General features: G+C 40.1%; 47 protein-coding genes and 4 pseudogenes (1 of these 51 only partly in view). 43 read left to right on the top strand and 8 right to left on the bottom strand.

The window, feature by feature from the left end; translation table 11 throughout:
• The 3 genes from CPS94_RS05750 to CPS94_RS05740 form a co-directional block, all read left to right on the top strand.
• Positions 1–1,222, top strand: the 3' portion of a protein-coding gene (locus CPS94_RS05750; RefSeq protein WP_112193438.1) for an RNA-guided endonuclease InsQ/TnpB family protein. Its footprint begins 32 nt before the window's first position; only the last 1,222 of its 1,254 coding nucleotides appear in the window; its start codon lies off the left edge, out of view; it ends in the stop codon at positions 1,220–1,222.
• Between the two features lie 393 nt (positions 1,223–1,615).
• Positions 1,616–2,869, top strand: coding sequence for an RNA-guided endonuclease InsQ/TnpB family protein (locus CPS94_RS05745; protein ID WP_112193438.1), 1,254 nt, complete (start codon positions 1,616–1,618; stop codon positions 2,867–2,869).
• 376 nt (positions 2,870–3,245) lie between these two features.
• On the top strand, positions 3,246–4,499 hold the full coding sequence (locus CPS94_RS05740; RefSeq protein ID WP_112193438.1) for an RNA-guided endonuclease InsQ/TnpB family protein: 1,254 nt from the start codon (positions 3,246–3,248) through the stop codon (positions 4,497–4,499).
• A 152-nt stretch (positions 4,500–4,651) separates the two neighbouring features.
• Here the strand turns inward: CPS94_RS05740 and CPS94_RS11335 are convergent, their stop codons facing one another.
• On the bottom strand, positions 4,652–4,810 hold the full coding sequence (locus tag CPS94_RS11335) for a hypothetical protein (RefSeq protein ID WP_162626413.1): 159 nt from the start codon (positions 4,808–4,810) through the stop codon (positions 4,652–4,654).
• A gap of 232 nt (positions 4,811–5,042) precedes the next feature.
• Here CPS94_RS11335 and CPS94_RS05735 point away from each other — a divergent pair, with 232 nt between their 5' ends.
• Positions 5,043–6,296 (top strand): RNA-guided endonuclease InsQ/TnpB family protein, encoded by a 1,254-nt coding sequence (locus CPS94_RS05735; RefSeq protein ID WP_112193438.1) that lies wholly within the window; start codon positions 5,043–5,045, stop codon positions 6,294–6,296.
• Positions 6,297–6,448: 152 nt separating this feature from the next.
• On the opposite strand, the gene CPS94_RS05730 is transcribed toward CPS94_RS05735, so the two are convergent.
• Entirely contained in the window at positions 6,449–6,865 is a 417-nt protein-coding gene (locus tag CPS94_RS05730) for a hypothetical protein (protein ID WP_112286408.1), read from the bottom strand.
• A 140-nt stretch (positions 6,866–7,005) separates the two neighbouring features.
• On the opposite strand from CPS94_RS05730, the gene CPS94_RS05725 reads away from it, so the two are divergent.
• The 6 genes from CPS94_RS05725 to CPS94_RS05700 all read left to right on the top strand — a co-directional run bounded on the left by CPS94_RS05725 (position 7,006) and on the right by CPS94_RS05700 (position 12,950).
• Positions 7,006–8,259: an RNA-guided endonuclease InsQ/TnpB family protein gene (locus CPS94_RS05725; protein WP_112193438.1), complete on the top strand. Its 1,254-nt coding sequence runs from the start codon at positions 7,006–7,008 to the stop codon at positions 8,257–8,259.
• A gap of 376 nt (positions 8,260–8,635) precedes the next feature.
• Positions 8,636–9,889 carry an RNA-guided endonuclease InsQ/TnpB family protein gene (locus CPS94_RS05720; RefSeq protein WP_112193438.1) on the top strand — a complete coding sequence of 418 codons (1,254 nt, stop codon included), beginning with the start codon at positions 8,636–8,638 and terminating at the stop codon, positions 9,887–9,889.
• Positions 9,890–10,089: 200 nt separating this feature from the next.
• The gene (locus tag CPS94_RS05715; RefSeq protein ID WP_004048431.1) at positions 10,090–10,545 is read left to right on the top strand and encodes a universal stress protein; all 456 of its coding nucleotides are present in this window, start codon (positions 10,090–10,092) and stop codon (positions 10,543–10,545) included.
• Between the two features lie 31 nt (positions 10,546–10,576).
• A complete protein-coding gene (locus tag CPS94_RS05710) occupies positions 10,577–10,915 on the top strand; it encodes a hypothetical protein (protein WP_004048430.1) in 339 nt (112 codons plus the stop codon).
• Between the two features lie 40 nt (positions 10,916–10,955).
• On the top strand, positions 10,956–11,288 hold the full coding sequence (locus tag CPS94_RS05705) for a hypothetical protein (protein ID WP_004048428.1): 333 nt from the start codon (positions 10,956–10,958) through the stop codon (positions 11,286–11,288).
• Positions 11,289–11,522: 234 nt separating this feature from the next.
• Positions 11,523–12,950 carry an APC family permease gene (locus CPS94_RS05700; protein WP_004048425.1) on the top strand — a complete coding sequence of 476 codons (1,428 nt, stop codon included), beginning with the start codon at positions 11,523–11,525 and terminating at the stop codon, positions 12,948–12,950.
• Here the strand turns inward: CPS94_RS05700 and CPS94_RS05695 are convergent.
• Together CPS94_RS05695 and CPS94_RS05690 are read right to left on the bottom strand one after the other, a co-directional pair.
• Entirely contained in the window at positions 12,917–14,608 is a 1,692-nt protein-coding gene (locus tag CPS94_RS05695; RefSeq protein WP_112194538.1) for an IS1182 family transposase, read from the bottom strand. The two genes, CPS94_RS05700 and CPS94_RS05695, sit on opposite strands and share 34 nt — an antisense overlap.
• Before the next feature lie 171 nt (positions 14,609–14,779).
• Entirely contained in the window at positions 14,780–15,340 is a 561-nt protein-coding gene (locus CPS94_RS05690) for a nucleotidyltransferase family protein (RefSeq protein ID WP_004048424.1), read from the bottom strand.
• A gap of 164 nt (positions 15,341–15,504) precedes the next feature.
• Here CPS94_RS05690 and CPS94_RS05685 point away from each other — a divergent pair, with 164 nt between their 5' ends.
• The 10 genes from CPS94_RS05685 to CPS94_RS05640 all read left to right on the top strand — a co-directional run bounded on the left by CPS94_RS05685 (position 15,505) and on the right by CPS94_RS05640 (position 26,559).
• The gene (locus tag CPS94_RS05685; protein WP_089135810.1) at positions 15,505–15,954 is read left to right on the top strand and encodes a universal stress protein; all 450 of its coding nucleotides are present in this window, start codon (positions 15,505–15,507) and stop codon (positions 15,952–15,954) included.
• 131 nt (positions 15,955–16,085) lie between these two features.
• Positions 16,086–16,289: a hypothetical protein gene (locus CPS94_RS05680; RefSeq protein ID WP_010688568.1), complete on the top strand. Its 204-nt coding sequence runs from the start codon at positions 16,086–16,088 to the stop codon at positions 16,287–16,289.
• 164 nt (positions 16,290–16,453) lie between these two features.
• Positions 16,454–19,066, top strand: coding sequence for a DNA mismatch repair protein MutS (gene mutS, locus CPS94_RS05675; protein WP_004048418.1), 2,613 nt, complete (start codon positions 16,454–16,456; stop codon positions 19,064–19,066).
• A gap of 15 nt (positions 19,067–19,081) precedes the next feature.
• Positions 19,082–21,061 (top strand): DNA mismatch repair endonuclease MutL, encoded by a 1,980-nt coding sequence (gene mutL / locus CPS94_RS05670; protein WP_112286407.1) that lies wholly within the window; start codon positions 19,082–19,084, stop codon positions 21,059–21,061.
• A gap of 71 nt (positions 21,062–21,132) precedes the next feature.
• The gene (gene ruvA / locus CPS94_RS05665) at positions 21,133–21,738 is read left to right on the top strand and encodes a Holliday junction branch migration protein RuvA (protein ID WP_004048414.1); all 606 of its coding nucleotides are present in this window, start codon (positions 21,133–21,135) and stop codon (positions 21,736–21,738) included.
• Between the two features lie 19 nt (positions 21,739–21,757).
• Complete coding sequence (gene ruvB / locus CPS94_RS05660; RefSeq protein ID WP_004048413.1) at positions 21,758–22,765, top strand: Holliday junction branch migration DNA helicase RuvB; 1,008 nt, start codon at positions 21,758–21,760, stop codon at positions 22,763–22,765.
• Positions 22,766–22,779: 14 nt separating this feature from the next.
• A complete protein-coding gene (gene queA / locus CPS94_RS05655; RefSeq protein ID WP_004048412.1) occupies positions 22,780–23,823 on the top strand; it encodes a tRNA preQ1(34) S-adenosylmethionine ribosyltransferase-isomerase QueA in 1,044 nt (347 codons plus the stop codon).
• A 128-nt stretch (positions 23,824–23,951) separates the two neighbouring features.
• On the top strand, positions 23,952–25,097 hold the full coding sequence (tgt, locus tag CPS94_RS05650; protein ID WP_004048410.1) for a tRNA guanosine(34) transglycosylase Tgt: 1,146 nt from the start codon (positions 23,952–23,954) through the stop codon (positions 25,095–25,097).
• Positions 25,098–25,178: 81 nt separating this feature from the next.
• Entirely contained in the window at positions 25,179–25,526 is a 348-nt protein-coding gene (yajC, locus tag CPS94_RS05645; RefSeq protein ID WP_004048408.1) for a preprotein translocase subunit YajC, read from the top strand.
• 118 nt (positions 25,527–25,644) lie between these two features.
• Positions 25,645–26,559, top strand: coding sequence for an L-lactate dehydrogenase (locus CPS94_RS05640; protein ID WP_004048407.1), 915 nt, complete (start codon positions 25,645–25,647; stop codon positions 26,557–26,559).
• Positions 26,560–26,685: 126 nt separating this feature from the next.
• Here the strand turns inward: CPS94_RS05640 and CPS94_RS05635 are convergent, their stop codons facing one another.
• The gene (locus CPS94_RS05635) at positions 26,686–29,682 is read right to left on the bottom strand and encodes a glycoside hydrolase family 2 TIM barrel-domain containing protein (RefSeq protein ID WP_004048405.1); all 2,997 of its coding nucleotides are present in this window, start codon (positions 29,680–29,682) and stop codon (positions 26,686–26,688) included.
• Positions 29,683–29,976: 294 nt separating this feature from the next.
• Here CPS94_RS05635 and CPS94_RS05630 point away from each other — a divergent pair, with 294 nt between their 5' ends.
• Positions 29,977–31,905 carry a glycoside-pentoside-hexuronide (GPH):cation symporter gene (locus CPS94_RS05630; RefSeq protein WP_112286406.1) on the top strand — a complete coding sequence of 643 codons (1,929 nt, stop codon included), beginning with the start codon at positions 29,977–29,979 and terminating at the stop codon, positions 31,903–31,905.
• A gap of 131 nt (positions 31,906–32,036) precedes the next feature.
• Positions 32,037–33,275 (top strand): serine hydroxymethyltransferase, encoded by a 1,239-nt coding sequence (gene glyA / locus CPS94_RS05625; RefSeq protein ID WP_112286405.1) that lies wholly within the window; start codon positions 32,037–32,039, stop codon positions 33,273–33,275.
• 65 nt (positions 33,276–33,340) lie between these two features.
• Here the strand turns inward: glyA and CPS94_RS05620 are convergent, their stop codons facing one another.
• From CPS94_RS05620 to CPS94_RS05610, 3 genes are all read right to left on the bottom strand, one after another.
• Positions 33,341–34,216 (bottom strand): IS3 family transposase, encoded by an 876-nt coding sequence (locus CPS94_RS05620; RefSeq protein ID WP_039936016.1) that lies wholly within the window; start codon positions 34,214–34,216, stop codon positions 33,341–33,343.
• On the bottom strand, positions 34,201–34,728 hold the full coding sequence (locus CPS94_RS05615) for a helix-turn-helix domain-containing protein (protein ID WP_004047940.1): 528 nt from the start codon (positions 34,726–34,728) through the stop codon (positions 34,201–34,203). Before CPS94_RS05615 ends, CPS94_RS05620 begins: the two co-directional genes overlap by 16 nt.
• An 80-nt stretch (positions 34,729–34,808) precedes the next feature.
• Positions 34,809–35,819, bottom strand: a complete 1,011-nt coding sequence (locus CPS94_RS05610; RefSeq protein WP_004048396.1) for a LacI family DNA-binding transcriptional regulator — start codon at positions 35,817–35,819, stop codon at positions 34,809–34,811.
• Positions 35,820–36,065: 246 nt separating this feature from the next.
• Here CPS94_RS05610 and CPS94_RS05605 point away from each other — a divergent pair, with 246 nt between their 5' ends.
• From CPS94_RS05605 to CPS94_RS05505, 21 genes and pseudogenes are all read left to right on the top strand, one after another.
• On the top strand, positions 36,066–37,229 hold the full coding sequence (locus tag CPS94_RS05605) for a galactokinase (RefSeq protein ID WP_004048395.1): 1,164 nt from the start codon (positions 36,066–36,068) through the stop codon (positions 37,227–37,229).
• A gap of 19 nt (positions 37,230–37,248) precedes the next feature.
• Complete coding sequence (gene galT, locus CPS94_RS05600) at positions 37,249–38,730, top strand: UDP-glucose--hexose-1-phosphate uridylyltransferase (RefSeq protein WP_004048393.1); 1,482 nt, start codon at positions 37,249–37,251, stop codon at positions 38,728–38,730.
• Positions 38,731–38,758: 28 nt separating this feature from the next.
• Entirely contained in the window at positions 38,759–40,957 is a 2,199-nt protein-coding gene (locus CPS94_RS05595) for an alpha-galactosidase (protein ID WP_004048391.1), read from the top strand.
• A 115-nt stretch (positions 40,958–41,072) separates the two neighbouring features.
• Entirely contained in the window at positions 41,073–41,924 is an 852-nt protein-coding gene (locus CPS94_RS05590) for an alpha/beta hydrolase (protein ID WP_004048389.1), read from the top strand.
• Between the two features lie 354 nt (positions 41,925–42,278).
• Positions 42,279–42,716: a 3-hydroxyacyl-ACP dehydratase FabZ gene (gene fabZ / locus CPS94_RS05585; protein WP_039936149.1), complete on the top strand. Its 438-nt coding sequence runs from the start codon at positions 42,279–42,281 to the stop codon at positions 42,714–42,716.
• Positions 42,717–42,794: 78 nt separating this feature from the next.
• The gene (locus CPS94_RS05580; RefSeq protein WP_004049306.1) at positions 42,795–43,235 is read left to right on the top strand and encodes a MarR family winged helix-turn-helix transcriptional regulator; all 441 of its coding nucleotides are present in this window, start codon (positions 42,795–42,797) and stop codon (positions 43,233–43,235) included.
• Between the two features lie 60 nt (positions 43,236–43,295).
• A pseudogene (locus tag CPS94_RS05575) lies at positions 43,296–43,979 on the top strand (beta-ketoacyl synthase N-terminal-like domain-containing protein); the annotation flags it as partial.
• 5 nt (positions 43,980–43,984) lie between these two features.
• The gene (gene accB, locus CPS94_RS05570; protein WP_004049302.1) at positions 43,985–44,428 is read left to right on the top strand and encodes an acetyl-CoA carboxylase biotin carboxyl carrier protein; all 444 of its coding nucleotides are present in this window, start codon (positions 43,985–43,987) and stop codon (positions 44,426–44,428) included.
• Entirely contained in the window at positions 44,429–44,848 is a 420-nt protein-coding gene (locus CPS94_RS05565) for a hotdog family protein (protein ID WP_039936123.1), read from the top strand.
• A 13-nt stretch (positions 44,849–44,861) separates the two neighbouring features.
• Positions 44,862–46,241: an acetyl-CoA carboxylase biotin carboxylase subunit gene (gene accC, locus CPS94_RS05560; RefSeq protein WP_004049296.1), complete on the top strand. Its 1,380-nt coding sequence runs from the start codon at positions 44,862–44,864 to the stop codon at positions 46,239–46,241.
• On the top strand, positions 46,228–47,088 hold the full coding sequence (accD, locus tag CPS94_RS05555) for an acetyl-CoA carboxylase, carboxyltransferase subunit beta (RefSeq protein ID WP_004049294.1): 861 nt from the start codon (positions 46,228–46,230) through the stop codon (positions 47,086–47,088). Before accC ends, accD begins: the two co-directional genes overlap by 14 nt.
• Positions 47,078–47,857, top strand: a complete 780-nt coding sequence (gene accA / locus CPS94_RS05550) for an acetyl-CoA carboxylase carboxyltransferase subunit alpha (protein WP_004049291.1) — start codon at positions 47,078–47,080, stop codon at positions 47,855–47,857. The genes accD and accA overlap by 11 nt, the downstream gene beginning before the upstream one ends.
• A pseudogene (locus CPS94_RS05545) lies at positions 47,848–48,196 on the top strand (SDR family oxidoreductase); the annotation flags it as partial. The gene accA and the pseudogene CPS94_RS05545, both read left to right, overlap by 10 nt.
• 150 nt (positions 48,197–48,346) lie before the next feature.
• Entirely contained in the window at positions 48,347–49,825 is a 1,479-nt protein-coding gene (gene zwf / locus CPS94_RS05540; RefSeq protein WP_004049290.1) for a glucose-6-phosphate dehydrogenase, read from the top strand.
• 74 nt (positions 49,826–49,899) lie between these two features.
• Positions 49,900–50,985: a DNA polymerase IV gene (gene dinB, locus CPS94_RS05535; RefSeq protein ID WP_004049289.1), complete on the top strand. Its 1,086-nt coding sequence runs from the start codon at positions 49,900–49,902 to the stop codon at positions 50,983–50,985.
• 63 nt (positions 50,986–51,048) lie between these two features.
• A complete protein-coding gene (locus tag CPS94_RS05530) occupies positions 51,049–51,999 on the top strand; it encodes a DHH family phosphoesterase (RefSeq protein WP_004049288.1) in 951 nt (316 codons plus the stop codon).
• Positions 52,000–52,013: 14 nt separating this feature from the next.
• Entirely contained in the window at positions 52,014–53,345 is a 1,332-nt protein-coding gene (locus CPS94_RS05525) for a DEAD/DEAH box helicase (protein ID WP_004049287.1), read from the top strand.
• Positions 53,346–53,618: 273 nt separating this feature from the next.
• Positions 53,619–56,264: an alanine--tRNA ligase gene (alaS, locus tag CPS94_RS05520; RefSeq protein WP_004049285.1), complete on the top strand. Its 2,646-nt coding sequence runs from the start codon at positions 53,619–53,621 to the stop codon at positions 56,262–56,264.
• Positions 56,265–56,438: 174 nt separating this feature from the next.
• Positions 56,439–56,708, top strand: coding sequence for an IreB family regulatory phosphoprotein (locus CPS94_RS05515; RefSeq protein ID WP_004049284.1), 270 nt, complete (start codon positions 56,439–56,441; stop codon positions 56,706–56,708).
• Between the two features lie 57 nt (positions 56,709–56,765).
• Positions 56,766–57,367, top strand: a pseudogene (locus tag CPS94_RS05510) (IS607 family transposase).
• Positions 57,358–57,657: pseudogene (locus CPS94_RS05505) on the top strand (zinc ribbon domain-containing protein); the annotation flags it as partial. The pseudogenes CPS94_RS05510 and CPS94_RS05505, both read left to right, overlap by 10 nt.
• Positions 57,658–57,671: the final 14 nt, after the last annotated feature.

Below are 57,671 nucleotides of genomic sequence, written 5' to 3'. Positions count from 1 at the left end.
TGGGTTAAAAATGCGAATTTATCCTTCGACTAAGCAAAAGCAAATTATTCAAGTCAACTCTGATATTAGTCGCACGGTGTATAATAAGATGGTGGCGATTGACCAAGAATTATACCACTTAAAGCAAGTTAAATTGCCAATTGATACTATCCAAGCACGGATTGTTGACTTGGAGAGTCGTAAAAACGCTAGAAACATGTCTAATCACTACCAATATATGCAAGATAAACGAATTGATAGTTTGACTAAAGCTAATGCAATCCAAAACTATCAAAAGGCTTGGAAATTGTATCGGAAGGTTCATAAAGCTGGCACACCTAACTATCATAAGAAAAGTTATCGACAAAGTTATCAAACCAATTGCCAGTACGGTAAAAATAAATCCATGGATATGTTTAGTGGGTCAGTTAGATTTATTGATAAGAAGCATATCCAAATGCCCAAATTAGGTAAATTGAGAGTCAGTGGCTCATACCGTCGTATTTTAGATAAGAAAAGCGATATTAGAATCGGAACAGTAACTATCTCAAAAGATAGTGCTGATAGGTATTTTGTTTCCATGCAATTAGGGTCTGATACCCCATTCGTTAAAATCTTACCTAAAACCAATTCTCAAATCGGCATTGACCTTAATACCGAGAACTTCTTAACGACTAGTGACGGCGTAATTGTTGATAACCCACGTTATTATCGAACTATTAAGCATAAATTAGCTAAGGCTCAACGAACCTTATCACGGCGTGAATTGCGAGCTAAGAAAGAAAACCGTTCCTTACGTGATAGTAAGAATTATCAAAAACAAAGACACTTAGTAGCTAAGTTGCATGATAAAATTCGCAATCAACGAAAAAACTTCTTAAATTATCTCTCCATGGTACTTATCAATAACCACGATTTGATTGTGGCAGAGAATCTAAGAAGTAGTAATTTGTTGAAAAATCACGCTTTAGCTATGTCAATTTCTGATGTCGGTTGGCGAAGCTTTTTACAAAAATTAGAATACAAAGCTAATTTATACGGACGAATCTTTATTACCGTTAACCCAAAGAACACAACGCAAATGTGTCATACGTGCAAATTTGTAATGGGAACTGATGATACTCAAAAACTAACCCTAAAGGACCGTCAGTGGATATGCCCTCAATGTGGAGCTTTCCACATTCGTGACCACAATGCTAGTCTAAATATCTTAGACAAAGGCTTAGCTAAGTTGGCTAAATAACTCATTAAAATAGTCCGTTTGGCAACTTGCGGACTCTAATGGCGTTGGTAATTAGCGTGTCAGACTTATGATTTATCTCAGATGGATTATAAGCAGGGCTGTATCTACGCAAATTGTGATTAAAAGCCGTAAGGCTTAGCCTCACAAGCCCCTCACTTTAGTGAGGGGTAGTTGACATCAGCGGTAAATAGACCAATGTCTTTAATCATTTTAGGTACTAATTCATTGATAAGCTTAGTAGCTTCTTTTGTTGCTTCGCGTTGTGCGATCGCTGGAATGTTTAATAATAGTTGGGCGGAAATCCCCTTACTTTAGTGAGGGGCTGGATAGCCCTAGCTTACGTCAGTAAGCTATTAATATGATATATTAATAGTTGAAAGGTGGTGAAGTAAAATGAAATCAATGAGTAAACTAGCTTATCACTTTGGGTTAAAAATGCGAATTTATCCTTCGACTAAGCAAAAGCAAATTATTCAAGTCAACTCTGATATTAGTCGCACGGTGTATAATAAGATGGTGGCGATTGACCAAGAATTATACCACTTAAAGCAAGTTAAATTGCCAATTGATACTATCCAAGCACGGATTGTTGACTTGGAGAGTCGTAAAAACGCTAGAAACATGTCTAATCACTACCAATATATGCAAGATAAACGAATTGATAGTTTGACTAAAGCTAATGCAATCCAAAACTATCAAAAGGCTTGGAAATTGTATCGGAAGGTTCATAAAGCTGGCACACCTAACTATCATAAGAAAAGTTATCGACAAAGTTATCAAACCAATTGCCAGTACGGTAAAAATAAATCCATGGATATGTTTAGTGGGTCAGTTAGATTTATTGATAAGAAGCATATCCAAATGCCCAAATTAGGTAAATTGAGAGTCAGTGGCTCATACCGTCGTATTTTAGATAAGAAAAGCGATATTAGAATCGGAACAGTAACTATCTCAAAAGATAGTGCTGATAGGTATTTTGTTTCCATGCAATTAGGGTCTGATACCCCATTCGTTAAAATCTTACCTAAAACCAATTCTCAAATCGGCATTGACCTTAATACCGAGAACTTCTTAACGACTAGTGACGGCGTAATTGTTGATAACCCACGTTATTATCGAACTATTAAGCATAAATTAGCTAAGGCTCAACGAACCTTATCACGGCGTGAATTGCGAGCTAAGAAAGAAAACCGTTCCTTACGTGATAGTAAGAATTATCAAAAACAAAGACACTTAGTAGCTAAGTTGCATGATAAAATTCGCAATCAACGAAAAAACTTCTTAAATTATCTCTCCATGGTACTTATCAATAACCACGATTTGATTGTGGCAGAGAATCTAAGAAGTAGTAATTTGTTGAAAAATCACGCTTTAGCTATGTCAATTTCTGATGTCGGTTGGCGAAGCTTTTTACAAAAATTAGAATACAAAGCTAATTTATACGGACGAATCTTTATTACCGTTAACCCAAAGAACACAACGCAAATGTGTCATACGTGCAAATTTGTAATGGGAACTGATGATACTCAAAAACTAACCCTAAAGGACCGTCAGTGGATATGCCCTCAATGTGGAGCTTTCCACATTCGTGACCACAATGCTAGTCTAAATATCTTAGACAAAGGCTTAGCTAAGTTGGCTAAATAACTCATTAAAATAGTCCGTTTGGCAACTTGCGGACTCTAATGGCGTTGGTAATTAGCGTGTCAGACTTATGATTTATCTCAGATGGATTATAAGCAGGGCTGTATCTACGCAAATTGTGATTAAAAGCCGTAAGGCTTAGCCTCACAAGCCCCTCACTTTAGTGAGGGGTAGTTGACTATTGATATATGAGTTAAAGAAGCTAGTATATGAATAAGTATCTGTATTCATGTAGCCGTATTCTTTTACTCGATCAAAGAAAGCATTTAATAATAGTTGGGCGGAAATCCCCTTACTTTAGTGAGGGGCTGGATAGCCCTAGCTTACGTCAGTAAGCTATTAATATGATATATTAATAGTTGAAAGGTGGTGAAGTAAAATGAAATCAATGAGTAAACTAGCTTATCACTTTGGGTTAAAAATGCGAATTTATCCTTCGACTAAGCAAAAGCAAATTATTCAAGTCAACTCTGATATTAGTCGCACGGTGTATAATAAGATGGTGGCGATTGACCAAGAATTATACCACTTAAAGCAAGTTAAATTGCCAATTGATACTATCCAAGCACGGATTGTTGACTTGGAGAGTCGTAAAAACGCTAGAAACATGTCTAATCACTACCAATATATGCAAGATAAACGAATTGATAGTTTGACTAAAGCTAATGCAATCCAAAACTATCAAAAGGCTTGGAAATTGTATCGGAAGGTTCATAAAGCTGGCACACCTAACTATCATAAGAAAAGTTATCGACAAAGTTATCAAACCAATTGCCAGTACGGTAAAAATAAATCCATGGATATGTTTAGTGGGTCAGTTAGATTTATTGATAAGAAGCATATCCAAATGCCCAAATTAGGTAAATTGAGAGTCAGTGGCTCATACCGTCGTATTTTAGATAAGAAAAGCGATATTAGAATCGGAACAGTAACTATCTCAAAAGATAGTGCTGATAGGTATTTTGTTTCCATGCAATTAGGGTCTGATACCCCATTCGTTAAAATCTTACCTAAAACCAATTCTCAAATCGGCATTGACCTTAATACCGAGAACTTCTTAACGACTAGTGACGGCGTAATTGTTGATAACCCACGTTATTATCGAACTATTAAGCATAAATTAGCTAAGGCTCAACGAACCTTATCACGGCGTGAATTGCGAGCTAAGAAAGAAAACCGTTCCTTACGTGATAGTAAGAATTATCAAAAACAAAGACACTTAGTAGCTAAGTTGCATGATAAAATTCGCAATCAACGAAAAAACTTCTTAAATTATCTCTCCATGGTACTTATCAATAACCACGATTTGATTGTGGCAGAGAATCTAAGAAGTAGTAATTTGTTGAAAAATCACGCTTTAGCTATGTCAATTTCTGATGTCGGTTGGCGAAGCTTTTTACAAAAATTAGAATACAAAGCTAATTTATACGGACGAATCTTTATTACCGTTAACCCAAAGAACACAACGCAAATGTGTCATACGTGCAAATTTGTAATGGGAACTGATGATACTCAAAAACTAACCCTAAAGGACCGTCAGTGGATATGCCCTCAATGTGGAGCTTTCCACATTCGTGACCACAATGCTAGTCTAAATATCTTAGACAAAGGCTTAGCTAAGTTGGCTAAATAACTCATTAAAATAGTCCGTTTGGCAACTTGCGGACTCTAATGGCGTTGGTAATTAGCGTGTCAGACTTATGATTTATCTCAGATGGATTATAAGCAGGGCTGTATCTACGCAAATTGTGATTAAAAGCCGTAAGGCTTAGCCTCACAAGCCCCTCACTTTAGTGAGGGGTAGTTGACAGTAGCTTCGTTGTCGTTATAATCAACGATCTTAAAAGACTCTTTGTCTTTTTCAAAGTTAACGGTCAAAGTCTTTAGCTTGATAGTGCTATTGTCGTCTAGCTGTCTAAATAATTGCTTAGCGTCTTCGATCATTTGACTAACACGGTCTTCAATTTCAGATTTAAAATAAAGCTGGATCGTTTGTCCGTCTTTGGTGATCCCGTCTAATGTAACAGTTGTTTCACCGTGTTCATTTTTGCCGATATTTAACTTTAATAATAGTTGGGCGGAAATCCCCTTACTTTAGTGAGGGGCTGGATAGCCCTAGCTTACGTCAGTAAGCTATTAATATGATATATTAATAGTTGAAAGGTGGTGAAGTAAAATGAAATCAATGAGTAAACTAGCTTATCACTTTGGGTTAAAAATGCGAATTTATCCTTCGACTAAGCAAAAGCAAATTATTCAAGTCAACTCTGATATTAGTCGCACGGTGTATAATAAGATGGTGGCGATTGACCAAGAATTATACCACTTAAAGCAAGTTAAATTGCCAATTGATACTATCCAAGCACGGATTGTTGACTTGGAGAGTCGTAAAAACGCTAGAAACATGTCTAATCACTACCAATATATGCAAGATAAACGAATTGATAGTTTGACTAAAGCTAATGCAATCCAAAACTATCAAAAGGCTTGGAAATTGTATCGGAAGGTTCATAAAGCTGGCACACCTAACTATCATAAGAAAAGTTATCGACAAAGTTATCAAACCAATTGCCAGTACGGTAAAAATAAATCCATGGATATGTTTAGTGGGTCAGTTAGATTTATTGATAAGAAGCATATCCAAATGCCCAAATTAGGTAAATTGAGAGTCAGTGGCTCATACCGTCGTATTTTAGATAAGAAAAGCGATATTAGAATCGGAACAGTAACTATCTCAAAAGATAGTGCTGATAGGTATTTTGTTTCCATGCAATTAGGGTCTGATACCCCATTCGTTAAAATCTTACCTAAAACCAATTCTCAAATCGGCATTGACCTTAATACCGAGAACTTCTTAACGACTAGTGACGGCGTAATTGTTGATAACCCACGTTATTATCGAACTATTAAGCATAAATTAGCTAAGGCTCAACGAACCTTATCACGGCGTGAATTGCGAGCTAAGAAAGAAAACCGTTCCTTACGTGATAGTAAGAATTATCAAAAACAAAGACACTTAGTAGCTAAGTTGCATGATAAAATTCGCAATCAACGAAAAAACTTCTTAAATTATCTCTCCATGGTACTTATCAATAACCACGATTTGATTGTGGCAGAGAATCTAAGAAGTAGTAATTTGTTGAAAAATCACGCTTTAGCTATGTCAATTTCTGATGTCGGTTGGCGAAGCTTTTTACAAAAATTAGAATACAAAGCTAATTTATACGGACGAATCTTTATTACCGTTAACCCAAAGAACACAACGCAAATGTGTCATACGTGCAAATTTGTAATGGGAACTGATGATACTCAAAAACTAACCCTAAAGGACCGTCAGTGGATATGCCCTCAATGTGGAGCTTTCCACATTCGTGACCACAATGCTAGTCTAAATATCTTAGACAAAGGCTTAGCTAAGTTGGCTAAATAACTCATTAAAATAGTCCGTTTGGCAACTTGCGGACTCTAATGGCGTTGGTAATTAGCGTGTCAGACTTATGATTTATCTCAGATGGATTATAAGCAGGGCTGTATCTACGCAAATTGTGATTAAAAGCCGTAAGGCTTAGCCTCACAAGCCCCTCACTTTAGTGAGGGGTAGTTGACAGTAGCTTCGTTGTCGTTATAATCAACGATCTTAAAAGACTCTTTGTCTTTTTCAAAGTTAACGGTCAAAGTCTTTAGCTTGATAGTGCTATTGTCGTCTAGCTGTCTAAATAATTGCTTAGCGTCTTCGATCATTTGACTAACACGGTCTTCAATTTCAGATTTAAAATAAAGCTGGATCGTTTGTCCGTCTTTGGTGATCCCGTCTAATGTAACAGTTGTTTCACCGTGTTCATTTTTGCCGATATTTAACTTTAAAATACTTGAAATATTGTTATCGTCGATACCTTGAATGTGTGTTACTGGCACAGTCGTTAAATAGTGTCGCAACGCTTCGACGTGAACAAATTCGTTCCAGTTATCGCGAATAAATTCATTTTCATTTATTAACATGTAAAAACTCCTTTTCAATAAGATATTTTAATAATAGTTGGGCGGAAATCCCCTTACTTTAGTGAGGGGCTGGATAGCCCTAGCTTACGTCAGTAAGCTATTAATATGATATATTAATAGTTGAAAGGTGGTGAAGTAAAATGAAATCAATGAGTAAACTAGCTTATCACTTTGGGTTAAAAATGCGAATTTATCCTTCGACTAAGCAAAAGCAAATTATTCAAGTCAACTCTGATATTAGTCGCACGGTGTATAATAAGATGGTGGCGATTGACCAAGAATTATACCACTTAAAGCAAGTTAAATTGCCAATTGATACTATCCAAGCACGGATTGTTGACTTGGAGAGTCGTAAAAACGCTAGAAACATGTCTAATCACTACCAATATATGCAAGATAAACGAATTGATAGTTTGACTAAAGCTAATGCAATCCAAAACTATCAAAAGGCTTGGAAATTGTATCGGAAGGTTCATAAAGCTGGCACACCTAACTATCATAAGAAAAGTTATCGACAAAGTTATCAAACCAATTGCCAGTACGGTAAAAATAAATCCATGGATATGTTTAGTGGGTCAGTTAGATTTATTGATAAGAAGCATATCCAAATGCCCAAATTAGGTAAATTGAGAGTCAGTGGCTCATACCGTCGTATTTTAGATAAGAAAAGCGATATTAGAATCGGAACAGTAACTATCTCAAAAGATAGTGCTGATAGGTATTTTGTTTCCATGCAATTAGGGTCTGATACCCCATTCGTTAAAATCTTACCTAAAACCAATTCTCAAATCGGCATTGACCTTAATACCGAGAACTTCTTAACGACTAGTGACGGCGTAATTGTTGATAACCCACGTTATTATCGAACTATTAAGCATAAATTAGCTAAGGCTCAACGAACCTTATCACGGCGTGAATTGCGAGCTAAGAAAGAAAACCGTTCCTTACGTGATAGTAAGAATTATCAAAAACAAAGACACTTAGTAGCTAAGTTGCATGATAAAATTCGCAATCAACGAAAAAACTTCTTAAATTATCTCTCCATGGTACTTATCAATAACCACGATTTGATTGTGGCAGAGAATCTAAGAAGTAGTAATTTGTTGAAAAATCACGCTTTAGCTATGTCAATTTCTGATGTCGGTTGGCGAAGCTTTTTACAAAAATTAGAATACAAAGCTAATTTATACGGACGAATCTTTATTACCGTTAACCCAAAGAACACAACGCAAATGTGTCATACGTGCAAATTTGTAATGGGAACTGATGATACTCAAAAACTAACCCTAAAGGACCGTCAGTGGATATGCCCTCAATGTGGAGCTTTCCACATTCGTGACCACAATGCTAGTCTAAATATCTTAGACAAAGGCTTAGCTAAGTTGGCTAAATAACTCATTAAAATAGTCCGTTTGGCAACTTGCGGACTCTAATGGCGTTGGTAATTAGCGTGTCAGACTTATGATTTATCTCAGATGGATTATAAGCAGGGCTGTATCTACGCAAATTGTGATTAAAAGCCGTAAGGCTTAGCCTCACAAGCCCCTCACTTTAGTGAGGGGTAGTTGACATTTAAACATCGGCAAAAATGAACACGGTGAAACAACTGTTACATTAGACGGGATCACCAAAGACGGACAAACGATCCAGCTTTATTTTAATAATAGTTGGGCGGAAATCCCCTTACTTTAGTGAGGGGCTGGATAGCCCTAGCTTACGTCAGTAAGCTATTAATATGATATATTAATAGTTGAAAGGTGGTGAAGTAAAATGAAATCAATGAGTAAACTAGCTTATCACTTTGGGTTAAAAATGCGAATTTATCCTTCGACTAAGCAAAAGCAAATTATTCAAGTCAACTCTGATATTAGTCGCACGGTGTATAATAAGATGGTGGCGATTGACCAAGAATTATACCACTTAAAGCAAGTTAAATTGCCAATTGATACTATCCAAGCACGGATTGTTGACTTGGAGAGTCGTAAAAACGCTAGAAACATGTCTAATCACTACCAATATATGCAAGATAAACGAATTGATAGTTTGACTAAAGCTAATGCAATCCAAAACTATCAAAAGGCTTGGAAATTGTATCGGAAGGTTCATAAAGCTGGCACACCTAACTATCATAAGAAAAGTTATCGACAAAGTTATCAAACCAATTGCCAGTACGGTAAAAATAAATCCATGGATATGTTTAGTGGGTCAGTTAGATTTATTGATAAGAAGCATATCCAAATGCCCAAATTAGGTAAATTGAGAGTCAGTGGCTCATACCGTCGTATTTTAGATAAGAAAAGCGATATTAGAATCGGAACAGTAACTATCTCAAAAGATAGTGCTGATAGGTATTTTGTTTCCATGCAATTAGGGTCTGATACCCCATTCGTTAAAATCTTACCTAAAACCAATTCTCAAATCGGCATTGACCTTAATACCGAGAACTTCTTAACGACTAGTGACGGCGTAATTGTTGATAACCCACGTTATTATCGAACTATTAAGCATAAATTAGCTAAGGCTCAACGAACCTTATCACGGCGTGAATTGCGAGCTAAGAAAGAAAACCGTTCCTTACGTGATAGTAAGAATTATCAAAAACAAAGACACTTAGTAGCTAAGTTGCATGATAAAATTCGCAATCAACGAAAAAACTTCTTAAATTATCTCTCCATGGTACTTATCAATAACCACGATTTGATTGTGGCAGAGAATCTAAGAAGTAGTAATTTGTTGAAAAATCACGCTTTAGCTATGTCAATTTCTGATGTCGGTTGGCGAAGCTTTTTACAAAAATTAGAATACAAAGCTAATTTATACGGACGAATCTTTATTACCGTTAACCCAAAGAACACAACGCAAATGTGTCATACGTGCAAATTTGTAATGGGAACTGATGATACTCAAAAACTAACCCTAAAGGACCGTCAGTGGATATGCCCTCAATGTGGAGCTTTCCACATTCGTGACCACAATGCTAGTCTAAATATCTTAGACAAAGGCTTAGCTAAGTTGGCTAAATAACTCATTAAAATAGTCCGTTTGGCAACTTGCGGACTCTAATGGCGTTGGTAATTAGCGTGTCAGACTTATGATTTATCTCAGATGGATTATAAGCAGGGCTGTATCTACGCAAATTGTGATTAAAAGCCGTAAGGCTTAGCCTCACAAGCCCCTCACTTTAGTGAGGGGTAGTTGACATAACCAGTTGGGAGTGGAGAATTATGGAATTGATCAAGCAAGAATACCGCAACATTTTAGTACCAGTTGATGGTTCCAAAACGGCTGAAAAAGCTTTAGAGCGTGCAACTGAGATCGCGTTACGAAATAAAGCACACTTAGATATTTTAAATGTGATCGATCTCAAACAATTTTCCGTTAGCTTTGGTGGGATGGTCGATGCTAATGGCGATGCGGTCTACCAAACATTTGAAGATGTTGAAGGCTATTTGAGTACCTTAGTTGAACGTGTAAAAAAACAAGGGCTAGAAGATGTAACGGCTCATGCACGTTTTGGTTCACCACGAGCTGTGATCGCGCGTGAATTCCCAGATGATCATGAAAATGATCTCATTATCATGGGGCCAACTGGCTTAAATCCAGTCGAGCGGTTATTAGTTGGTGCGGTAACTGATTATGTTACTCGTGCTGCTAAGTGTGATGTTATCATTGCACGTTAAGAATTAATCTATTTTCAGAGAAAGGTCAAGGATGCAAATCAATACTATTTCACTTGTGATCTATACTGCACTGATCGTTTTATCAGCATATAATTTACGCTTAGCTTGGCGTTTGTCTAAGTTACAGACTTCAGCTTTGTTGCGTCGGCCAGAGGATATTTTGCCCGATGAAAGTGCGCGTTTACAAGCGATCGATCAAGACAAGAAGAAATGGAATATTTTAGGGCGAATCTTTTTTTGGGTAGCATTGTTAGTTGCTTTTGTCGGTGAGATGGAGGAATTAGCGTTCTTTCTCAGTTTATATTCTATTTGCAATATTATTGTATTGCGTGGAAATATCGCGACCCTAAATATTTTAGTAGCTAAATAATAAGTTTGTATGTGAGGCGGAAAAAATCAAACGATACAGTATGATATTATTAGACGGACTAGCGGCTGTGATCGTCTTATTGGCGTTATGTCGGTTAGTTTCTGATCAAGCGTGGCGGTCAGTATTGTATTACTATACGATCAGTAATTATTTGATGTTATTTCCATATAATCGGCGTCAACAATTACTAACTAAGCAAAGTAAAGCAGTCGTTGAAGCAAACCGACCGTTACGTCGTTTAAAACCTAAGACAAAACGTCAAGTCGATAGTGAACTTTTAACTAATTTAGTAAAATCATTTTCGAAAATTTGTTTAGAGATAATTATAGCTCCATACTATTTTATGAGCTATTACTTTAAGACTGAAAAATAGTGGCTTCGATGAGTGAAGTCACTATTTTTTTAGGCTCTATTAAATTGATTTACTATTAATGACTGGTTGAAAAAAGGATCGAAACGGAAAAAATGCTGAGGGGAATTTGGAATGGATATGAAAATATGATGAAATTTATTTAATCTTTCGTATTGACTAATCTCCAAATGCTTTGCTATAATCTGTTTATTCTAATGTAAACTTTCAGAAAAAATTTATATAGGAGGATTTTCTATGGGTAAACTGTGGAAAAAGATGACGCATAAAAAAGATCCAAAAGAGTATCAAAAAAAGGATGCTCATCTACTTCAAGTTTTAGGCGTTAAGGACTTTTTAGCGTTAGGTGTAGGAACGATCGTATCGACCTCGATTTTCACACTTCCAGGGATCGTGGCAGCGCAACATGCGGGTCCTGCTGTGGTTTTATCATTCTTAGCAGCAGCGGTCGTTGCAGGGCTAGTTGCCTTTGCATATGCTGAAATGTCTTCTGCCTTACCATTTGCTGGTTCAGCTTACTCTTGGATAAACGTTGTCTTTGGTGAAGGCTTTGGCTGGATCGCCGGTTGGGCTTTACTAGCTGAATACTTTATTGCTGTTGCCTTTGTTGCTTCAGGACTTTCAGCTAATTTGCAAGGTCTTTTGGAACCACTAGGCTTTAAGTTACCAGTGCAGTTATCAGCAGCTTTTGGAACAAATGGTGGTGTAGTTGATATTTTGGCGATTTTAGTGGTCGTCTTAGTTGCTATTCTACTTTCACGCGGAACATCTGGTGCTGCGGCTGTTGAAAATTTATTGGTTATTTTGAAAGTAGCTGCGATCTTAATTTTCATTGCCGTTGGTGCAACTGCTATCAAAACAGCTAACTATCATCCATTTATTCCAGCTCATAAAGTCAATGCCGATGGGACTTCATTTGGTGGTTGGCAAGGGATCTATGCTGGTATTTCATCGATCTTTTTATCATATATCGGTTTTGATTCGATCGCAGCGAATGCGGCTGAAGCTAAGAATCCATCTAAAACGATGCCACGCGGGATCTTGGGGTCCTTGTTGATCGCAGTTGTTTTATTCTCAGGTGTTTCTTTAGTCTTGGTCGGGATGTTCCATTATTCAAACTATGCTGGTAATGCTGAACCAGTTGGTTGGGCTTTACGGCATGCGGGTTATCCGATCGTTGCGACAGTTGTCCAAGCGATCGCCGTGATCGGAATGTTTACTGCCTTGATCGGGATGACTTTAGCTGGTTCACGTCTGCTCTATTCATTTGGGCGTGATGGCTTGTTACCTAAGTGGTTAGGTGAGTTAAACAAGAACAATTTACCAAATCATGCCTTGGGCTTATTGTCTGGCGTTGCGATCGTTTTAGGGGCGATCTTCCCATTTGCTTTCTTATCGCAATTGATCTCAGCTGGGACATTGATCGCCTTTATGTTTGTGACGATCGGGATCTACCGCTTACGTCCACGTGAAGGTAAAGATTTACCAGTACCAGGCTTTAAGATGCCGCTTTATCCGGTCTTGCCAGCATTAGCATTTTTAGGTGCTTTGTTTGTCTTCTTAGGTTTGGATCATATGGCAAAACTTGTTACCGGGATCTGGTTTGTGCTGGGACTTTTAATTTATATTATCTACGGGATGAATAATGTAGAAGAACAAAAATAGATAAGAAAAAAGAGGCTGTGACATAAGTCTCTATCTTTAAAGAAGACCATTCGAATTTTTTGAAAATTTTGAAAAATTCGGATGGTCTTCTTTTTGTTTTTATTATTTGGTGATATTTTTGAACTACTAGTGGACATTTTCCACATGTTCAATGCCATTAACGCTATCCCCATTTGTCGATTTACCTTTTTCTTACTTCGTACGGTAAATCGAGTAAAACCCAAATAAGCCTTCAAATTACCGAAAATAGGTTCGATCTCATACTTTCTTCTACGATAGATCTTATTTTTTTCAGTATTTGAAAGGTTTGTTTTTACTTTCCCCTTGAAATATTCCCATTGTGGATTGATATAGATCTTTCTGACATTTCCTTTTTTGGTCAATGCATTTGGATCTTCTTTACGATCTTCATCGAATTTTTCAGCTTCATATACTTTAAAATTTCGTTTATAACCATATGTATCATGGCGATATGCATAGCGTTTAAAGTTAAAACGAACATTCTTTGGATCTATATAGTAATCATCTTCAGCGTTATAATGCCAATTCATCACTTTGCGCTCATCTGATCTCCAACGTTTGGTTTCTTCCTTTAACATCGTATTATATGGAATAAGGTAATCAAACACTCCGAATTTATCTTCGATAAATTCATAGTTAGGTTCAGATCCATAACCAGCATCAGCAACTATCGGACCTTGGATAACATCTGCATCCATCTTTTCTAAAAATGGGATCAAAGTACGCATATCAGTTGGATTAGGTGCGAGGGTGTAGTCCAAAGCAAATTGATTATTAGCAGCGACTTGGAGATTATAGCCAGGTTTGGTTTGACCATTTTTCATTGGATCTTCTTTCATACGCATAAAAGTGGCGTCATTGTCAGTTTTAGAATAGCTGTTTCGCTCGCCAACGATGGCAAACTGTTCAGCATATTTAGAGTTTTTCTGTTTACGCTCGCGTGTTTGTTTTAAGTATTTCTTGGCCACCCGTCGTTCCTGCTTCGCAGGATTAGGGGAGATCTTCTTAGTCTCTTCGACTTTTTCATTCAAATATTCAATTCGTTGTTCCAATCGGGCACATATCTCATCAAGTTGATCAACAGTCAGATCATCAGCAAAATCAATATTGACGATCGATTCTTTGATCTCTTTCAATAACTTTTTAGCTTTTTGTCGATTTAAATCATCATAGCGAATAGTATTTTTCTTCCAAACAAACGAGTATTTATTTGCGTTAGCAAGAATCTTAGTACCATCAATAAACACAGCCTCATCAATGAGCCCATTTTTTCGCAAATATTCTCTAAATTCAGAAAACGAACTTTTTAGCATCATCTCAATAGTATCAGAGACAACAAAGCGAGCAATAGTACGATAAGTAGGTTGGGCTTCCTGAGTCAACCACATGGCAACAACGTTTTCCCGAGCAAAACGTTCGATCTTTCGACAAGAAAAAATACCATAACTATATGCCAAAAGAACTAACTTGAGTAAGACCCGAGGTTCATATTCGAAAGGACGCCCAAAGGTATAAGAGTCATCAAAATCAATAGATTCGACTAAATGGTGTATGTAGTGTGCTTGATGATTTTTTTCAGGTTCATAGAAGGTCGCCATGTTCAAACTGAGTTGATTTATGTTATAATTGCTGTGCATGGGTTTATCTCCTTTCTTTTTTGAGGGGGTAGACTATAGGGCATCAGGGGGGTTCTGATGTCCTTTTTTATTTATAGTATACAAAAACGGTCGTAAATGAACAATTTTTAAGTCCATTTACGACCGTTTTTTGAAGACTTATGTCACAGCCTCTTTTGTTTCTAAAGGATATCAAGGCAAAATCAAAGTTGTATTTTCAAAATTTTGCAACCATTTTTTACGCTCGACGCGCTTTTTAAAAGCTTCGAGCGTATTTTTTTCAAGGTAAGCCGATGTTGGGACGATCTTTTCTGAAAATAGATCAGCTAGACCGTATGGTGCAATAAATTCAAAATTTGTTGCTGGTGAGTGGCAAATTCCTACGGCACTACAGGTTTCAGGAAAAGTTGCGATCACGTCAGCTAGCGAATCTTTACCTTGAAATTCCGGTCTATGAGGATTATTAAGTGAAATATTAGTCAATTCCCACAGATATTTAGAATGACGCTGATTTAGTTCAGTTTTACGTGTTAGATACTGTTCGTAGGATTCATTAGGATCAAGATAATAAATGTCTAAATTTCCAAGCATCAAATTGAAGGGTTTTTCTTCGCGTTCGGACCAAACTAGGTCGCGGATACTTCCGGCACAAAGAAAAGCGTCTCCAAGATGCATTTTATCTAAGATCGTAAAAACTTCACGAAATTCTGGTCTTTTCTGGATCAATGTTAACAATTGTTCATCTAATGTCATAGGTAATGCGGCTTCCTTTCAAAGTGTTTCGCATTTTTCTACAATAGCACATCAGTTTGGATTTGGCAAAAAGAAAACAGCAATCGTTTTGCTGTCAATTATCGAAGAATTGAACTAAAATATAGGCGAAGATGTAGCTATATTTTGAAAAGAGGTCTTTACAATTGAAACATTATAAAACGATCTTAGTTGGCCTGGATGGCTCAGCTAATTCACTTAGTGCCCTTGAAAAAGCTGGGGAATTAGCCCGATCTATGGATGCTAAGTTAGTTTTGGTCACTGTAGTCAAACCCAAACTCCAAGTAGGCTTTGGGGGACCTGGACTTGAGGTCAACACTTTATCAGCTGAGAAACTTGAGGTAAAACAAGAGCAGGCCCAAAAAATGCTGGCCCACTATCAAGTAAAGCTACCTGAAAAAGTTAATTATCAAGCGGTGGTCGTTATTGGTGATCCTAAGGAGATGCTAAGCGAAATACTACCAAAGAAGTATCAAGCTGAATTGGTGATCGTTGGTGCAACTGGCTTAAATAAGCTCGATCGTTTTATTTTGGGTTCAACAGTAGCGTATGTAGTTCGAAACACTAAGGCAGATATACTGGTCGTTAATGAATAGTTAAATTTTTTGATTATTACAGGCGAAACTTTTTTGTAACGAAATCTTAAAAAAAGTTTGTTAACAAATACCGTCAAAAGTGGTAAATTAGTCAAGTCAAGATTAATTTATGTTTTTTGGGAGGCTTTGTGATGGGCAATAAACTTGATATTTTGCATGAGTATCAGTTAGCGGAGCAAAAATGTGCCGAGCTCACCAATGTTTGCGAAAAATTACATGGAACTAAACGTGGTAGCCATCTGGTGGCTGTATATGATGCTAAACTAAAAGATACAAAAGACCGCCGGGATCATCTAGGTGTGATCTTAAAAGCAATGGATGCTGCTGAAGATTAGAATTTGAAAAATAATTACAGGAAGTGATATATCGCTTCCTGTTTTTTTAGTATCTGGCAGCATGGTGCAAAATCTAGCTTAAAATGATAAAATTAACAAGAGAATCAGTTTGGTAAGTGGGTGGCACGGACCCATTTTTTAGTTTAGAAAGGATTTTTGGATAGATGCCACAAAAGACAAAAAAGACGCCAATGATGGAACAATATTTGGCAGTCAAAAAACAGTATCCCGACGCCTTTTTATTTTATCGTTTAGGGGATTTCTATGAGATGTTTTACGATGATGCGGTCAAAGGAGCTCAGATACTTGAGTTGACTTTGACGACGCGTAATAAAAATGCGGTCGATCCGATCCCAATGTGCGGTGTACCGCATCATGCTGCACAAAATTATATTGATATTTTAGTTGACCAAGGCTATAAAGTAGCGATCTGTGAGCAAGTTGAAGATCCTAAAACGGCTAAGGGGATGGTCAAGCGTGAGGTGGTCCAACTAGTGACACCTGGGACGATCATCGACCAAAATGCAAGTGAAGCTAAAGAAAACAACTACTTAACAGCGCTACATGAAAAAGACGGACAGTATGGTTTTGCCTACGCTGATCTATCGACGGGTGAGATCAAAGTAGCGACTTTAACGAGCACTGAGTCGCTGCTAAATGAATTGATGAGTTTGCAGACCAAAGAAGTTGTGATCGATGATTCACTTAGTCAACCAACGCAAACATTATTAGAACAACTGAAAGTTTTGATGTCAGATCAACCAGAAGTGATGCCAAGCGCAGAAGTTTCGTATGTGAGTCAAGATCTCCAGCAGACATTAGAAAAGCAAACTGTCAAGCAATTGCTAGCATATTTGACTACAACGCAAAAACGCTCTTTAGCCCATTTACAAAAAGCCGTCCACTATGAACCATCCCACTATTTGAAATTAGATCACAATGCCCAACGTAATTTAGAATTATTGAAAAATTTACGGACACATAAAAAATCTGGGACCTTGCTTTGGCTGTTAGACGAGACTAAGACAGCCATGGGAGCTCGTTTATTGAAACAATGGATCGGACGCCCATTATTAGATCTCCAGCAGATAAAGCAGCGACAAGCGATCGTTGAAAATCTATTAGATAATTATTTTGAACGTTCAGGGATCATTGAACAATTGACCCAAGTTTATGATCTTGAACGTTTAGCTGGGCGCGTAGCATTTGGCAATGTCAATGGTCGTGATCTAGTCCAGTTGCGGACCTCGCTTGCTCATATTCCGCAGATCCGCTATATTTTAGAGCAACTAGACCAAGATATTTATCATGATTTTTTGACCGAATTAGATCCAGTCGAAGATGTTGCTGACCTGATCGAACAAGCGATCGTTGATGAACCGCCGCTATCGATCACTGAAGGGAATTTGATCAAGGCTGGCTATAATGCTCAGTTGGATGAGTACAATGATGCGATGAAAAATGGAAAGCAGTGGCTAGCTCAGTTAGAAGCACGCGAACGTCAAGTAACGGGGATCTCCAATCTAAAGATCGGTTTCAACCGCGTATTTGGTTATTATATTGAAGTTTCTAAAGCCAATGTCAAAAAGCTTCCGCAGGATCGTTATCAACGAAAACAGACGCTGACGAATGCCGAACGCTTTATCACACCTGAATTAAAGGAAAAAGAAGAATTGATCTTAGGCGCAGAGACTAAAGCCTATGAGCTAGAATATCAATTGTTCACCCAGATCCGTGACCAGATCAAAGACCAGATCAAGCGACTACAAAAATTGGCAGCTAAGGTCGCTCAATTAGATGTCTTGCAAAGCTTTGCGACTGTTAGTGAGGATAATCATTTTGTCCGTCCAAGGTTGAGCCAAAATGAGCGCACTTTGGATATCGTCGATGGTTGGCATCCAGTAGTCGAAAAAGTTTTAGGCAAGCAAAGTTATATCCCAAATGATGTCAAAATGTCTTCAAAGTTGGATATCTTATTGATCACTGGACCAAATATGTCTGGGAAAAGTACCTATATGCGACAATTGGCGCTCAGTGTGATCATGGCACAGATGGGCTGTTTTGTCCCAGCTAAACAAGCAAAAATGCCGATCTTTGACCAGATCTTTACTCGGATCGGAGCGGCTGATGATCTGATCTCGGGAGAATCAACTTTCATGGTCGAAATGAAAGAAGCTAATTTAGCTTTAAAACAGGCGACTTCAAATAGCTTGTTACTCTTTGATGAGTTAGGACGTGGGACGGCTACTTATGATGGAATGGCTTTGGCCCAAGCGATCATTGAGTATGTGCACGATAAAGTCAAAGCTAAGACGCTCTTTTCAACACACTATCACGAATTGACGGTACTCGAACAAGAATTGCCACGTTTGGCAAACATTCACGTTGGTGCAGTCGAAAAAGATGGCGAATTAGTCTTTTTACACAAGATGCAAGCTGGTCCAGCTGATCGTTCTTATGGGGTCCATGTTGCAAAACTAGCTGGTATGCCCGCAAGTTTATTGACGCGGGCCGATACGATCTTACATCAACTAGAAGGAAAAGACGTGCAAAAAACGACGGCTATGCTTAAAGAGGTCGCCCCAGTTCAAGTTGAAACTGAGGCTGATGATAGTGAAGCTCAACTTTCGCTCTTTAGCCCCGAAGTTGTGACGCCAAAGGAACCTGTTGGCAAAGAAAAAGATGTTTTGACCGAGATCTTGGATCTAAATTTAATGGCGATGACGCCGATGGATGTAATGAATGCAGTATTTAAATGGCAAGAAAAATTAAAATAGCAAGGTGAGACGAAAATGGCTAAAATCCATGAGTTAGCGACTGTTTTAGCCGATCAGATCGCAGCCGGTGAAGTTGTTGAAAGGCCAGCCTCAGTGGTCAAAGAGTTGGTAGAAAATGCGATCGATGCTAACAGTACGCAGATCGATATTTATGTTAAAGAAGCAGGTATCAAAGAAGTCACTGTGATCGATAATGGTGAAGGGATCGCTGCTGAAGATGTTCCGCTGGCATTTTTTAGGCATGCGACAAGTAAGATCAAGGATCGCCAAGACCTTTTTCAAGTAAATACACTAGGTTTTCGAGGCGAGGCGTTACCAAGTATTGCTTCAGTGGCTGATGTTTGCTTGGAGACCGCACTTCAGACTGAAACGCAGGGGACATTTTATCATGTGCGTGGTGGAGAAGTTACCGCCCATAAGCCAGCAGCCATGCGCCAAGGCACAAAGATCACAGTAACTGATCTATTTTATAATACGCCTGCTCGCTTAAAATATCTCAGTTCGCTTCAGACAGAACTAGCCGCGATCAGTGATATCGTCAATCGCTTGGCTTTAAGTCACGGTGAGATCGCTTTTGCTCTATATAACAATGGCAAGAAGATCTTGCAAACGGCGGGAAATGGCAAACTGATCCAAACGGTAAGTGCGATCTATGGGATCCAAAATGCCCGGCAGATGGTATCTTTTTTGGGAGAAGACCTAGATTTTAAGGTCCAAGGTTATGTGTCGTTGCCTAAATTGACGCGTGCTTCTCGAAATTATATCAGTTTGCTGATCAATGGCCGATATATCAAAAATAAGCAATTGCTAAAAGCAGTTTTAAAAGGCTATGGCTCAAAATTGATGGTCGGACGCTATCCTTTTGGGGTCATCGACATTCACTTGGATCCTTTATTAGTTGATGTCAATGTGCATCCGACTAAACAAGAGGTCAGGATCAGTAAAGAAGAGCAGTTAGCGGATCTGATCGAACAAACGATCTATGCGCGTTTAGCTAAAGAAAATCTGATCCCGAGTGCCTTGGAAAATCTTAATTCAAAGCCTAAGACTAAACGTGAACCTAAAGCTAAACAGTTAGACTTTACCTTAGCTGAAACAAGCGATAGTTATGAAGTAAAACCAAAGAAGAAGCGTTCGACCGCTGAGATGACCCAGGTCTTGCTGGGAAATTCTTTAGAACAGCCCCAAGAATCTGAGCCCGCTAAAGCCCAAGACGTAGCGCTAACTAAGCCAGTGATCATAGAAGATAGGCGCCAACTAGACTCTGATGCACTCAAGGCGTGGGATGAAAAATATCAAACAAAAGTACAAGCCAAGTCAATAGATACAACAGCGCTAGAAGCTGAGGCTGATGATCAGGCTAGCCAAACGCAGGTAAAAGAAAAATTTCCTGGGTTAACTTATATCGGACAACTCCATGGAACTTATTTGTTGGCGCAAGCAGCGGATGGGTTATATCTAGTTGACCAGCATGCTGCTCAAGAGCGGTGTAAATATGAATACTACCGTGAAGCGATCGGTGAAGTCTCAAAAGCGCAACAGGAGTTACTGGTGCCGATCATCTTAGCTTATCCGACGACAGATACACTGAAGATCAGTGAAAATCGTACTAAATTAGCCGAGCTAGGGATCGAGTTAGAAGAGTTTGGACAAAATACTTTTATCGTAAGACACCATCCAATATGGTTCATCAAGGGGCAAGAAGAAGATACGCTCAGAGAAATGATCGAATGGTTTTTAGCAGATCATAAATTGACAGTTGCAAAATTTCGCGAAAAAACAGCGATCATGATGAGTTGTAAGCGATCGATCAAGGCTAATCATCATTTAGACGATTTTCAAGCTAAGTCTTTATTGGATCAACTGGCTAAATGTAATAATCCATTTAATTGTCCGCATGGTAGACCGACTTTAGTGCATTTTAGCAACTCAGAGCTTGAGCGAATGTTCAAACGGATCCAAGATCCTCACCAAGGAAAACAGACCGAATTGTAAAAAATTTCAGTCAAGATGCTGTTTCTGTGGTAACATTAAAAGGCATGTAGAAAAAGAACAGGTGAAAATTTATGTATGAATATATCATTGGGACGATAGTTAAAGTTACGCCGCGTTATATCGTAGTTGAGAGTGGTCAAATGGGGTATTTAGTATTTGTAGCTAATCCATTTCGCTATCAAGTCGATCTTGACCGTCAACAAAAGATCTATTTGCACCAAGCTGTTCGTGAGACCGAGATCATGCTTTATGGCTTTGTTGATGAAGCTGAAAAGCAACTTTTCTTGAAATTATTGAATGTTTCGGGGATCGGACCGAAAAGTGCGCTAGCGATCTTAGCCAGTGAAGACCATAGTGGTTTGATCAATGCGATCGAACAAGAAGATGATGGTTACCTGACTAATTTTCCTGGTATCGGTAAGAAAACGGCTAAGCAGATCATTTTAGACTTGAAGGGTAAGTTAAATGATCTAGATCAGACTAAGCTCGTCGGGCAACAAGGGATCGAATTGACCACGACTGAGCAGCCATATTTACAAGAGGCGGTCGAAGTCTTAAGTGCATTAGGTTATACGAAAACTGAGATCAAGCGAGTTGCTAAGAAGTTAGAAACGTACACTGGTGCTTCGACTGATGCTTATTTACGCCAGGGATTACGTTTGATCATGAAAAAATAAGTAGAAGGGACTGATTTGGATGGAAGATGAGCGTTTGATCTCAAATGCGGCTTTTGATCAAAATGATGTGCAAACAGAATTGAGTCTACGTCCGCAAAAACTAGCTCAATATATCGGTCAAGAAAAGATTAAGCAAAAAGTAGCGATCTATATCGAAGCTGCTAAAAATCGCCAAGAATCACTTGACCATGTCTTGCTCTATGGACCACCGGGTTTAGGTAAGACGACTTTGGCAACGATCATTGCTAATGAATTGGGAGTCAAGATCAAGACGACAACAGGACCAGCCATTGAACGTCCAGGTGATCTAGTGGCGCTATTAAATGAACTTGAACCAGGCGATGTGCTCTTTATCGATGAGATCCATCGAATGCCAAAGAGTATCGAAGAGATGCTTTATTCAGCGATGGAAGATTTTTATATAGATATCATCGTTGGACAAGATGCGACCGCTCATCCGGTCAGATTTCCGCTACCACCGTTTACTTTGATCGGAGCTACAACTAAAGCGGGCATGTTGTCGGCTCCTTTGCGTGCGCGTTTTGGGATCGTTGAGCATATGAACTACTACACTGATGCTGAACTAGCGCAGATCGTTACCCGTTCTGCCAGTGTTTTTTCAACGGCGATCAGCGAGCAAGGAGCCTTGGAGATCTCGCGCCGTTCGCGGGGGACTCCGCGTGTGGCCAATCGTTTATTAAAGCGCGTGCGTGATTTTGCGCAGGTAGCAGCCAAAGAACAGATCGACCTTGAGATCGTAAAATTTGCTTTGGAGATGCTGCATGTTGATGAGCGGGGCTTAGATGAGACCGATCACAAAGTTTTAAGAACAATGATCGAATTATACGGTGGTGGGCCAGTGGGTCTGAACACTTTGGCTGCCAATATCGGTGAAGATACTGAAACGATCGCCGATATGATCGAACCCTATCTCTTACAGATCGGGTTTATCAAGCGAACTGCTCGGGGACGTGTTGTGACCCCTTTGGCGTATGAGCATTTACGCCTACCATATACCAAAAATTAAAGAGGATGATTTTTTTGACAGAAGAACATTTAACGACCGAAGATTTTGATTATGAGCTACCCGAAGAATTGATCGCGCAAACACCTTTAGAACATCGCGACCAATCACGGATGCTAGTCTTAGATTCTAAAACAGGAAAATATCAAGATGACTATTTTTACAATGTGATCGACCGCTTAGAGCCTGGTGATGCCTTAGTCATGAATGATTCACGTGTTTTACCAGCCCGGATCTATGGTGTCAAACCAGATACTGGTGGACATTTAGAAGTGCTACTTTTAAATAACATCAAAGGTGATCAATGGGAGACTTTGATCAAACCAGCTAAACGGGCTAAAGTTGGGACTAAGATCAGCTTTGGCAACGGTGAATTAACGGCCGTTGTCAAAGAAGAGCTTGAACATGGTGGTCGGATCGTTGAATTTGAATACGATGGTATCTTCCTAGAGGTCTTAGAAAGCTTGGGGGAAATGCCATTACCACCATACATCAAGGAAAAATTGGACGATCCTGAAATGTATCAAACAGTTTATTCTAAAGAAGTCGGTTCTGCCGCTGCTCCTACAGCTGGACTCCACTTCACGGAAGAATTATTGGCTAAGATCGAAGCTAAAGGTGTCAAATTAGTCTACTTGACATTACATGTTGGTTTAGGAACTTTTAGACCAGTCAGTGTGGATAATATTGAAGAACACAAAATGCACAGTGAGTTTTACCGTTTGTCAGAAGAGGCGGCTAAAACATTAAATGAAGTTCGCCAAAATGGTGGTCGGATCGTAGCTACAGGAACGACCTCGATCCGGACGCTAGAAACGATCGGTAGCAAATTTAACGGTGAGATCAAGGCTGATAGCGGTTGGACCGATATCTTTATCAAGCCAGGTTATGAATGGAAAGTAGTCAATGCTTTCATCACTAATTTCCATTTGCCAAAATCAACATTAGTAATGTTAGTTTCAGCCTTTACAGGGCGTGAAAATATTTTGAATGCTTATCGCCACGCGGTTAAAGAAAAGTATCGCTTCTTTAGCTTTGGTGATGCAATGTTTATTTATTAAAGTAAGTATAATTTCCCTAGAAAGATAAAATGTGGGGGATAAGCTAAAAAAGAATCGAGAAAGGAAGTATATAATTCTTTCTAAATGGCATATGTGTATGCTATTCCACATTTTTATATCACAAATAGATGACTGAACCAGCAATTAAATATCGTTTGATCAAGAAAGAAAAGCATACTGGCGCGCGTTTAGGCGAGATCATCACGCCACATGGTACATTTCCAACGCCGATGTTTATGCCTGTTGGGACCCAAGCGACCGTGAAAGCTATGTCACCAGAGGAATTAAAAGCAATGGGGGCTGGGATCATTTTATCCAACACCTACCATTTGTGGTTACGCCCTGGTGAAGATCTAGTTAAAGAAGCCGGTGGTCTGCATAAATTTATGAACTGGGATCAAGGTATCTTGACTGATTCCGGTGGCTTTCAGGTCTTTTCACTAGCTGATATGCGTAATATCACAGAAGAAGGCGTTCATTTCAAGAGCCACTTGAATGGAGCCCCACTTTTCTTGTCGCCGGAAAAAGCGATCCAGATCGAAAATGCTTTGGGCTCAGATATCATGATGAGTTTTGATGAATGCCCACCATTTTACGAAAGTTATGATTACATCAAAAAATCAGTTGAACGGACGAGCCGTTGGGCAGAACGGGGCTTAAAGGCGCACCAAGATCCTGAAAAACAAGCTTTATTCGGGATCGTTCAAGGGGGCGGACACGAAGATCTACGTAAATTGAGTGCTCGTGACCTTGTTTCGTTAGATTTCCCAGGTTATTCGATCGGGGGACTATCAGTTGGTGAATCTAAAGCTGAAATGAATCGAGTTTTAGATTTTACGACACCATTACTTCCCGAAGATAAACCACGTTACTTGATGGGTGTCGGCTCTCCAGATGCTTTGATCGATGGGGTCTTACGTGGAGTTGATATGTTTGATTGCGTCTTGCCAACACGGATCGCACGCAATGGTACATGTATGACCTCACATGGACGTTTAGTCGTTAAAAATGCTAAATATGCGCGTGATTTTTCACCGATCGATGATAACTGTGATTGCTACACTTGCCGTAATTATACCCGGGCTTATGTGCGCCACTTGTTCAAAGCGGATGAAACATTTGGTTTACGTTTGACGAGTTATCATAACTTGTATTTCTTGCTCAATTTGATGAAGCAAGTTCGCCAAGCGATCATGGATGACAATTTACTCGAATTTAAAGAACATTTCTTTGAAGAGTATGGTTTGAATGTTAAAAATCCAAAAAACTTTTAGTTCTTAAGGCAAATACGCTAGTTTTTAATAGATTTTTTTGATACAGTTATAAGGAGCACATATACTAAGGAGGCAAATATTGTGAATTCTTCAATTTCAACAATTGTAATGTTTGTTGTTTTGTTCGGTTTGATGTATTTTATGATGATCAGACCCCAAAAGAAACAACAACAACAACATCAAGAAATGATGAACGCCTTGAAACCAGGCGATGAGATCGTAACTATCGGTGGTTTGCATGGGGTCGTAAGTGAAGTAAATGCAGATAAAAACATCGTAACGATCGATTGCGATGGGGTCTATCTTGACTTTACTCGTTCAGCTATCGCGCGTGTTTTAAAGAAAGCAGCTGAAACAACGGCAACAACCACAACAACTGAAGACAAAAATGACTCAGTTGTGGTAGATGAAACAAAAGAAGATAAATAATTTTGGGGATGTCTGTGTGACATCCTTTTTTAGTAGATTTTACTTGCGGGTTTTAGTAAAACGGAGTATTATGAAACAAACTAATTGATGCTTAAGCATCAGTGGGGAGGAATTTTAAATGAGAAAATTAGGTGTTATCGGAATTGGTAATGTTGGTGTAACTGTAGCTTATACGATCGTTTCTCAAGGGATCGCAGACGAACTTGTGATGATCGATACCAATGATAAAAAAGTCTTAGCTGAAAAGTTGGACTTTGAAGATGCAATGCCACGGATGCCATATCACACCGAGATCAAGATCCAAGATTATGCTGATCTAAAAGATGCCGATGTTGTGATCACTGCCTTTGGTGATATTCAAGCCAGTGTCAGAACCGGTAATCGTTTTGCAGAATTTGAGATCAACAGCAAAAATGCGGTCGAAGTAGGGCGTAAGTTAAAAGAAGCTGGTTTTAATGGGGTCTTGATCAATATTTCCAACCCATGTGATGCGATCACGACGATCTTGCAACAAGAAACTGGGTTACCACGCAACCGTGTCTTTGGAACTGGGACTTTCTTGGATACAGCACGAATGCAACATGTAGTGGGGGACTACTTACACCAAGATAGCCGTAATATCGATGGTTATGTTCTAGGGGAACATGGAAATTCCCAATTCAACGCTTGGTCGACTGTTCGGGCTAATAATAAACCGATCACGGAGATCTTGAGCCAAGCTGAGCTCGAGGCTTTAGATAGCAAACCATCTGAAGGAGCTTGGACAGTGGCAAGTGGCAAAGGTTATACTTCTTATGCGATCGCAACTTGTGGGGTGCGGTTAGCGCAAGCAGTCATGTCTAACGCTAAATTATTTGCTCCCGCTTCAGTATATGTTGAAGCTTTAGGAACATATATCGGTTATCCAGCGATCATTGGCGCTGAGGGAGCCGAAGAAGTAGTTGAGCTTAAATTAAATGCTAAAGAAGAAGAGCAGCTTGCACGCTCAGTCCAATATATCAAAGATCATGTAGCCCAACTTGGGAAGGACTAAACAAAGCGTGAGCCCGTGTAGATGATATAAGAAAACGTCAGGAAACATATCCTGGCGTTTTTTATTATCTAGCCTAAAAAAATAGGCACCTTGCCGTCGCAAAGTGTCTATCTAAAAATTAAACTGTTAATTTAAGGGTTCGAGTGTAAAATTGAGTTCTAGTGGTTTATCAGCTTTGAGCCAGTAAGCTTCATGAACTGGTGCCCCCCAAGAATCATCACCGCCGACACCCATTTGCTCAGCCATGAGACGTAACCAAGCAAAGCGCATTGGTGGTAGTTCATCTTGATGGAGCGCTTCTTCAAGCATCATTGTACTATATGGTAAAAGGCTAGCCGAAAACGCGTGTTTAGTAGCACTGATCTTTAGTCCAAGCTCTTTGTCAGCTGTAAGCACTAAAGTGCGGACATCACAGTGGTTTCCTGTCTCTTGTGGAACTAAATAGGAAGCAACACTGTCTTTAGCAGTCGTAGTAAATGTTCCTAAGCGTGCCCCAAGTTTACGGTCGAGATAATTTTCGGCTGGGCCACGACCATAGTAAGTCATGCTATCGTATTTGGCAGGTAACTTGAATTCAAGCCCAAATGTCGGCAGGGATGGTAAGTCTGGGTATCCTGGATATTTGGCACTTACATTGACTTTACCTGTTCCATCGACCAAATACGTAACTTGAACGGTGGCTTGCTTTGGTAATGGTAATTCATAGGTGTAACTTACTTCAACGGCGTGTTCTTTAGATGCTACTTGAAGATCAACGACTTTGGCAAATTTACCAGCACCTAACCACATTGCACGTTCAAAGCCATGACCACAACCACGATCATTATCGGTCATTGGACGCCAGAATAATAGTTGTGGTGTTCGCGTGATAAATTCTTGGCCACTGTATTTAAGTGAGACTAACCCACCTTTGTCTTTAGATAAGAGCACTTCGAAGTTTTTACCCGAGATCCCGATATTGACGTCTCCCATAGCGACTTTAGGTGTACCTTGAGCTTTAAATTCCGGTAAAGCGTAACGGCTCACAGTTTGCCCGAAATTGATCTCAAAGCCAGCTTTGGCCCAAGCTGTATCTTTAGCTAAATGTTGTTGGACTTCATAGATGACCTCACCAGTTTTAGGTAATGGAAGTTCAAGGTCAAAGTGCTTGCTTTCTTGAGGTAAGACGATCAATTGATAGTCTTTTTCGAAAACAACTTTGCCGTCTTGCAAGACACGGGCAGTAAAATAGCTGTCTGCACTATTAGTGAATAAGCCATCATTAGTCAATGTGACACCAGTTTCATCGGGCTCGATCTTAATGTCAGCGTATAGATGCTTGACTTCTTGGGCTTTAGGAGAGATCGTTCGGTCAGCAAAGACTAAACCATCGCCGCAGAATTCGTAATCACTTGGACGGTCGTTAAAATCGCCCCCATAAGCTAAACGCGTCGTATCACCTAATTTTTGATAGAGCGCTTGGTCAATGTAATCCCAAATAAAGCCACCTTGGTAGTGTGGGTATTTCTCAAGTTTAGTGTAGAGCTCTAAGCCACCGACTGAGTTCCCCATAGCATGCATGTATTCACATGAGATATATGGTTTCTTAGGCTCGTTTTGGAGATATTCTTCGATCTCATGTGGTTTAGCGTACATTCGACTTTCGATATCTGTAATGTAGTCAAATTCGCGATTCCAAGTCACACCTTCATAATGAACGACACGGGTCGGATCTTTGTGACGTAAATAATCACCCATTGCTGCAATATCTGTTCCAGCATAAGATTCATTACCTAACGACCAGATGAGGACACTTGGATGATTTTTATCACGTTCAAACATGCTGTTAGCGCGATCGATACAGGTCGGTTCCCATTCTGGTAGGTTACCAGGGATGTTCCATGATGGTTCACAGGCACCGAGTTTTTGCCAAGAACCGTGGGATTCAAGATTAGCTTCATCGATCAAGTAGATCCCATATTCATCACATAAGCGATACCAAAGCGTTTGGTTAGGGTAGTGAGATGTGCGTACGGCGTTGATGTTATGGCGTTTCATAAATTTAATATCCCATAACATATCTTCTTTGGTGATCGCGCGGCCGAGTTTAGGATCAAATTCGTGGCGGTTGACCCCTTTAAAGATGATACGTTTACCATTTAATAGCATCAGACCATCTTTGATCTCAAACCGTCTAAAGCCGACTTTTTCTGGAACAAATTCGACAACAGCGCCATCTTTATCTTCTAAAGTCAATTCAAGTGTATATAAATTTGGAAGTTCAGCACTCCATGGCGCTACTTGACTTAATTCTTGGCTTAGATCGATCATTTGATTCAAAGGTACTTTGGTTTCAAAGACAACACGCTTATCAGGGTCTAAGAGACGCGCATGTAAAAAGTTATCAGTAGTTTGACCAGTCACCGTTGCTTTTAATTCAAAGATGCCAGTTTCATAGTCAGACGCTAGGTTTGCGGTAACGTGGATATCAGCTAGGTGAGCTTTAGGTAAAGCATACAAGAAGACATCACGGAAGATCCCGTTCAAGCGCCAGAAATCTTGGTCTTCGATCCAGCTAGCACTACTGTACTTAAAGACTTCAACGGCTAAATGGTTTTGCCCTTCGACTAAATATGGCGTTAGATCAAAGTCACTTGGAGTAAAGGAATCTTCGCTGTATCCGATAAAATGACCGTTTAACCAAACATAAAAGGCCGTAGCGACGCCTTGAAATGAAATATGAACGGGCTTGTCTTTTAGCGCGTGATCTAATTCAAAGGTCTTGATATAAGAAGCAATTTTATTTTTCTTAGGTAGTTTAGGGGGCCGGAGTTCTTCGTGACCGTCCCAAGGATACTGAGTATTAACATATTTATGCTCGTCAAATCCTTGTGTTTGTAAATGACCAGGAACTTGAATGTAGTCAAAACGGCCAAAATCAAAATCGGGTCTGATAAAATCAAGTTTTTGACTAGCGATATCAGGTTCGAGATGGACGCGCCAAGTTCCATTTAGACTTTGTTTTAGTGAATTTTTACCTGTTTTAGCACTGTAGAATTCGTGGTCGGAATGAGCGGCCAAACGATTTACGGCAAAAACAGTTGGGTCTTCAAGCCAAGATAATTTAGGTTTTGTTACATGCATCAGTAGGCTTCCTCCTTGGATAGATAGTAATTTTTAAATTTTTGCTACATCTCTATCGTAAACGATTACATTTAGATATTCAAGTTATATTTAGTAAAAATATTACTTTTTGAGGAAAATTAAATTACTAAAAAATTTGTTAAGTTATAAAATGAATCCAGTAGCAAAAGTCAAGCGATACGACTCTAAATACAAAATTAAGTAATTTTTAGTAAATAATCCTTGATTTGTCTTTTGAAAGCGGTTAAGATTAGAGTTGTAAAAGAAATAGTAATTATAGTTAGGAGAATTGTGATGGAAACAAAAGAACGCCCTGTAAGTAAATTTACTTCACGTTTATCATATACTTTTGGCGCTTTTGGTAATGACGTATTTTATGCTGCTCTATCAAGTTATTTGATCATGTTCATTACCTCCCACCTTTTTAATACAGGTGATAAAGCAACTAATAACCGTTTGATCAGTTATGTGACTTTGATCATCATGATCTTACGGATCGTTGAATTGTTGATCGATCCTTTTATCGGAAATGCGATCGATCGAACAAAAACACGTTGGGGACATTTTCGTCCTTGGGTCGTAGTCGGTGGGACGATCAGTTCGGTCGCACTTTTGATCTTATTTACTAACATGGGTGGCTTGAATAAGTCAAATCCTTGGTTATATCTCTTTATCTTTGCCGTATTGTATATCACGATGGATATCTTCTATTCCTTTAAAGATATTGGTTTTTGGTCGATGCTACCGGCGCTTTCCTTTGATTCACGGGAACGTGAAAAGATCGCAACGTTAGCCCGTATCGGTTCAACGATCGGTGGTTCTTTAGTCGGGGTCGTTGTAATGCCATTGGTGTTATTCTTCTCACTTCAAAGTAATGGTGGGACTGGTGATGATCGTGGTTGGTTCTGGTTTGCCTTTATTGTTTGTGCTACCGCCTTTCTTAGTGCGTTGGCCGTTGGTTTTGGGACCCGCGAAGTTGAAAATGATCTCCGGAAAAACGAAGAAGATACAGCTGGTATCGGCGCTGTCTTAAAGATGTTAGTCAAAAATGACCAGTTGTTATGGGTAGCGATCGCTTATCTTTTCTATGGTATCGGGGTCAACTTGGTAAATGCGCTTGAATTGTACTACTTCACGTATATCATGGGCTTTTCTAAGGGCTTTTCGATCCTTTCATTTATCAATATGAGCGTTGGGCTTTTCTCGGTAGCTTTCTTCCCATTCTTAGCTAAGAAGTTTAGCCGTAAGCCATTATTTATCGGATGTTTGACGATGATGTTGATCGGTCTAGCAGTCTTTTCAGTTGCCGGAAGCAATTTAGCCTTAGTTTTGTTTGCCGCTGAATTATTCTTTATCCCACAACCAGTTGTTTTCTTGATCGTTTTGATGATCATCACTGACTCAGTTGAATATGGTCAATGGAAATTAGGTCACCGTGATGAATCATTAGCCTTATCCGTTCGGCCGTTAGTCGATAAATTCGGTGGTGCTATCTCCAACGGTGTTGTTGGTCAGATCGCTGTTTTAGCTGGGATGACTACCGGTGCAACTGCTTCTTCTATCACAGCAAGTGATCGATTTACCTTTAAGATCATGATGTTTGCGATCCCAGCCGTTATGATGTTGATCGGGATGTTTATCTTTGCTAAGAAGATCACTTTGACTGAAGAACGTCACGCACAGATCGTGGCTGAGTTGGAAAAAACTTGGGGTGATCAATTTAGCAATGAAAGTAGTGAGGCTGGTGTCCTGATCAAAGACGATGAATTGACAGCCATGGTACCTGTAGCAGGTAAAGTGGTAGCTTTAGATGATGTCTCTGATCTAACCTTTGCTTCAGGTAAGATGGGAGCTGGAGTTGCGATCGTCCCTAGTGATGGTAAAGTTTATGCTCCGTTTGATGGGGTCGTAAAGACGGTCTTTGTCACCCGCCATGCGATCGGCTTAGTTTCTGACAACGGTATCCCAGCTTTGATCCATGTTGGGATCGGGACTGTTAAGATGAAAGGGACTGGTTTTGTCACATATGTCAATGAAGGTCAACATGTGACAAAGGGTGAACAGATCATGGAATTTTGGGATCCAGCGATCAAGAAGGCTGGTTTAGATGACACGGTGATGTTTACATTTGCCAACTCAGATCTCTTTGAAAAATTTGATGTTGAAGTCAAGCCTGGGGCAAAAGTAAGTCATACCGATGTTGCAGTTAAGATCGAAAAATAGTTCCACTAAAAACCTCGCTGGTAACTACCGGCGAGGTTTTTTATGAGCGATCGGTAAACTATTTTAGTTGAAAAAAATTTAAATTTCGGCTACAATACAGGAAATTATACCAACGAAAAGAGGGCGCTTAGATGAACTATCAAGAACAAGATCCACAATTATGGGCAGCTATTGCAGCAGAAAAGAGACGCCAACAAGGAAACATCGAGTTGATCGCTTCAGAAAATATCGTTTCTGAAGGAGTCTTAGCAGCGCAAGGAAGTGTTTTGACCAACAAATATGCAGAAGGTTATCCTGGGAAACGTTATTATGGTGGTTGTGAATACATCGACGTTGTAGAAGATCTGGCGCTCGACCATGCCAAAGAACTTTTTGGAGCTAAATATGCTAATGTTCAACCGCACTCCGGTTCCCAAGCTAATGCAGCTGCCTACCGTTCCTTGATCGCACCGGGGGATACGGTCTTAGGGATGGATCTTGCTAGTGGTGGTCACTTAACGCATGGTTCGCCAGTCAACTTTAGTGGTCAAACATATAATTTTGTCAGCTACGGTGTTGATAAGAAAACAGAACGCCTAGACTATGATGCGATCTTAGCTTTAGCCAAAGAAATCAAGCCTAAGTTGATCGTAGCGGGTGCCAGTGCGTATCCACGTGAGATCGATTTTGAGCGTTTTGGTCAAATCGCTAAAGAAGTCGGAGCTTACTTGATGGTCGATATGGCGCATATCGCAGGTTTAGTTGCAGCAGGTAAACACCAAAATCCAGTGCCATATGCGGATATCGTGACGACGACGACACATAAAACTTTACGTGGGCCACGGGGAGGCTTGATCTTGACTAATGACGAACAATTAGCTAAAAAGATCAATAGTGCTGTTTTCCCTGGATTACAAGGTGGTCCGTTAGAACATGTTATCGCAGGTAAAGCAGTTGCATTTGGTGAGGCGTTGCGCCCCGAATTTAATGATTACGCTACCCAAGTTGTCAAGAATGCTCAAGCTATGGCAGAAGTATTTGCACAAAATGACAAAGCTCGGCTGATCTCTGGGGGGACGGATAATCATCTATTATTAGTTGATGTTTTAGGTTTTGGATTGAATGGCAAAGAAGCTGAACAATTGCTCGATAGTGTTTCTTTGACTGTCAACAAGAACTCGATCCCATTTGAAACACTCAGTCCCTTTAAAACAAGCGGTATTCGTTTAGGTACTCCTGCGATCACAAGTCGTGGCTTTGATGAAACTGATGCTAAAAAAGTAGCTGAGTTGATCTTAGCGGTACTTGGATCAAAAGGTGAAGCTAAAATTTTAGCTGATGTCAAAACTAAAGTAGCGCAATTGACAGCCGCTCATCCGATCTATGAATAGGAAGTAATGTTAAAAAAGACCATAAACGTTGCGATGAAGTGAACCCATAAAGTTGGACACTCTATTTAGACTATATTTCTTAAGGCAAGATGTCGGTATTCTACCGGTGTCTTGCCTTTTAGTTTGACCTTTATCCGTTCGTTATTGTAATAGCTGATCCAGCTGATCATTGCGTTGACCAACTCTTCTTGTGTTGTATATTCTTTATTGTGATATAGCTCTACTTTCATTGTGTGGAAAAAACTTTCCATGGGTGCATTATCTAAGCACGTTGCCCTACGAGACATGCTTTGAAAGATCCTATTTTCTTTTAGCTTCTTTCGCCATTGGACACTCTGATATTGGACACCTTGATCGCTATGGAGAGTCATACGATAGTTTAATTTAGGTCTAAGTTTTATCAATGCATCCAACGGTTTTACCACGAAGGCTGTTGTTGGATGCTTACTGATACTATAGCTCACTATTTCATCTGTACATAAATCTTTGATAGGTGAAAGATAGACACGTTCTTCTTGTGTCTTATTTCCATACCTAAATTCACTTACGTCGGTCACCATTTTTTGAAATGGTAAATGTGTATCAAAACGTCGATGTAATAAATTCTTAGCTTTCTTACCTTGTGGTCCAAGGGCAGAATTATATTTTCGCCTTTGTTTATTATACATATGCGCTGATAGATCATTTTCTCGCATGATGCGACTAACACGCTTATGATTTACTTTTATGCCTTGAGATCGTAATTTCAGTGTTACTGTACGATAACCAAAACACGGGTGCTTTGATTTGACCTCCTTTATAAGCTTTAATAGCTCCTCATCTTTATTTTTTCGCCTGTTTATTCGTTGGGCTTGATAGTAAAATGTACTACGTTTAAGACTAGTGTAAGGTAGTATTTCATCCAATGTATATTTAAATTTTTGCCTTAGTTCTTGGATGATTTGATATTTTTCTTGCGATGTCCGCGCTTCTGAACCAAGGCATCGAGTTTTTTTAAGTATTCATTTTCAACCCGTAAAGCACGATTCTCAGCTCGTAAACGTTCTAATTCAGATAATTCTGATTTTTCTGCTTGTTTATTATTGTTGGTCGTCATGTGTTTAGCCCGTCCTCTTCTAGTAAATAAGGCATCAACACCTTTAGTATCCAATTTACGTTGCCAAGTCGCGATCGTCCCAGGATTACTTATATCAAACTGAAGTGCTGTTTCCGGATAGGAAGCCTTATGTCTTTTTCTCCAGTTTAAAACATTGAGCTTAAAATTTCCATCGTAATCGTATTTAGGGTAGCGAACTTTTAACCCATCAATACCATATTTTTGATATCGTTTGACCCACATAAGGATATTTGAGTGATTCTTCACTTTATAAACTTTAGCTACTGTGTTACTTCCATAGCCTCTTAGATACATATTTACAGCCCGCAACTTATCCTCAAAAGAAAATTTAGTCATAGTAAAACCCCCTAAGTTAGATTCCTTTGTCCAACTTAGGGGGTTCACTTCACGACGTTTATGGTCTTTTTTGATGTGGACTAATTTAAGCTACTGTCACGTTTGATCAGTTTAGTTCCCAAGGTCACCATTTCGGGTGTTTCTTGCTCTTGTTCGGCTAAGGTGCTAAGTAGAGTCACCGCTGAACGCCCCATTTGTTCAGTGAAGACTTTGATACTGCTAAGCGCAGGGAAAGCAAATTTTGCTAAAGATGTATCATTAAATGAGATCAAACTGACACGCTCGGGCACTGAAATATTATTTTCTTGTAGTGCGCGCAAAGCTCCGACGGCGATCGCATCATTAGCGATGAAAAAGGCTTGGGGTAGATCGTCGCCTAACTCTTTGATCGCTTGTTCCATCATTTGATAACCTGATTCAGGTGAAAATTTTCCGATGTAAACATAGCGCGGATCGTAAAGTTTTAGATCGCTCAAATAGTTTTTAAATGACCTGAAACGTGGATCGATCAAGGAATCAGTTTGATCGGCGGTCTTTTCTTCACCAGCTAAAAGTCCGATCTTGGTTTGATCTTGGCTCAAAAAGTGGTCTAAAGCCATTTTAACGGCACCATCAAAGTCAGAAATGACACAATTGTAGCCCAAATTCAAAGTATTGCTATCGACAAATACTAAATTTGAGTTTAAAGAAGCAATATCGTGACTTTCTTGGCGACTGTACTTGCCGATCGCGATCACACCATTAGCTTGGGTCGCTTTCTCCAAAGGATCATTATGAAAGATCCGCGTGATCTCATAGCCGAGCTTATGCGCTTGTTTTTCGATCCCTAAACGAATCGCGTAGTAATAAAGATCGTGGACTTCTTCTTGTTCGGTGTACCATTGAATGATCGCTAAACGTTTTTCCAAAGGTCGATCTTTTATCTGCTTTTTATTTTGAGTGTGCTTGACGTAATTTAGTTCTTCAGCAATTTTAAATATCCTGTTTCGAGTATCAGGACTGACAGACATTGTTTCGTCATAATTTAAAACGCGTGAGACTGTAGCAGCAGAAACGCCTGCTTTAGTTGCGATATCTTTGATCGTAGCCATATTTTCCTCCATTCATGATCGTTACGTATAAGTATATGTAATCTAGTATAGCATAAGCTTAGTAAAAAAACGCCTACAAGTTGAATATAGTTTAGTAAAGGTCAGAATGAGCTCTTTTAAGAATGGGAAAATAAATGAAATCGTTTTTACTAAAAATTAAGTAAAAACAGTTGCTAAATTCCGAAATTGTCTCTATAATTATAACTGTAAATAAAACGCTTGCATAAATGAAGAGAGGTAATGGAAATGGAAAAAACAGAATTAAAACAACGCTTTGAAGAGATCTTTGGTCGGCCCTCAGAAGCAGAGTTCTTCTCACCTGGTCGGATCAATTTAATCGGTGAACATACTGATTATAATGGGGGTCATGTTTTTCCGTGTGCGATCACTTTAGGGACTTATGGTGCTGCTGCTAAACGTGATGATCAAACATTGCGTTTTTATTCAGAAAACTTTGCTGATGAAGGGATCATTGAAGTTCCATTAGCTGACCTACATTTTGACAAGGCCGACAAATGGACGAATTATCCTAAAGGCATGATCCATTTCTTAAAAGAAGCTGGACATAAGATCGACACAGGGATGGATGTCTATGTCAATGGTAATATCCCTAATGGTTCTGGTCTATCATCATCAGCTTCATTGGAATTGTTGATGGGTGTCATTTTGCAACATTTATTTGATCTCGACCTTGAACGCCTCGACCTAGTAAAGATCGGGATGAAGACTGAAAATGACTTTATCGGTGTAAATTCAGGGATCATGGATCAATTTGCTGTAGGAATGGGACAAGAAAACAAGGCGATCTTGTTAGATACCAACACATTGAAGTATGATCTTGTCCCATTAGATCTAAAAGATAACGTGATCGTGATCATGAATACAAATAAACGCCGCGAATTAGCTGATTCCAAGTACAATGAACGGCGCAGTGAATGTGAGACTGCTTTAGAAGAGTTGAACACCAAATTAGCTGCCAAGAGCTTGGGTGCTTTGGATGAGCAAACCTTTGATGAGTATAGTTATTTGATCGCTGATGAAGCTCGTTTGAAACGGGCACGGCATGCAGTTTGGGAAAATCAAAGAACTTTACAAGCACGTGAAGCCTTACAAGCAGAAGATCTTGAAAAATTCGGGCGTTTAGTAAATGCCTCACATGTTTCATTGGAACATGATTATGAAGTAACGGGTAAGGAATTGGATACTCTAGCTCATACAGCTTGGCAACAACCAGGTGTTTTAGGTGCCCGGATGACAGGGGCTGGTTTTGGCGGTTGTGGGATCGCGCTTGTAAATAAAGCTGACGTTGAAGCCTTTAAAGAAAATGTTGGTAAAGTTTACGAAGAAAAGATCGGCTATGCACCAGCATTTTATATTGCTGAGATCGCAGATGGAACAAAGAAATTGTAAAAAAATGGGGGCATAAGAGATGAAAGCAGATGTAGTGGCACGCTTTGTAGATAGCGTTATTGCTAATAGTGATTATACACAAATGGATAAACCTTACCTGTATAATCGAGTTTTAGCGCTAGTCGGTGAAGAGGGGCTTAAACAAGAAGTTGAAACGACTGACTTGATCGCATTAAAAGATGAATTGTTAACGATCGCGGCTAAAAATGGTAAAGTAGGCGAAACGCAAAATGAGTATGATAATTTAGGCGCTGAGTTGATGAATTTTATCATGCCAGCCCCAAGTGTTTTGAACCAGCGTTTCTGGCAAACATACGAAACAGATAAAAACAAGGCGATCGCAGATTTCTATGCATTAAGCAAACAAAATGATTATATCAAGACTAAAGCGATCGCTAAAAATATTGCCTACAGTGTGCCAACACAATATGGTGACATCGAGATCACGATCAATTTATCTAAACCAGAAAAAGATCCTAAAGCGATCGCAGCTGCTAAAAAGATGAAGCAAACCGGTTATCCTAAGTGCCAATTATGTATTGAAAATGAAGGTTATCAAGGACGGCTCGACTATCCAGCACGTGCTGATCACCGGATCATTCGCTTTGATCTAGGTAACAAGACATGGGGCTTTCAATATTCACCTTATGCATATTTTAATGAACATTGTATCTTCTTAGATGGTAAACATGAGCCAATGGCGATCACAGCCAAGACATTTAGCCAATTATTAGCGATCGTGGAGCGCTTCCCAGGCTACTTTGCTGGAAGCAATGCTGATCTACCGATCGTTGGTGGTTCGATCTTGACACATGAACACTACCAAGGTGGTAACCATGAATTTGCGATGCAAAAAGCACCGATCGAAAAAAACTTACACTTTGCTGGCTTTTCTGATGTTGAAGCTGGGATCGTTAAATGGCCAATGTCTGTCATCAGATTACGGGCTAAAGATCAAGCTCGTTTAGTCGAACTAGCAAGTAAGATCTTGGATAAATGGCGAGCTTATTCGGATGAAAGTGTAGATGTTTTAGCGAGCTCTAATGGCGAATCACACCACACGATCACGCCGATCGCCCGCAGATCAGGCGCTGAATTTGAGCTAGATCTAGTCTTACGGGATAATCAAACTTCAGCCAAATATCCAGATGGTATTTTTCATCCCCATCAAGATGTACAGCATATCAAAAAAGAAAACATTGGTCTGATCGAAGTAATGGGCTTAGCGATCTTACCACCACGTTTAAAAGACGAGCTGACTGAAGTTGAAAAATACTTACTGGGAAAGCCAAACCAAATGGCTGACTATCATGCCAAGTGGGCTGAAAAGATCAAGGCTGAGCATCCAGAGGTAAGTGAACAAAATGTTGATAATTTGGTCAAAGCTCAAGTGGGTAAAGTCTTTGCGCGTGTTTTAGAGGATGCAGGAGTCTTTAAACGCGACCAAAAGGGGCAAGAAGCATTTGTGAGATTTGCTGAATTTGTAGGCTTAGAGGGGTAATTTAATTTAGAAAGTAGAGAGTGTATCGATGAACAAGTTGATTGAATTTGATGAAAAAAATAAAGTTTTTCATTTGCATAATGATAAGATCTCATACATTTTATCAGTAGAAGAAGGTGGCTATTTAAGTCACTTATACTTTGGGAAAAAAGTGAATGGGTATCACGGGCAGTTGCGCTATCCCCGAGTAGATCGGGGCTTTTCAGGGAATTTACCTGAGAGTCTAGACCGGACATATTCACTTGACTCGTTATTACAAGAGTACAGTGGTGTTGGTAATTGTGATTATCGCACACCGGCTTTGGATCTCCAAAATGCGGATGGTTCATTTGCAGCCCGTTTAGTCTATCAAGGCTATGAGATCACAGAGGGCAAACCTAAACTTGAAGGCTTACCAGCTGCCTACGCTAACGCTGATGAAGCTCAGACCCTAGCGCTCTTTCTTAAAGATGCGATCAGTGGTGTTGAAGTGACCTTATTGTATACGATCTTTAAAGAATTAGCGATCATAGCCCGTTCAGCTAAGGTGACTAATGCTGGCTTTGAACCGGTAGAACTAAAAAAAGTCGCTTCTATGCAACTTGACTTTATCAAACAAAATATGGATGTTATCTCTTTACCTGGTGCTCATGCTAATGAACGCCATATCCAACGTGAAGCGATCGGACAAGGCCGCAAAGTCTTTGAGAGCCGTCGGGGAGCTTCAAGTCACCAAATGAATAGTTTTATCGCGGTATTAGAGCATAATGCAGACGAATTTTCGGGTGAAGTTTATGGCTTTGACCTAGTGTATTCAGGTAACCACAGTTTTGAGATCGAGAAAGATCAATTCGAGCAAACACGTGTGGTCGCTGGGATCAACGATTATAACTTTAGCTGGCACTTAGAAGCTGGGGAAAGTTTCCAAGCACCGGAAGTTTTGCTAGCTTTCTCAGCTAATGGTTTAAATGAGATGAGTCAAAATTATCATGAATTGATCAGAGAACATATCGTACGCGGTAAATTCAAGCACAAAGAACGCGAGATCCTTGTGAACAACTGGGAAGCAACGTATTTTGAATTCAACGAAGATAAGTTAAAGACGATCGTTGATGATGCTAAGGAACTAGGGATCGAAATGTTTGTCTTAGATGATGGCTGGTTTGGTCATCGAGATGATGATAATACGTCGTTAGGTGATTGGACTGTTTATGAACGTAAATTCCCTCAAGGTATCAAGCATTTTGCTGATTATGTCCATGAACAAGGGTTAAAGTTTGGACTTTGGTTCGAACCTGAAATGATCTCTATCGATTCAAAACTTTATCAAAAACATCCTGAATATTTGATGCAAGTTCCTGGAAGAAAGCCAAGTCCTTCGCGAAATCAATTTATCTTGGATCTGACCCAAAAGGCAGTACGTGAAAACGTAGTAGCTCAACTGAGTGCCTTATTAGATGGTGGTTTCATCGACTACATCAAGTGGGATATGAACCGCCATATCTCAGATGTTTATTCAGTATCCTTGCCAAAACAACGCCAAGGCGAAGTCTACCACCGTTATATGCTAGGACTTTACGAGATCTTAGAGACATTGACGACTAAATACCCAGATATCTTATGGGAAGGTTGTTCAGGTGGTGGTGGTCGTTTTGACACTGGTTATGCTTATTACATGCCACAATCATGGACAAGTGATAATACTGATGCGATCGCACGTCAAACGATCCAATATGGTACTTCATTAGTTTATCCACCATCTGTCTTCACCGCACATGTTTCGGCAGTACCTAACCATCAGACGGGACGGATCACACCATTTGAAACTCGTGGAGCAGTAGCGATGAGTGCCGTCTTTGGCTATGAGCTTGATCTGACTCAATTGACAGCTGATGAAAAAGAAGCGGTCAAAGAGCAAGTCAAGACCTATAAGAAGATCCGGCCATTAGTTCAATTTGGTGACTTTATTCGCTTGAAAGATCCAGCTAAGGGCGATCAATGCGCTTGGATGTTTGTTTCCAGAGATAAAAATGAAGCTTTGGTTTTTGTATTTGACCGTTTAGCTTCTGCACAACCAACTTTGACTTTGACTAAATTAGCTGGTCTAGATCCAGCCAAAAATTATCAAGATCAAAAGACTAAGGCGGTCTTTAGTGGAAGCGAATTGATGGAATTAGGGTTCTATGATCCTGTTAAACGGCATGATTTCACGGCGGATATGTACCACTTTAAAGCCGTAACAGACTAATAATACCTCTTTTAAAGGCAAACTCTACCATGTGAGTTTGCCTTTTTAGCTTGAAGAATAATCTTAGTATATGGTATCTTATCCGATGAACAGGCATAAGAAAGGAAGGTCGTGAATGAAAAGAAAGTTTTGGTGGCCGATATTACTATTGGTAGTCCTGATTTTTGGAGGGTGGTTGATCGTTTCACAAAGTTTACGTGATAATGCAAGCCAGCAGTATGAAAAGACTAAAGTGCCAACTTTATTTTTGCACGGTTACGGTAGTAGTCATCGGGCAGAAGAGCATATGACTCAGGCGATCGTTAAAGCAGGAGTTACACAAAATGTGATCCGGGCAACGGTCTCTAAGGATGGAACAGTCAAATTACAAGGGGCACTACCTCAAAGTGCATATAATCCGCTCGTCGAAGTGGAATTTGAAGATAACAAAAACGCCAATTATCGGCAAAATGGTGTCTGGCTCAAAAATGTTTTGGTCAAACTCCAAAAAACGTATGGCTTTAAGAAATTTAATGCTGTTGCTCATTCGATGGGAAACCTAACTTTAGCCTATTACATGCTAGATAATGGTCAGAATAAAAAATTGCCCCAATTGCAAAAGCAAGTCGATCTTGCAGGGCATTATAATGGGATCATTGGTCTAGATGATCAAGCTCATCAAATGCAGTTAGAAGAAAATGGTGCCCCCAAACAGATGAATGCAACTTATCAAGAGCTATTGAAACTAGACGACAGTTACCCTAAAAAGCAGGTCGCGGTATTAAATATTTATGGTGATCTAGATGATGGTTCTGATTCTGATGGACGAGTAAGTAATAATTCTTCACGGTCAGAGAAATATCTTTTGCAAGATGTCTACCGCAGTTATCAAGAACTTGAGATCAAGGGTGAAGGTGGACAACACAGTAAGTTGCATGAAAATCGTCAAGTTGACCGGGCAATTATTAATTTTATTTGGAAAAAATAGTTTATAAAGAGATATTTGTCGAAAAAGTGAGTAGCAAATATCTCTTTTTATTATATTTTGATTAGAGTTTTGAATAACAAAATAAACGGCGAGCGAACGAATCACTAAATAGCAGAATTTTGAGTGCTAATAAATGGCGGATCATTGGACAAAAGATGCGAGCGTGCATTAGATATTTTGAAGTTATTAACTATTTTTCGGTTTTTTAGATAAACGTAAATTATTTTAAATGTTGTTCGATGTAAAAGCGTTTTTTAGCAGTTTGACACTCAAAGCTAAATATAATAACATTCGACTATTGAATATTTTGGTATTCGAAATAATTTGAAAGAGGTGGCGTGTTTGAAAAAGTTAATGGATGCTCAAGCGGTAATGGAGTTGATCCCTAACCGCTATCCGATCTGTTACATTGATTATGTTGAAGACTTGGTTTTAGGTGAGAAGATCACCGCTGTGAAAAATGTGACGATCAATGAATCATTTTTTCAGGGTCACTTTCCAAAAAATCCGGTCATGCCAGGTGTCTTGATCATTGAGGCCTTAGTGCAGGCTGCTTCGATCATGATCTTAAAAGATCCTAACTTTTTAGGTAAGACCGCCTATTTAGGCGCGATCCATAATGCCCGTTTTCGTCAAGTAGTTCGTTCAGCAGATGTCTTACAACTGGAAGTAACGATGGATAAACAAAAAGAAAACATGGGGATCGTCAAAGCTAAAGCCCTCGTTGAAGGGAAAAAAGTCTGCACGGCTGAGCTGATGTTTATCGGTGGTCAGTCTAAGGATAAAATTTGATGGTATTAAGTACTTTTTTCTGGTATTATTTTGATAACCAAACAATATGGTAATCAAAATATTCAAGGTGGGGAACTTATGGATAAAAGAAGTAGGTACATCAATGACGCCTTGGTCAAGATCTATAGTGATATTCTTTGGATCGAGGAAAAAGAACTTAAAAAGAGCCGTTTCAATGATTTAACGATCAAGGAGATGCATGCGATCAGTGCTATCTCAATGTATAACCATAAAACTGCTTCTGAAGTTGCTAAAGAACTTCATTTAACACCAGGTTCGTTAACTGCAACTGTTGATCGTCTCGTCAAAAAGGGCTATGTTGAGCGGATCAGAAGTAGTGATGATCGTCGAGTCATTCGCTTAGGTTTGACTAAAAAGGGACGCGTGATGTTTCGCGCCCATGATGCTTTTCACCATAAAATGGTCGAAGGGTTTCTCAAGGATATAACGCCGGCTGAGTTACAAGTGGTCGAAAAAGCGATCCGAAATTTAGAGGCGTTCTTAGCCGAGCATTCTTAAATCAAAAGACGGAAGTGGCGTAATGGACAAATTGAAAATTGTTGCAAGTGCGAGTTATGTAGCGCCAACCAAGCCGTGAAACAAGCTCAAATCACCTCTGAAAATACCGCTGCTAAAGATCTTGGCGTTATTTTTAGTTCAGGGATCGGGGACTTGACGACGATCCAAGAACAAGTGATCAAGATGCATGAAAAAGGTCCTAAAAGAGTCTCACCGATGTTTGTTCTAACCGCGATCGTCAATATGGCAGCTGATAATATCACTTTGCGGATCGGGGCGAAAAATATTTGTACTTCAGCCGTAACAGCGTGTGCTTCAGGGACCAATGCGATCGGGGAAGCTTACCGTCAGATCAAAGAAGGTAGGGCCAAGGTAATGGTCGCTGGTGGGGCAGAAGCTTCAGTCAATGCTCATGGGACGGCAACTAAAGCAAATGATGCAGCTGAAGCCAAAGCGATCAATTTAGTTTTTGGTGAAGATAGTCGAGTTTTAGTCGGAAGTACCAAGGCGATGACTGGGCATTTATTAGGTGCTGCTGGGGCGATCGAAGCCATTGCGGTAGTTGCTAGCTTACAAAAAGGGCGATTACCTGTTAATATAGGTATGACAGAACAAGATAAAGAGTGTAAAGTTAATGTAGTAACACAGGCTAAAGCCCACCCTGAAAAACTTGAATATGCTCTGAGCAATTCATTAGGTTTTGGGGGCCATAATGCAGTTTTAGCTTTTAGAAAATGGAGTTGAACGACTTGGACTTTAATGATATTGAAAGATTAATGGATGATTTTAAAAAGTCAGAAATACGTGAGTTAGAGATCACGACTGATGGCTTTCATATCCACTTGAGTAAAAATGAGACCCCATTTTTACCAGTACGTGAAAAAGCTGAACAACCAGCGATCACAGCGGTTGAAGAAGATCTGCCATCGGCACCAAAAGATATTAAGGTTGAAGGAAAGTTCATCAAATCGCCGATGGTCGGTAGTGTTTATCTACAACCTAAACCAGATCAAGAACCTTATGTAACAGTGGGTTCACATGTGCATAAAGGTGATGTGGTCTGCATCATTGAGGCGATGAAGATGATGACTGAGATCAAAAGTGATCAAGAAGGCATTGTGACAGAAGTCTTGGTCGAAAATGAAGATCTAGTTGAATTTGATCAACCGCTGTTTAAAGTAGTGCGAGGTTAGATGATGAAGTTAAGTAGTGCAGAGATCAAAAAGATCTTGCCCCATCGTTACCCGTTGTTGATCGATCGGATCGAAGAATTAGAACCAGGAAAGTCAGCGCGGGCGCTTCGCTGTGTGACAGAGCATGAAGCTTTGTTTACGGGGCAAGGATCGGCTGTTTTACCAGAAACTTTGATCATTGGATCTTTAGCGCAGACAGGGGCCTGTGCGTTGCTGATGTTACTAGAATTTGTTGGTAAGACGGCTTATTTTGGCGGGATCAAAGCAGCAGAATTTATGTGTCCTGTGTACCCAAGGGATGTGTTAGAACTTGAGGTAAAACTTGAAAAGATCAAGAGCAGTATCGGCAGTGGTAAAGCGACCGCCAAAGTGGCTGGTCAAGTAGTTTGCCTAGCTGAATTGGCTTTTATGATCGGATAAAAGAGGTAGTTACATGTTTTCTAAAGTATTGGTGGCTAACCGTGGTGAGATCGCGGTCCGCATTATTCGCTCTTTAAAAGAGCTTGGTATCAAATCAGTTGCGATCTACTCGACTGAAGATCGTGAAAGTTTGCATGTCCAACTGGCAGATCAAGCGGTCTGTGTTGGATCGGCTAAACCAAAAGACTCATATTTGAATATGAAAAATATCTTGGCAGCTGCTGTTTTGACAGGTGCTGAAGCGATCCATCCCGGATTTGGCTTCTTATCAGAAAATAGTCGCTTTGTAGAATTGTGTGAGGCTTGTGGATTAGTTTTTATCGGCCCACGCTTTGAGACGATCGAATTGATGGGAAATAAGGCTAATGCAAGGATCCAGATGCAAAAACATGATATTCCGGTGATACCTGGTAGCACAGGCTTTTTAGAAGATGTTGCTGAGGCTAAGCAGGTCGCTAAAGAGGTCGGTTATCCGGTCTTACTGAAGGCAGCGGCAGGTGGTGGTGGTAAAGGAATTCGGCGTGTTGATACAGAAAAAGAACTCGCTAATTCTTTTAATGAAGCTAAACGTGAAGCACAGATGGCTTTTGGGGATGCCCGGATGTATTTGGAAAAGATCATGGAAAATGTTAAACATATCGAAGTCCAGATCTTTCGAGATGATGCCGGAAATACGGTCTATTTTCCCGAACGAGATTGTTCATTGCAAAGAAATAAACAAAAGATGATCGAAGAAAGTCCTTGTGCTTTGATCACTGACGCCCAACGCAAATACTTAGGTGAATTAGCGATCAAAGCAGCTGAAGCGATCGATTATCGTAATACGGGGACGATCGAATTTTTGATGGATCAAGAGCATAAATTTTATTTCATGGAAATGAATACTCGGATCCAAGTGGAACATACTGTCACAGAAATGGTGACCGGTGTTGATCTAGTCAAGGCCCAAGTCAAAGTCGCTTTTGGTCAAGATCTACCCTTTGAGCAAGCTGATATCAAATTACTGGGCACAGCGATCGAATGTCGGATCAATGCTGAAGATCCTGCCAAGAATTTTACACCTTCTGTTGGTAAGGTCGACTATTTGTATTTTCCTGTGGGCAACTTAGGAATGCGGATCGATTCTGATCTGTATGCCGGGGCTAAGATCTCACCGTATTATGATTCGATGATCGCTAAAGTCATCGTCTTGGGGGAAAATCGCCATGAAGCGATCGAAAAGCTAAAACGTTTATTAAGTGAGATGGTGATCTCTGGCATCAAGACTAACCAGAATTTCTATCTAACTATTTTAGAAGACCAAGGTTTCTTGGATGCAACGTTTAACACTGATTACTTGGAACGTGTTTTATTACCAGAGTGGAAACGAGGGAATGCCGATGAAACTGTTTGATGAGGCCAATACAGTCCAAAATAAACAAGTAAAGGCTAATAAAGCTGCTGAAAAAAAAGTTCCGGCTGGCTTATGGGTCGCTTGCCCTAAATGTGGTTATGAGATCTTTCATCAAGATCTAGGACCATTGCAAGAATGCCCAAAATGTTTTTATGGCTTTAGAATAAAGGCTAAAAAGCGGCTATCGTGGTTGGTCGATGAGTTTGTTCCTTGGGACGAAGACTTAGTGACTGACGATCCGTTGGCTTTTCCTGAGTATGCTGAAAAATTGGCTAAAGCACAAAAGAGCACAGAACTAAATGATTCCGTTTTGACGGGGCTGGCCCGGATCGCAGACCAAAAATTTGCCCTAGGGATCATGGATCCATATTTTATCATGGGCTCTTTAGGCAAGGTCACTGGCGAGAAATTGACGCGTTTATTTGAGCGGGCCACTAAAGAAAAGCTACCTGTCGTCGTCTTTACGGCGTCAGGGGGGGCGCGGATGCAAGAGGGGATCCATGCCTTGATGCAGATGGCTAAAGTCTCAAATGCAGTCGCTAAGCACTCAGAGGCTGGTTTATTGTACATCGCAGTCTTGACCGATCCGACAACTGGTGGGGTCACAGCTAGTTTTGGGATGCAAGGCGATCTGATCTTGGCTGAGCCCCATGCTTTAGTAGGTTTTGCTGGTAAGCGAGTGATCGAACAGACGATGCATCAAAGGATCCCAGCTGATCTGCAAAGTGCTGAAACAGTGTTAAAAAACGGTTTTATCGATGCGATCGTCAAGCGCCAAGATCAAAAACAAACTTTGGCACAGTTATTGAGATTCCATCAAAAGGAAGGTGAAGCTAATGGCAAATAGCAAGACGCCAGCTCAGGTAGTAGCTGCAGCTAGATCTCAAGCTAAGATCACCACACCGGAACTTATTGAGCATTTATTTGATGATTTTTTTGAATTACATGGTGATCGTCAAGGGGCCGATGATCCTGCAATCGTAGGTGGCTTAGCCCGCTTTTGTGGCCACCCACTCACGGTGGTAGCTACTGATAAGGGTAAAACCCCTAAACAACGGGTAGCTAAGCATTTTGGTTCACCTGAACCAGCGGGCTATCGAAAATTATTGCGGTTAGCTAAACAAGCCGAAAAATTTGGGCGACCATTAGTAACATTTGTCAATACAGCCGGCGCTTATCCTGGTCGTAGTGCCGAAGAGCAGGGGCAAGGTGAAGCGATCGCGCGCTGTTTGTTGGAACTTGGATGCTTAAAAGTACCGATGATCACGTTTATCTTTGGTGAGGGTGGTAGTGGAGGAGCCCTTGCCATGGCCTGTGGTGATCGAGTTTATATGTTAGAAGATAGCATGTACTCTGTTTTATCACCTGAAGGGTTCGCGTCTATTTTGTGGAAGGATAGTCAGCGAGCCGACGAGGCAGCAAAAGTGATGCAGCTGACCCCTAATGCACTTTTAGAGCATGGTGCGATCGAAGGGGTGATCGCAGAAGATGAAAATGACCATTTGGCGACAGTAGAAGCGATCAGGATTGTATTAAAACGCGATCTGGAACTTTTGACCAAAAAAGATCCAACCGCATTGTTAGCCGAGCGGTATGAACGTTTTCGGAAATTTTAAATGAGCTTGCCAGTTTGGTAACTTTGACCTATATGGGTTCGACACGGGCGATCCAAGCTATAATACAATGGGGATCGCCAAAGCGGCTTTAGAATCCAGCGTGCGTTATTTAGCACGTGATCTAGGTAAATTTGGGATCCGTGTCAATGCAAAACGTTAGCTGTGACAGGGATCAAGGGGCACTCTGATCTTTTAGAGATCTCCAAGCAACGGACAGTCGATCAAGCGGCGGTGACGATCAGAGAAGTCGGTGGGACCTGTGCCTTTTTGATGAGTGACTTGGCGACTGGTGTAGTTGGCGATGTCATTTATGTAGACAAAGGGGTCCACCTGTTCTAATGAAAACACAGTAATACGCTCACGAGTGATTCGGGGCGTTTTTTTGTGCAAAAGATAAGCAAGCAACGACTACCTTTTCGCATTTCTTTATACTGAATTACTTGTTAAATGTTAGCTAAATTAGTAAAATAAACATAACTATAATCAATCATGAAAGTGGTGCTTAATTTGGCTAAGAAAGAACAAAAAGCATTGTTTGTTATTTTTGGTGGGACTGGCGATCTTGCGCAACGCAAATTGTATCCTGCCTTGTTTGATCTGTATAAGCGTGGTTATTTGAAGAAACACTTTGCCGTTATCGGTACAGCAAGACGTCCTTGGTCAAATGGCTATTACCGTGATGTGGTTAGATCATCGATCGATGGGATGGTCAACTCCCAAACTCAGATCGATGAATTTGCGAGCCATTTTTACTACCAATCACATAATGTCAATGATGTTGATCACTATGAGACTTTACGTGTTTTGGCCGATAAGTTAGACCAAGATTATGGCTTAGAAGGTAACCGCTTGTATTATTTAGCGATGTCACCTAGTTTCTTTGGAACGATCTGTGAACATTTGAAATCACAAGGTTTAACTAAAACAACAGGTTATAATCGCGTGATCATCGAAAAACCATTTGGTCATGACTATGCTAGTGCTAAAAAATTAAACGATGAGATCAGTAAATATTTCCCCGAAGAAGCGACCTTTAGGATCGACCACTATCTAGGTAAGGAAATGATCCAAAATATTATGGCACTTCGCTTTGGCAACAGCATCTTAAGTGCGATCTGGAACAATAAGATGATCAGTAATATCCAAGTGACGCTCAGCGAATCATTGGGAGTCGAAGAACGTGGAGGCTATTATGATACAGCTGGTGCCTTGCGGGATATGGTCCAAAACCATATTTTGCAGATCGTTGCGTTACTCGTGATGGATCGGCCGGATTCTTACTGTGCTAAAGATGTTCGGAAGCGAAAAGTTGAAACTTTTGAGTCTTTGAAGATCTATTCACCTAAAGAAGTCGCACAAAATTTTGTGCGGGGGCAATATGGCGCGGGCAAAGATATGGTGGCTTATCGTGAAGAAAGCATGATCGCCCCAGATTCGATGACAGAGACTTTTGTAGCAGGAAAACTTGAAGTCGATAACTGTGATATGGCCGGTGTGCCGATCTATATTCGTACAGGCAAAAGATTAGCTACGAAAGCTACCCGGATCGATATCGTCTTCAAAAAAGATGATGAGTCTTTATTTGGCGGTCAAGGTTTGGCGGACAATATTTTAACGATCAATGTTGAACCTGATACGGGGATCGACTTTACTTTGAATACCAAAAAGATCGGCCAAGAATTTGCAACACGTCAAACTAATATCGGCTATCGTTTGACTAAAGAACAAGTGGCCAAAGTTCCTGAAGCTTATGAACGCTTGATCTTAAATGCATTGCAAGGTAATTCGGTGAACTTTACGCATTGGGATGAATTGGAATATTCTTGGAAATTTGTTGATGCGATCAGAAATGCTTGGGATCAAGAAGACCTACCAGTCGATTATTTCCCAAATTATGCATGCGGGACGATGGGACCACAAGCATCAGATGAATTATTGGCTAAAGCAGGTCACCATTGGATCTTCTAAACAAGTTGAATGATTAAATATTTGGGACCCTGGGATGTTTTAGCTAGGGTCCTATTTATGATGTGAGGAAACTGATGAAACAACGTGATATCATCCATGTGGATATGGATTGTTTTTATGCTTCGATCGAGATGCGCGATGAGCCCAAGTTACAAGATAAGCCAGTTGTGATCGCCCGTGATCCGCGCAAAACAGGGGGACATGGAGTCGTGGCAACGGCTAATTATCAGGCCCGTGCTTTCGGGATCCATTCAGCGATGAATGCCCAACGAGCCATAAAACTTTGCCCTAAAGCAGTTTTTGTAACTCCCAATTTTGAAAAATATCGTAAAGTATCGCGGCAGATCCAGGCGATTTTTGCGGAGTTTTCCGATCTAGTTGAACCGGTCGCTTTTGATGAGGCTTACTTAGATATTACGGCTGATAAACAAGGGCTTGGCTCAGCGGTCTTAACAGCGCATCGCTTACAGCAAAGGATCTATGATGAAACACAGCTGACGTGTTCGATCGGTATTTCGTACAATAAATTTTTAGCTAAATTAGCCTCAGATTTTTGCAAACCGGTGGGAACGACTGTGGTCAGACCAGAGGAAGTCAAAGCCTTCTTATTCCCATTACCGATCGAAAAATTTCGTGGAGTGGGTAAAAAGACTGCGCCTAAGATGCATGCTTTAGGGATAAAGACGGGTGAAGATCTTTATGCCAGATCAGAGCGGTACCTAAATGAACATTTTGGTAAGATCGGTACAGTTTTATACCAACGTGTGCGAGGGATCGATGAACGTCTTGTCGAAGTTCGGGAACGCAAATCGATCGGAACGGAGAAGACATTTATTCGTCCGTTAGTGAGTGAGTCACAAGTCAACGATGAATTTATGCAACTAGCCACACGCTTGGTAAAGGAATTAAATAAAAAGCAAAAGCACGGTAAGACCTTGGTTTTGAAATTGCGGACGGCTTCATTTGAAACAGTCACGAAGCGTTTGACTAAGCAAGAGTATTTTTTAAATGACGTAGCGACCATCGTCTATTATGCCATGCAGTTATTTGAAGAAGTAGCCCCAACAGAATTAGAATTACGTCTGTTAGGTCTGACGATGACGGGGTTAGCCCCATTAGAATTTGAAAACATGAGTCTACCATTGTTTGAACAAGAGTGAAATAACGTGGTATACTACATTGTTATAGGTATTTAACTACAAAAAAAGATAAGGAAACGAAAAATGAAGGTTGAAGAAGAAATCTTAGCACAGATCAAACAGTATGACACGATCATTATCCATCGCCACCAGCGGCCCGATCCAGATGCCTATGGCTCACAATGTGGGTTGGCTGAAATTATTCGTGAGACATTTCCGACCAAGACAGTCTATCAAGTCGGTAAAAATGTCAAAGGCCTAAGTTGGCTCGATACGCCCCAAGAGATCAGCGATGAATGCTATCAAGATGCCTTAGTGATCGTCACTGATACGGCTAATCAACCGCGTGTCGATGATGACCGTTATACTAAAGGTAAGTTTTTGATCAAGATCGACCATCATCCAAATGATGATCCTTATGGTGATATTTGTTGGGTCGATAGTTCAGCTTCTAGTTGTTCGGAGATCATCACGCGTTTGGTGGAAAATTTAGATGGTAAATTAAAGCTAAATGCAAAAGCAGCGCGTTTATTGTATGCAGGGATCGTTGGGGATACAGGACGTTTCATGTATAATGCAACGACACCAGCTACCATGCGGGCGGCAGCTAAATTGATGGAATATGATTTTGATGCTAGTCAAGTGAATCGGATCTTAGATGAAATAACACCAGAAGTAGCACGGCTATCAGCTTATGTTTTAGAAAACATCAAGTACACTGAACATAATGCGGCTTATGTGGTCTTAGATAATGAGACGCTAGCACGATTCACATTAGAGGATGCTGGAACAGCTTCGATCGTGCCATTGGTGGGTAAGATCTCTTCTGTCGTTTGTTGGACCGTGATCGTGCAACAAAAAGACGAGACCTATCGTTTACGGATCCGTTCTAAGGGGCCTGTGATCAACGAATTGGCCAAAGAATATGCAGGGGGCGGTCATCCCCTAGCTAGCGGCGCAGTCTTAAAAAGCTTAGATGAACTCCCAACTTATCTTGCTAAGTTAGATAAGATCGCAGCGACTGCAGAAAAATAGAAATTGAGGATATTATGAATAAGACATTTAAAGATTTTAACTTAAAACCCTTCTTAAATGAAGCGTTGACTGAGATCGATTTTAAAACACCGACTGAAGTGCAACAACGCTTGATCCCAGTGATCAAAAAGGGCAAAAGTGTTGTCGGACAATCGCAAACAGGGAGTGGTAAGACCCATACTTTCTTACTTCCGATTTTTAATGCGATCGATCCAGCTATCCATGAAGTGCAAGCTGTTATTACGACCCCAAGTCGAGAATTGGCTTATCAGATCTATGGCGCTGCTAAGCAATTAGCTAAGCATTCTGAAACTGAGATCTTAGTCCAAAACTATGTCGGTGGGACTGATAAATTACGTCAGATCGAAAAATTAAAGCACCATCAACCACAGATCGTGATCGGGACTCCAGGGCGGATCTTGGATCTGATGCGTTCAAATGCTTTGGATGTGCATAATGCGCATTATTTAGTCGTTGATGAAGCTGATATGACATTAGACTTAGGTTTCTTAAAAGAGACCGATGCGATCGCGTCAGCTTTGCCAAAGGATCTTCAAATGCTGGTCTTTTCAGCAACGATCCCGCAAAAGTTAAAACCATTCTTACGAAAATATATGAATGACCCCGTTGTTGAAGTGGTGGAAAATAAAACAGTTATCAGTCCTACGATCGATAATTGGTTACTTTCGACTAAGGGACGCGATAAAAAGCAATTGATCTATCAATTGCTGACGCTGGGCGAACCATATTTGGCATTAGTTTTTGCTAACACCAAAGAACGGGCTGATGAATTGACGACTTATTTGCGTCATCAAGGCTTAAAAGTGGCTAAGATCCATGGGGGTATCCAACCACGGGAACGCAAACGTTTGATGCGTGAGATCCAAAACCTCGAATATCAATATGTGGTTGCGACCGATCTAGCAGCCAGGGGGATCGACATCGAAGGTGTTTCCCATGTGATCAATGATGATCTACCAGAAGACCTTGAATTTTTCGTCCATCGTGTCGGGCGGACTGGGCGTAACAACCTTAAGGGCATAGCGATCACATTGTATGTTCCAAGCGAGGAAGCTCAGATCGAAGAATTAGAAAAGATGGGGGTCACTTTTGTCCCTAAAGCGCTCAAAAATGGGGAGATCGTGGACTCTTATGACCGCAATCGGCGCCAAAAACGTCGGACTAGACAAGAAAGTCTTGATCCTAAGATGATCGGGATGGTCAAAAAGGCTAAAAAGAAGCGCAAACCGGGCTATAAGAATAAGATCAAGCGTGCGTTAAAACGTGATGCACAACAAAAACGCAAGATCGCACGTCGACAAGAACGTAAAAATCAACGTTCGTAAGCTTGACAAAAGGGTGATTTTTGCCTATACTTTGCATTGACTCAGGATATGTCAGTTAGCTGTTTTGCTTCAGCGAGGGTCCGGTGGGTGAAAGGACTTGCAAAAGCTGATTGGTGCTCCCTGAAATTAATATTATTACATGAAAATAACGTGCTCACGTATTTGAGCAGCTGAGAGGTTACGACTAACATCGTTGCAAGCAAGGTGGTACCGCGCCAAGGCGTCCTTGCTAGCAGCGGTGTTTTTTTGCCTTCAGCCCAGAAAGGATCAAAGATGAAAGAATTATCAAGTGCCCAAATTCGGCAAATGTATTTAGATTTCTTTGCACAAAAAGGTCACGATATCATGAAAAGTGCACCTTTAGTTCCTCAAGATGACCCAACTTTACTTTGGATCAACTCTGGGGTCGCTACGATGAAAAAATATTTTGATGGTTCTGTTGTACCTAAGAACCACCGCATGACGAGTTCCCAAAAATCCATCAGAACTAACGATATCGAAAATGTTGGTCGGACTGCGCGCCACCATACATTATTTGAAATGTTAGGTAACTTCTCGATCGGTGATTACTTCAAAAAAGAAGCGATCAATTGGGCATGGGAGTTATTGACGAGCGAAGAATGGTTCGCTTTAGATCCCGAAAAACTTTACATCACGGTTTATCCAAAAGATACCGACGCTAAGAAGATCTGGCTTGAAGCTGGTGTCAAAGAAGATCATATCTACGAAGATGAAGATAACTTCTGGGATATCGGCGAAGGTCCATCTGGTCCTGACTCTGAGATCTTCTACGATCGTGGGCAAGCGATGAACAACGTGGCTGAAGATGATCCGCAAAACTATCCTGGGGGCGAAAATGAACGTTACCTTGAGATCTGGAATATCGTGTTCTCTCAATTCAACCACAAACCAGATGGCACTTACGAAGAATTACCACATAAAAACATTGATACGGGGATGGGCTTAGAACGTGTCGTTTCTGTTTTCCAAAACGCTAAGACAAACTTTGAGACTGATCTTTTCATGCCACTTATCAAGGAAACTGAAAAGCTAAGTGGCAAGTATCATTACGGGCAAGACCCTGAAAAAGACATCTCATTTAAGGTCATCGCTGATCATGCGCGCGCTGTGACCTTTGCGATCGGGGACGGTGCTTTACCTTCAAACGAAGGGCGCGGCTATGTTATTCGGCGTTTGATCCGGCGTGCTGTTATGCATGGTCAAAAACTTGGGATCGATCAAGCATTCTTGTATAAATTAGTGCCCATCGTAGGTCAGATCATGGAAGCGGCTTACCCAGAGATCTTGGAACAAGCTGATTACATTCAAAAAGTCATCCGCATGGAAGAAGATCGTTTCAATGAGACCTTAAAAGATGGGGTCGCCTTATTGGATGACTTGATCGACCAAACCAAAGCGGCTGGTCAAACTGAACTTTTGGGAGCAGGTGTCTTCAAACTTTATGATACTTATGGTTTCCCATATGAATTGACACTTGAATATGCAAGTGATAATGGTCTAGGTGTGGATAAAGCTGGTTTTGATACTGAAATGGAAAAACAACGTGAACGTGCGCGCAACGCTCGTTCTGGGGCTAAATCCATGGGCGTTCAAAATGGTTTATTGACGGATATCACGACTCCAAGTGAATATGTCGGTTATAGCGAGTTAAATGCTTTAGGGACCGTCGAAGATATCATTTTAGATGATGCTTTAGTAAATGAAGCACAGGCTGATACGACAGTACAAGTTATCTTTGATAAGACACCATTTTATGCCGAAATGGGGGGGCAAGTAGCCGATAAAGGTCTGGTCAAAGATGAAGACGGTAATGTGGTCGCTGAAGTGATGGATGTGCAACATGCACCAAATGGTCAAAACATGCATACTTTAAAATTACGCCAAAAATTGGCTAAGGGCATGACTTACCGCTTAGAAGTAAACCGTGAATTCCATAACAAGGTCAAAAAGAACCACACCGCGACCCACTTGTTAGACCAAGCTTTACGTGATGTTTTAGGCGAACATACGCATCAAGCTGGTTCATTGGTGGAACCAACTTACTTGCGCTTTGACTTCACGAACCTTGGAGCAGTCACAGCTGAACAATTGCAACAAGTTGAAGATATCGTTAATGCTAAGATCTGGGCTAATTTACCAGTTGAAACAGTGGTCACTGACCTTGAATCAGCTCAAAAGATGGGTGCGATCGCATTGTTTGGCGATAAATATGGCGATACTGTACGTGTTGTTAAAGCCGGCGACTATTCCATGGAATTCTGTGGTGGTAATCACGTTGACAACACTAACGAACTTGGTCTTTTCAAGATCGTTTCTGAATCCGGTGTTGGTGCTGGGGTGCGGCGGATCGAAGCTGTAACTTCTAAGGAAGCTTTTGAATTCTTAGAACAACGCAATAACTTATTGCAAGAAACAGCCGCTGAAATGAAAGTCGTGCAATTAAAAGAAGTGCCACGTAAGGTCGAAGCTTTACAAGCTCAGATCAAAGAATTAGAACAACAAAAACAAGCACTTGAAGCTAAGTTTGCAAGTCAACAAGCACAAGATATCTTTAAAGATGTTGCTAAAGTCAATGATCATACTTTGATCGTGGCTAAAGTCAACGTTTCTGGGATGGATCAATTGCGGCAATTAGCTGACCAATGGAAAGAAAAAGATCTATCCGAAGTGTTAGTCTTAGCGACAGCGCCAGCTAAGGATAAGGTCAACTTGATCGTGGGTGTTTCCGATGCCGGCATCAAAGCAGGTATCAAAGCTGGCGACTTGATCAAAGACATCGCTCCACTTGTTGGTGGTGGCGGTGGTGGTCGCCCTAACTTAGCCCAAGCTGGTGGTAAGAACCCAGCTGGTATCGGTGAAGCTTTAGCTAAAGCCAAGACTTGGTTGGCTGATAAATAATCTAGCGTTAAAAGATCTTAGAAGGTGATTTCTAAGGTCTTTTATTCGTTAGCATGACGTTTAGTTTACAAACATAATCTTTTTGTAATATACAAATTGAGAGATATTCATTGTAGCGTAAGCATTTGTTTAGTAAAATAGAACTGGTAGACAAGATCACGGAGGTGTTTTGAGATGAGTTCGTTGGATAAAACAATGTATTTTAATTTTGATGACGGCAATAAAAAGGATGTACGCGAGACGCTAGAAACTGTTTATGCGGCTTTGGAAGAAAAGGGCTATAACCCGATCAACCAAATAGTGGGCTATCTATTATCAGGTGATCCAGCCTATATTCCGCGGTTAAACGATGCGCGTAATCTGATCAGAAGACATGAACGTGATGAGATAATCGAAGAGTTGGTTCGTTCATATCTCAACAAGGAGGAAACAACTGTTAATTAAAATATAATCAAATGTGATATAATATCTGCAAGAAAGATAAAATGTGAGGTAGATATTATGGCGATATTAAAACCAAAAGAAATGGCTGAAAGATTGGGCGTTACTGTTCTAACCCTACAACGCTGGGATAATAATGGGACTTTAAAGGCTTATCGTACCCCACTAATCGAAGATATTATACAGAAGAACAATACTTAAAATATATCGGTCGATCAACTAGTAATGATCGTAAGAATGTTGCTTATGCTAGAGTCTCAACATATGGGCAAAAAGATGATTTAAAAAATCAAATTGCTTTTATTAGACAATATGCTAATGCTAAAGGCGTTATTCTTGATGAAACAATTACTGATATTGGCAGCGGGCTTAATTATAACCGTAAAAAATGGAATCAATTACTAAAAGAAGTAATGGATAATCAAGTCGACACAATTTTTATTACCTATAAAGATAGATTTATCCGCTTTGGTTATGACTGGTTTGAAAGATTATGTAAGATGCACAATACGGAAATTGTAGTGTTAAATAACATTGAAACTAGTCCTACTCAAGAAATGATCGACGATATGATAAGCATTGTACATGTATTTTCTTATCGCTTATATGGTTTACGCAAGTATAAAAGTAAATTGAAAAATGACAGGTCTTTGTGCAGATGACACATGTAGCTTCTAAAGGCTTACAAAGATCATTATTTGGTTACTTTAGACAAGTCTTGACCTATAAAGCTGGCTGGTATGATAAAGAAGTAGTCTTAGCTGATAAATACTATCCAAGCACACAAAGGTGTTCTGATTGCGGTCATATCAAGACTGGTGATGAAAAAATTAGTCTTGATGGTAATCAAAAACATAAAACTAAGCATAACGAATATATTTGTTATGAATGTGGTGCGATCATGGATCGAGATGAAAATGCCGTAGCTAATCTTTTAGCTTTATTAAACTAGAAAATATAATGGGG

The sequence above is a fragment of the Ligilactobacillus murinus genome (genome assembly GCF_003288115.1).
GTDB classification, from domain to species: Bacteria; Bacillota; Bacilli; order Lactobacillales; family Lactobacillaceae; genus Ligilactobacillus; species Ligilactobacillus murinus.
This window is presented reverse-complemented; position numbering and strand designations above follow the sequence as displayed.

Bases quoted from the DNA above. Each gene is read 5' to 3' on its own strand.
- CPS94_RS05515 (WP_004049284.1), top strand. From the start codon at position 56,439: ATGAGTTCGTTGGATAAAACAATGTATTTTAATTTTGATGACGGCAAT.
- CPS94_RS05730 (WP_112286408.1), bottom strand. From the start codon at position 6,865: ATGTTAATAAATGAAAATGAATTTATTCGCGATAACTGGAACGAATTT.
- CPS94_RS05725 (WP_112193438.1), top strand. From the start codon at position 7,006: ATGAAATCAATGAGTAAACTAGCTTATCACTTTGGGTTAAAAATGCGA.
- CPS94_RS05695 (WP_112194538.1), bottom strand. From the start codon at position 14,608: ATGCACAGCAATTATAACATAAATCAACTCAGTTTGAACATGGCGACC.
- CPS94_RS05735 (WP_112193438.1), top strand. From the start codon at position 5,043: ATGAAATCAATGAGTAAACTAGCTTATCACTTTGGGTTAAAAATGCGA.
- CPS94_RS05690 (WP_004048424.1), bottom strand. From the start codon at position 15,340: ATGACATTAGATGAACAATTGTTAACATTGATCCAGAAAAGACCAGAA.
- CPS94_RS05595 (WP_004048391.1), top strand. From the start codon at position 38,759: ATGAACAAGTTGATTGAATTTGATGAAAAAAATAAAGTTTTTCATTTG.
- CPS94_RS05720 (WP_112193438.1), top strand. From the start codon at position 8,636: ATGAAATCAATGAGTAAACTAGCTTATCACTTTGGGTTAAAAATGCGA.
- CPS94_RS05680 (WP_010688568.1), top strand. From the start codon at position 16,086: ATGGGCAATAAACTTGATATTTTGCATGAGTATCAGTTAGCGGAGCAA.
- tgt (WP_004048410.1), top strand. From the start codon at position 23,952: ATGACTGAACCAGCAATTAAATATCGTTTGATCAAGAAAGAAAAGCAT.
- CPS94_RS05705 (WP_004048428.1), top strand. From the start codon at position 10,956: ATGATATTATTAGACGGACTAGCGGCTGTGATCGTCTTATTGGCGTTA.
- CPS94_RS05605 (WP_004048395.1), top strand. From the start codon at position 36,066: ATGGAAAAAACAGAATTAAAACAACGCTTTGAAGAGATCTTTGGTCGG.
- fabZ (WP_039936149.1), top strand. From the start codon at position 42,279: ATGGATGCTCAAGCGGTAATGGAGTTGATCCCTAACCGCTATCCGATC.
- CPS94_RS05740 (WP_112193438.1), top strand. From the start codon at position 3,246: ATGAAATCAATGAGTAAACTAGCTTATCACTTTGGGTTAAAAATGCGA.
- CPS94_RS05710 (WP_004048430.1), top strand. From the start codon at position 10,577: ATGCAAATCAATACTATTTCACTTGTGATCTATACTGCACTGATCGTT.
- CPS94_RS05530 (WP_004049288.1), top strand. From the start codon at position 51,049: ATGAAGGTTGAAGAAGAAATCTTAGCACAGATCAAACAGTATGACACG.
- CPS94_RS05525 (WP_004049287.1), top strand. From the start codon at position 52,014: ATGAATAAGACATTTAAAGATTTTAACTTAAAACCCTTCTTAAATGAA.
- accA (WP_004049291.1), top strand. From the start codon at position 47,078: ATGGCAAATAGCAAGACGCCAGCTCAGGTAGTAGCTGCAGCTAGATCT.
- zwf (WP_004049290.1), top strand. From the start codon at position 48,347: ATGAAAGTGGTGCTTAATTTGGCTAAGAAAGAACAAAAAGCATTGTTT.
- mutL (WP_112286407.1), top strand. From the start codon at position 19,082: ATGGCTAAAATCCATGAGTTAGCGACTGTTTTAGCCGATCAGATCGCA.
- CPS94_RS05580 (WP_004049306.1), top strand. From the start codon at position 42,795: ATGGATAAAAGAAGTAGGTACATCAATGACGCCTTGGTCAAGATCTAT.
- CPS94_RS05640 (WP_004048407.1), top strand. From the start codon at position 25,645: ATGAGAAAATTAGGTGTTATCGGAATTGGTAATGTTGGTGTAACTGTA.
- CPS94_RS05590 (WP_004048389.1), top strand. From the start codon at position 41,073: ATGAAAAGAAAGTTTTGGTGGCCGATATTACTATTGGTAGTCCTGATT.
- CPS94_RS05615 (WP_004047940.1), bottom strand. From the start codon at position 34,728: ATGACTAAATTTTCTTTTGAGGATAAGTTGCGGGCTGTAAATATGTAT.
- alaS (WP_004049285.1), top strand. From the start codon at position 53,619: ATGAAAGAATTATCAAGTGCCCAAATTCGGCAAATGTATTTAGATTTC.
- glyA (WP_112286405.1), top strand. From the start codon at position 32,037: ATGAACTATCAAGAACAAGATCCACAATTATGGGCAGCTATTGCAGCA.
- CPS94_RS05745 (WP_112193438.1), top strand. From the start codon at position 1,616: ATGAAATCAATGAGTAAACTAGCTTATCACTTTGGGTTAAAAATGCGA.
- CPS94_RS05715 (WP_004048431.1), top strand. From the start codon at position 10,090: ATGGAATTGATCAAGCAAGAATACCGCAACATTTTAGTACCAGTTGAT.
- CPS94_RS05610 (WP_004048396.1), bottom strand. From the start codon at position 35,819: ATGGCTACGATCAAAGATATCGCAACTAAAGCAGGCGTTTCTGCTGCT.
- dinB (WP_004049289.1), top strand. From the start codon at position 49,900: ATGAAACAACGTGATATCATCCATGTGGATATGGATTGTTTTTATGCT.
- galT (WP_004048393.1), top strand. From the start codon at position 37,249: ATGAAAGCAGATGTAGTGGCACGCTTTGTAGATAGCGTTATTGCTAAT.
- accD (WP_004049294.1), top strand. From the start codon at position 46,228: ATGAAACTGTTTGATGAGGCCAATACAGTCCAAAATAAACAAGTAAAG.
- CPS94_RS11335 (WP_162626413.1), bottom strand. From the start codon at position 4,810: ATGATCGAAGACGCTAAGCAATTATTTAGACAGCTAGACGACAATAGC.
- CPS94_RS05630 (WP_112286406.1), top strand. From the start codon at position 29,977: ATGGAAACAAAAGAACGCCCTGTAAGTAAATTTACTTCACGTTTATCA.
- mutS (WP_004048418.1), top strand. From the start codon at position 16,454: ATGCCACAAAAGACAAAAAAGACGCCAATGATGGAACAATATTTGGCA.
- ruvB (WP_004048413.1), top strand. From the start codon at position 21,758: ATGGAAGATGAGCGTTTGATCTCAAATGCGGCTTTTGATCAAAATGAT.
- CPS94_RS05565 (WP_039936123.1), top strand. From the start codon at position 44,429: ATGATGAAGTTAAGTAGTGCAGAGATCAAAAAGATCTTGCCCCATCGT.
- CPS94_RS05635 (WP_004048405.1), bottom strand. From the start codon at position 29,682: ATGCATGTAACAAAACCTAAATTATCTTGGCTTGAAGACCCAACTGTT.
- ruvA (WP_004048414.1), top strand. From the start codon at position 21,133: ATGTATGAATATATCATTGGGACGATAGTTAAAGTTACGCCGCGTTAT.
- CPS94_RS05700 (WP_004048425.1), top strand. From the start codon at position 11,523: ATGGGTAAACTGTGGAAAAAGATGACGCATAAAAAAGATCCAAAAGAG.
- accC (WP_004049296.1), top strand. From the start codon at position 44,862: ATGTTTTCTAAAGTATTGGTGGCTAACCGTGGTGAGATCGCGGTCCGC.